This is a genomic window from Giesbergeria sinuosa, from assembly GCF_042652905.1.
Taxonomy (GTDB): Bacteria; Pseudomonadota; Gammaproteobacteria; order Burkholderiales; family Burkholderiaceae_C; genus Simplicispira; species Simplicispira sinuosa.
This window is the reverse complement of the sequence record NZ_JBHSHJ010000005.1, coordinates 137,774-194,176: the sequence shown is the minus strand read 5'-3', so window position 1 is coordinate 194,176 and position 56,403 is coordinate 137,774. Positions and strand designations below refer to the sequence as shown.

Genomic DNA, 56,403 nt, shown 5'->3' with positions numbered 1-56,403 from the left:
GTTCGGTGATGTACAGCCCCCCATCGGTGAGCACGCCATCGACATCAAAGAATGCTACCCGCACCCCTTGGGCACGCAGCAACAATTCGGGAGCAAAAACAAGAGTAGGTGCGGACATGGCGGCCGCCTTTCAGATGACTTTGGCGCGCATCAAGTCGCCGATATGCACCATGCCTGTGAGGCAGTCTTGTGCGTTGAGTACCAGCACGCTGGTGATGCCGTGCTCCTCCATCAGCACGGCCGCATCTACGGCCAAGGCATTTTCTGTGATGGTGTGGGGGTGGGGGTGCATCAATTGGGCCGCAGTGGCACTGCGCAGGTCGGCCCCCATCTCCAAGCGGCGGCGCAGATCGCCATCGGTGAAGATGCCCAATACCTGACCATCGGTATTGACGATGGCCGAAGCGCCCAACCGTTTGGCACTCATCTCGCGCATCAGGGTGCTGAAGCTGGCTTCAGGGGCGACGCGTGGCACTTCGTCGCCGCTGCGCATGATGTCGCTGACATGGGTTAGCAGTTTGCGTCCAAGAGCGCCGCCGGGGTGTGAACGGGCAAAATCTTCGGCCCGAAAGCCTCTGGCGTCGAGCAGGGCTACGGCCAAGGCATCGCCCAGCGCCAACTGCACTGTGGTGCTGGCAGTGGGGGCCAAATTGAGCGGGCAGGCTTCGCGCTCCACTTGGGTGTCGAGTACCAGATCGGCATGTCGGGCCAGGGTGGACTGGGCTTGCCCAGTCATGGCCACGACAGTGACCCCTAGGCGCTTGAGTACGGGTAGCACGGCGTTGAGTTCGGCACTTTCACCACTGTTAGAAATTGCCAACAGCAGATCTTGTTGGGTGATCATGCCCAAATCGCCGTGGCTGGCTTCGCCAGGGTGAACAAACAGGGCGGGGGTGCCCGTAGAGGCGAGGGTCGCCGCTATCTTGCGCCCTACATGGCCGCTCTTGCCCATGCCCATCACCACGATGCGCCCGCGCGTGTGCAGCATCTGTTGCACCGCTTGGGCAAAGTGCTTATCCAGGCGCTGACCCGCCGCCCGTAGGGCAGCAGTTTCGATGTCAAAAGTTTCTCGGCCCAAGCGGAGAGCTTGGTCGGCGTCAAAGGGGCGCGGGGCGCCAGAGGCAGCTTGCATGTGCCGATTTTATCGGTCACACCCAGGGGCTGGGCTAGGATTCGCGCATGTCCTCACTTGCCTTGACTTTGCTTTATTTATTGGCCGCCGTGTTGGGGGTGGTTGTTTGCCGTAGCCTCAAACTGCCCCCCATGCTGGGTTACCTGACCGCCGGTATCTTGATTGGCCCCCATGCACTGGCCTTGGCGCAGAACTCGGAGAGTGTGCGCCATCTGGGCGAATTTGGCGTGGTGTTTTTGATGTTTTCGATTGGGCTGGAATTCAGCTTGCCTAAGCTGCGGGCGATGCAGCGCGATGTGTTTGGCTTGGGCCTGCTGCAAGTGCTGCTGACGATGGTGGCGGGCTTTGGTGGTACTTTGTTGTTGGCCCAAGGGCTTGCAGGGGTTTGGGATGTAGGCTGGCAGACGGCACTGGCGTTGGGGGGCACGCTAGCCATGAGCAGTACGGCCATTGTGGTCAAGCTGATGGCTGAACGCGCTGAGATTGAAAGTGAGCATGGTCGGCGCATCATGGGCATTTTGTTGTTCCAAGATTTGGCGGTGGTGCCACTGCTGGTGTTGATTCCGGCATTAGCGGCCTCGCCAGACAATTTGCTGCCTGCATTGGGTTGGGCTTCACTCAAGGCGGTGGTGCTGGTGACGGTACTGCTCACGGGGGGGCAGGGGCTGATGCGTTGGTGGTTAACGCTGGTGGCACGGCGCAAGAGTGATGAGCTGTTCATGCTCAATCTGTTGCTCATTACCTTGGGCCTGGCATGGCTGACTGAGCTGGCGGGGCTGAGTCTGGCGTTGGGGGCTTTTATTGCCGGGGTGTTGGTCTCAGAGACTGAATACCGACACCAAGTGGGCACTGATATTCGGCCTTTTCATGATGTGCTGCTGGGGCTGTTTTTCATCACCATTGGCATGATGCTGGACTGGCACATTCTGGTGGAGCAGTGGGCGCTGGTGTTGGGCTTGTTGGTGGTGCCGCTGTTGATCAAATTGGGCGTTATTTTGCTGCTGGCGCGGGGGATGGGGGCCACCACGGGGGTGGGGTTGCGTGCTGGGCTGTACTTGGCGCAGGCGGGGGAGTTTGGTTTTGTGCTGTTAGCCCTGATGCACGAGCATGGCCTGTTGCGCCCAGCATTGATGAATCCGATCTTGGCAGCGATGGTGTTGTCGATGTTGGCAACGCCGTTCTTGATCATGTACAGCAACCAGATTGTGATGAAGCTGGTAGCCAGTGACTGGATGCAGCAATCTATCCAAATGACACAAATTGCCCGCAAGGCCATTGATACCAGCAAGCATGTGATTATTTGTGGCTATGGCCGTTGCGGTCAGAACTTGGCGCGGATGCTGGAGCAAGAAGGGATTCCCTACATGGCGTTGGACTTAGACCCCGACCGGGTGCGCCAAGCTGCTGCAGCGGGTCATTCGGTTGTCTATGGCGATGCCACGCGCTTGCAGGCGCTGGTGGCGGCTGGGCTGGTGCGTGCCAGTGCTGTGGCTGTCACCTATTTGGATGTGCCTGCAGCATTGAAGGTGTTGGCCCATACCCGCAGTCATGCGCCCCAAGTGCCTGTGGTGGTGCGTACGCAGGATGATTTGCATCTGGATCGCTTGCTGGCAGCAGGTGCTACCGAGATCGTGCCAGAGGCCATTGAAGGCTCACTGATGTTGGCTAGCCATGCTTTGGCCTTGGTGGGGGTGCCGATGCGCCGGGTGATCCGGCGGGTGCAAGATCAGCGCGAGGCCCGCTATAACCTGCTGCGTGGGTATTTTCATGGGGCCGATGATGATACGGTGCAGGAGCGTGATCAAGAGCGCCTGTCTACCGTGACCCTGCCCCCAGGCGCTAAGACGCTGGGCCAACCGTTGGGGGAACTGGCTTTGCACGCCATGGGAGTACGGGTGGTGAGTTTGCGCCACGGCAATGGACGCATTGCCCTGCTGGCCGACACCTTGGTGTTGGCAGCGGGCGATACCTTGGTGCTGTCGGGCCACCCGTCGGCCTTGTTGGGTGCGCAGGACAAGCTGTTGCGCGGCTGAAAAGGCCGAGGCGGGAGCGGCTTAGCGCAGTTCGCCGTATTGGGTGCTGCTCAGGTCGGGGCCACGGGCATCGACAGGCATTTCGGTATCGGCAAAGCCGGTGTCGCTGACAGGCTGACGCAGTGGCCCAGAATGCACCGAGACCCCCAACGGTACATTGCTGGCGGGGCGGGCGGCCGCCGCACTGGCCAAGGCCCGTTTGAAGGCCGCCACCTCTTCGGCCTCGATGGGGTCGAATCGGGTGCCGTGGGCGGGCGTATGGACTGGTGTCACCACCGGGGGCGGAACGGCCACTGGTGGTGGGGTGACATGCACTGGCAGCTCTGGGGCGACAGGGACGGGGGCCGCAGCGGCCACCGGAACGGGGCGGGGGCGGTGTGCAGGCCGTTCGGGGGCTGTGGGAGCGGTTGGACGGCTGGGGGCTGGGGCTACAGCAGCTGCCCCAGCCTTTTGGGGCAGGCCCACTGCTACATGGTCGTTGATGCGCCAATACACCGCTGTGACGGCAATGTCGTAGCGGGCCTTGGCTGTTTGGGCAATTAAAGCCTCAATTTCACTCAGACGGGCGGTTTCGCCGCCGTATTCGCGGGCCAAGTCCATCATGATCAGGAATTGACGGCCCTTTTGGTCGAGCGACAGCACCTTGAATTTGTAGCTGGCCGAGAGCACCCCGGCACGCACCATTGCATCGCGTACGACGATATAAAGCAGCTCGCGCCGCTCCATGCGCTCATTGACGCGGTTGGCTGCATGTTCGGTGGGAGCCGGTTTGAGCAGTGGCTGACCATCGGAGCCTGGCACCAGGGGTACGGTGGCGTCAGCATTGAGCAAGCCAGCCGCATCGCTTGTGCGCGGCTTGGCCGGGGTGGATTTGCGCGTGAACCAGCTCAACAAGGACATGGCATTCTTTCTTCGGATAGCACCTGTAAAAATCCGGAAAGAGTGTACTGTGACTGCTTGGCGGTAGGAGTTCTCATTACCGTGGATTCTGCGTTATCTCAAGGCTTGCCCAAGCTTCTAGGTGGCAGCCACGCGGCGGCGGCGGTTGCCCAGCCGTTTGGACAGCACGGCGCCTGCTGCCATGCACAGGGCCAGCGCAATGGCGGGTTGGCGGTTGGACAATTCGGTAAAGCGCAGCGCAGGCAAAGCCCATAAACGGCTGGGGGCTGCGGCCTGCACGGTGGCGCTGCGTGGTCGGTGTGAGAAGAATCCCCCTTCTCCCACGATAGAGCCTGCGCCGACCATAGCCATACGCAGGCGCTGTTTGTCGTCTTCGTAATGCACACTGAGGTTGCCGCTCTCTACCAGATACAGGGTGCGGTCGAGCACACCTTTGGCAAACAGAATCTGGGAAGCCTCTAACGCATGGGGTTGCAGGTAGGCCGACAAAGTCTCCCACTGCGCGGGCGTGAGTGGGTTGCTCAGGCTGTCTTCAGCGTTGGCTTCTGCAATGGCCTTGACCAGTCCTTGCAGAGTGGGGGGATTTTGCGGAAGGTAGGTTGCGTTCATGGTGCAAAACCAAGGGGGCGAACCTTGGGCCACAAAAGTGGGTAGATGATGGATGAGATCATGCTACGTGTCGGCGGATAGGGCAATGGGCCACACCGGTGGCAGCAGTGCAAGAGAGGGCGCCATCGTGAACCATAGGGATCGGTTGGTGGGATGGCGCACAGTATCCACCCGGGGCAGGAAGGGTTATTTCTCGACGAAGGCGCGTTCGATCACAAAGTCGCCCGGCGTGGTGGTGTTGCCTTCCTTGAAGCCACGCTGTTCCATCATTTCTTTCAGGTCTGCCAGCATGGCGGGGCTACCACACAGCATGACGCGGTCGGTCTCGGGGTTGAGCGCAGGCAGGCCTATGTTTTGTGGGAAGGTGCCGTTGTTGATCAGATCAGTGATGCGGCCCTGATTGCGGAAAGGCTCGCGCGTGACAGTGGGGTAGTAAACCAGCTTGTCCTTGACGATATCGCCCAAAAACTCGTGCTCGGGCAGTTCTTTCTCAAACAGATCGTGGTAGGCCAGCTCTTCCACCTGACGTACACCGTGCACCACGATCACTTTGTCAAATCGTTCGTAGGTTTCGGGGTCGCGGGCTACCGCCAGCCAGGGGGCCAGGCCGGTGCCGGTGCCGATCAGGTACAGGTTCTTGCCAGGCAACAGGTAGTCGATCAGCAGTGTGCCGGTGGGTTTTTTGCCAACGATGATGGTATCGCCCACCTGGATGTGTTGCAGGCGTGATGTCAATGGGCCATCTTCGACCTTGATAGACAGAAACTCCAGATGTTCTTCGTAATTGGGGCTGGCGATGGAGTAGGCGCGCAGCAGGGGCTTGCCGTCTACCCGCAGGCCGATCATGGTGAAGTGGCCGTTGGAGAACCGCAAGGCAGTATCGCGGGTGGTGGTAAAGCTGAAAAGTCGGTCAGTCCAGTGGTGGACAGACAGCACGCGTTCTTCAAGAAAGGCGCTCATGGTGGATAGGCGAAAAAAGTAAGGAAACGGGCTTGTTGGTGCGGGAAAGTGTGCGAGCACAGCCGTTGGCAGGACTGTTGAACACTTTCTTCAGGGAAAACCCGTCCATTGTGACATTTCTGCTCACAACCACAGGTTAGGTGCTTATGCCTGCGGTTGGGGGTTGAGGCGTGGCTGCGCACGCAGCATGAAGAAACACAGGTTCTCGACCCTTTGGCGTGCCCAAGGCGTTCTGCGTAGAAATTTCAGGCAGGATGCCACGTTGGGGGGCTTTGAAAGCAGCGTACCGGGATGCGCTAACCCAGCTCTTGCCTACTGTAATAGCTCGAGAGTGGCCTTACCATCGCTTTGAGAGCAATGGTAACGGATTGCGGGGCTGCTATTGGGAGGTGTAGAGTTGGGAAATCTTAGAAGTGTGTGCCATCCCACGATCTAGGCAAGAGCTTTGAGCAGCAATTGGGCATGATGCTCATCGCTAACGGCTTCCCACGCAGCAAGGAGCTGTATGTGAGCTTCCTTACTGATTTCTACAGCTACTGCAAGTCCTTCTTCTTCCTCAGGTGCTTGCACAATCTTGCCAACACACTCGATGGCTTTGAGGATCGCTGTGCTCACAGTAGTGGAGTCGAGGGAACCAAGTTTGCTTCTAAGTGCCTGTGCCGTCGCTGTCGAGATCCACAAACGGATGGTTGTTGAATTGACAGGTTCACTTTGAACGCGGAAATAGTAGAGATTTTTGTCTGATGGAGGCGGTACGTCAAAGTAAGGTTGGATTTTGATGCCTGCACTGGTGGTCACGGAGTAGCGTTTCTTTTTCGTGTCTTTGTCGAATATCCAAAGGCTTTTGCTGGCCTTGCGCGAGCCTCTCACAGGTGTGATGTTCCATTCGGCAGTAAATTGTTCCGGATTGGGCGGCAGCATCCGCTCTTCGAAGTAGAGGAACTCTGTAAGGTTATCTTCCCAAATCAGCCAGCCGGTACGCATATCTGGTGTTCGGTGAGGGGCGGCCTCTTTGACACGGTTGGTGCGCTCTTGAATCAACTCTGCATATTGTTGGAACACCTCATGCATGACATCGTCAGCATGGCGCGATGTGTCTTCAATGCGAATGGAGCGCGTTGCTGCTGGATGCATCAGCGAAGTGCCACAAACAGACTGGATAGGCTTATTACGAAGCCCTGGAATACGCAGGAGCTTCATCTCTAGTCCGAGGCCTTGATGGTTAATATCGATGTGTAGGTTACTCCATCCTCCATCAGGGATATTTTTAGCCAAGCAGTAGACACGGCTCCAGTCTCCTTCTTCCAGCTTCCTCCCCATCATCGATGCTACTTGTGTGGCAAGCCATCGTTTCGCTAGTTCTTGTTCTGTGTCTGTAAATGCTTGTAAATAGGACATATTACGTCACAACCTTCTTGGTTTTGAGGATGTCAGATGCTTGGAGTCTGAACGTAGCAAAATCTAGCGTTCTGCTGTGTTGCAGGAGACTGTCAGCTAGGTATTCGCTGTAGAGCGTGCGGTAATCGAAATCAGCGTTTCGTGTGACATGTAGGTATTGCAGCATGGGAACAATGCCACTACGGCGCTCCAAAAAATCCTTCACGGAGATTACGTTCGTAACCTCGATCATTGTGGTTTTTGGGCTTGTGGCTTGGGGCTTGTGGCAATGGAGCATGAGATCAGCGCCTGCGGCGTTGTCGCTGACGAATTGCTTGAATGTACCGTGTTGTTTGTCGAAGATATCGACTCTCTCGATAATGAAACCAGCATCAATAATGGCATGCCTAATACGATTCCAGATGTTTTCGGCAGAATTCATGAAAACGAGTACGAGCCAATGACCAGGCCGTAGAACACGATAGCATTCTTGAAGGCTCTGCGTCATCAATTCTTGATATTTGCTTGCATCTTTCTTTTGAACCCGGTTAACAATTGCCTCGTTTGTGGCATCTGTATAGAATTTAAGCCACGACTCCCAAAGTATGTTCATCTCGCTGTAGTTGATATTAGCTCCAAAGGGAGGATCGGTGAAAATAAGGTCAACACAGTTATCTGGAAGAAAGGAGAGATTGGTTGCTGAACCTGTGTGGACAAGGCTACGACCCTTGTAGGACTGGGCGGTTGTCTCTAGGTGGTCAACGATGGAACGTGCTTTACGTTCGAAGGTCAGAAAAATGTTGGCTTCATTGAAAATGTAGGGGACATTAAAATTTGCGGTGTTTCCGCTACCACCCCAAAATCTGTATTCGGAGAGTTTCGTCACGCGCTGATAAAGGGATGTGAATACAAAGCCGAGGAATGCTGCGATGTTGGTGTCTTCCACTCTGTGGATCATCTGCCAAAGCTGACTCATAGCTGCAAGATTTCTAGTGGTGTAAAAATCTTTGACGTTGGTCAGGCCATGTCGCTTAGGCTGTGCGAGGTTCACGCCATCGGGCAAATCGAAGTCTGGCAGGAAGTCCGCTGCCACAAATTGATTGGCGTGTATCGATGAGATGAGTTTGAGATCGGCATCGCTGGGAGGAACCTCTGATTGAATCTTGCTACAGCACTTGTAACCCACAAGGACAGGAACTGGGGTTGTGCGGGCAAGACGTGATTTCTTGATCTGTTGCTTGCAGTGAGGGCACGGAAATTCACGCAGAAACTTGTGTTCGCGAACGGTCTCGCCATAGCTGCGGCATTCGTCCCAAAGTACGAATTCCCTACTACACTGGGTACAAATCACCTTATATGACCAGACGGTGAACAGTAGCTCAGTGTCTTTGGCACATGTGCGACACTGCGTTGTATAGAGTCTTTTTCGCAGTTCAGCCAGACTGTTGGTAACCGTCTTGGCTGCTGCTGCGAGGGCTGCTGGGTTGCATTGGGACGTGAAACGATCGGCAATGAAGCTAGCTGCTGGCGAAAGTTCATTAAGAATAACATCGTGTCCTGTCGTCAGTGCTGCAACGCCTGTCATTCCACTTCCTGCGAAGGGATCGAGTACCAACCCGCCAGCGGGCAGGTAATTTCGCAAGACTTGGGCTATGCCCTGTGGCGGTACTTTAGTGTGGTAAGTGTGGGCATCGTAGGTGTAGGTGTTTTTACCAGCGGAAACTCCATTGGCCACTGGTTGGTCAACAGTTTGTGCGGCCTCAACGTGTTCTAACAGGATTGTTCCAAGCTCCTGCTGTGCTCTGCCCCAAAATGGTCCCTGTTTAAGCCGAGAAAGCAGATACGGGCCTGGATCGTCTTGTATTGCGATTACGCCTTCGAAGGTGTTTGCTTCAGAAACTGATCGGATGCCACGTGAGGCGAATGTGCGATTTACATTGAGGCTGGTGAGGTCGATTGTGCGACCTGCTTTGATATCTGCTATCAGATGTTGTAACTGTGTGATGATATCTGCGCTAGGTTCAATGTCTCCACGTTCCCACCGAACGACCGAGAAGTAGGATGTACCGAGGTACTGTGCTAAGCGATTTTGATCGAAGCCGCTTATCTGGAAAACCGCCTCCAATATTTTTTGAATGGTAGTTTTGTTGCTCAAGAATTGATGCTCACTCTGTATTCTATGGTGATGATCCGTTGTTGCCATAGTTGAGGGTGGTATCAGCCAACGGAAAAAGCCGATTTTTAGGTGTTAATTAATTGCCTCTTTTAAGAATTGCTGTTGGCACAAGAGATGTAGAAGTAGGTGTGGTTTGATTGGATGAATATTGTATTTTATAAAATACAATTGGATAGATTGTTTTGAAGTGATATTGCTCAGTAGTGATTAATGAGGTTGATTCCCTCTTTAGTAATTTGAGGGTCAGCTGTTGGATGTTGATTGATGATGATCAGTTTGTTATATTTTCAAATAAGTAATTATTTGAATTTGTGTTTTTGGTTTTGTCTGAACATCGATTCAGATATTTCTTTGTTATTATTGTCTGGTGGTTCGTTGTTTTGACACTGTCTACACAGTGCCCAAGACCATGCTGCGTTGCAGGTGTGGCAGCAGGTATGTCATCGAAATGCAATTCCAACATACTTGATACGGTACCAGTCATTGTTCCTGTACGAAGTACCAGAACTGACCCCGATTCTCGCCATCATGTAAGAGTTTGCTTAAGGCAGGGTGTGTATGAAGGCGTTGTTGGAACAATGGCACACCCGTCTTGCTCTCATGGCCCCGAGCGGGATTGGTTGGGTAGATCAGTTATGTGACATCACAGAGCACCTATGCTGTGGCTAAAAGATGCCAATACAGGCGGTGGTCAGACCACAAGAAACTGCATCATTTATGCCACGCTGAGGCCCGCAGCCAGCGCCACATATTCGGTCACGGGGACTTCTTCGGCGCGGCGTTGCACATCGAATTGGCCTGCAAAGCCTTGTTCGTCTAGCCAGCGTCCTAGGGTGTGGCGCAGCAGTTTACGCCGTTGGCTAAAGGCTACCTGCACCAGAGTCTCCAGCAATTTGGGGCTCAGGGCCACTGGCTCGGCATAGGGCACCATGCGCACTACTGCGCTATCGACGCGCGGGGGCGGATCAAAGCTCTCGGGCGGAACAAACAGCACGTTTTCCATCGCGTAACGCCATTGCAGCATCACCGACAGGCGCCCATAGTCGCTGGTAGCAGGGGCGGCCACCATGCGGTCGATCACTTCTTTTTGTAGCATGAAGTGCTGGTCTGTGATCGCGTCCACAAAGGGCAGCAGATGAAACAGGATGGGCGTGGAGATGTTGTAAGGCAAATTGCCCACCACCCGAATTTTAGGCACGGCCAGTTGTTGGGCTACTTGGGCAAAGTCCACCTTGAGCACATCGGACTCAATCACGTGCAGCTGACCATGCAGCCGTAGGCGCAGCGCCAAGTCACGGTCAAGTTCAATCACGGTGAGGCGACCCAGGCGCTCTACCAAAGGCTGGGTGAGGGCTGCCAAACCGGGGCCGATCTCTACGACTGGCTGGCCGGGCTGTGGGTCGATGGCTTGGACGATGGCATCAATGATGCCGTGGTCAGACAGGAAGTGCTGTCCGAAGCGTTTGCGGGGTATGTGTTTCATCCAAAGCTCATCGATCAGGGCGCATCGCGGTATTCAACGTAGGCCCGTGCGCGCAGCTCCTGCGCCCACAGGTTGTAGGCCTCTTCAATTTTCTTTTCGCGCAGTGCGTAGCGGGCCATCTCGCGTTGCTCGCGTGGACTGGGCTGCACTTGGCGGCGTTCCATCAGTTGGATCAGGTGCACACCAAAGCGCGATACCAGTGGTTGGCTGATCTCGCTGGGCTGCAAGGCTTCTAGCACCGATTCAAACTCGGGCACATAGCGTCCGGGCGTCGACCAGCCCAAATCACCCCCTTGCTTGGCGCTGCCGTCTTGTGAGTGTTCACGGGCCAAGTCAGCAAAGTCTGCCTGACCGGCCAGAACGCGGCGACGGTAGTCGGCCAAGCGTTCAACGGCGGCAGCTTCGCTCAATTGTGGTGTGGCCCGCAGCAGAATGTGGCGGGCCCGGTTTTGTGTGATGGGGGGCAGCTTGCTGGTGCTGACCTTGTCGACCAGTTTGAGCACATGAAAGCCTGCTGCCGATCGCAGTGGCCCCACCACGCCACCCACTGGCAAGGTCTGCACAGCGGTGGTGAACAGTTCAGGATAGCGGTCGGCTGGGCGCAGGCCCATCAGGCCGCCTTGGGCGCGTTCTGGGCTTTCGGAGTAGCTGCGTGCCAGTGCAGCAAAGTCACCCCCGGCACGGGCCTGATCGACCACTTGCTGGGCGCGGGCTTGGAGTTGTGCCACTGCTTCGGGCGAGGCATCCTCGGGCACCGTGATCAGCACATGGCCGAGGTTGATCTCTGAGGAGGCGGCGCTTTGGCCTCCAGTTTGTTCGCGCAGGTAGGCATCGGCCTCCAGATCGGAGATGCGCACGCGCGCGTCTACTTCGCGTTCGCGCAGGCGCTGTTGCAGCAGTTGGCGGCGCAGGTCTTGGCGAAAGCGTTCGGGCGTTACGCCATCGGCGGCCAGGCGGCGGTACATCTCTTCGCGGCTGACGCTGTTTTGGCTGGCGACCATTTGTTCGGCTTGGGCCACGGCCACGTCATCGACACGAATGCCGTTTTGCTGTGCCTGTTGCAATTGGATTTTTTCTAGGATCAGGCGCTCCAGCACTTCGCGTTCTACCACCGCCAACGGAGGTGGGTTGGGTTGTCCGGCGAGTTGCTGTGCCACTCTGGCCACACGGGCCTGAACCTCGTTGTGGGTGACAGGCTCGGAGTTGACCACGGCCACAATGTAGTCGGCTTGCCGTGTGGTGGGGCTGCTCCCCGGTGCGGGTAGCAAGACGGGGGCAGACAGGGCGCGCGACAGGCTCGGGGTGTGGCTGCCGGTTGCCGCAGGACGCAAGCCCTGCGCACTGGCGCCCGAGGTGGCAAAGGTGGCCAGACAGGCAAGGCCCAGGGCAAAGACACGGTGGTTCATGGCGGAAAAAGTCTCAGTCGTAGTTGCTGAAGCGGCTGGGCGTGCTGACTTGCTCGCGCAGGTATTGGTAGCGCGGAATATTCTGCTTGAGGCTGGCCAAGGGGTTGGAGCCTAAGGTTAAGCGTGAGAAGCCCACAAATTCGAGCTGGAACAGCAGCCGGGTGTTGGTACTGGTAACGGTGCTTTGCAGGCGCTCGAGCACCACGCGGCCAATCCAGCAACAGCCGTCGTATTCCAGCCCCACAACGGTATCGACCAGCTTGCGGTCTTGCAGGCTGTAGTTCAGCCGTCCCACGCTGTACCAGCGCCCGCCGCCTTGGCCCCGGCCTGCACCCAAGTCCAGCCCTTTGTCGCCCCACAAGTCATTGAGCGGCCATTGCCAGCCTACGTCAATTTGCTCGCTGGTGCCGCGTTGGAGCCGGTAGGCAGCGTGGAGGGTGCGGTAGTGTCCGGGACTGTAGCGGGTGCCTACTGTGGTGCGGATAGATTGGCTGGTTTTGGGGTTGAACTGCACGGTGGAGTCCAACCCCCATTGTGGCGTCCATTGCACCCCGGCACCCAGCAGCAGGTCGGACAGGCGCTCGTCTAGTGGCGCCGCCCCTGGCAAAGTGACGTTTTGGTCAGAAAAGCGCAGGCGTTGGGCGATGCCAAAGCGCGCAGCCTCGGCGCCTGTGGCCGGGTCGAGCAGACGGGTGGTCACGCCCAAGGTGAGCAGGTTGTTGTCGGCCAGACGGTCGTGGCCGCCAAAGGCGTTTTCGGTGTAAATGGTGGCAAAGTTGAAGTCGTTGGCAGCGGTGTCGTACACCGGCAAGAGGCTCTGGTTGCGGTAGGGGGTGTAAGTGTAAAAAGCCCGTGGCTCCAGGGTTTGCAGGAAGTTGCGTCCTAGGTAACTGGTGTCGCGCTCAAACACTAGCCCACTGTCGAGGCTGAAGGTGGGCAGCACGCGGCTGACTGAGCGGCGGCCATCGGCCAGTGGGCTGTCAAACTGGTATTGCGTGGCGTGCAGTTGCAGCCGGGGCACTAAAAAGCCCGCTGCTGCCAGATAGGGGCGGCTGATTTGCGCCAGCGCATAGCTGCGGGTGGCATTGGGCTGGCCGGTCAGGCTGCGCTGGGCCTGAAAACGTGTGGCATCGGCCTCTACATTGACATCGAACACGCCCCACTGCGGGGGCGCATAGCGCCAGTGCAGTTGTGGCAGGCGATCGTAAGGGGGCACGATGGGGGCCGAGACGTCTTGCAAGGTCTGCCACTTGAGGGTGCGCAGTTGCAGGCCCATGTCACCACCGGCCCAAGACAAGGTGGCATCGCCTGGTAGCAGGCGCTGGGTGATTTGGGTTCCGGCACGGGCAAAGTCACGCCAGTAGTGGTCGTCACTGACACGCTCTAAATTCAGGTTCAGGCCCAGACCCCCCAGTGGAGTGGCAATACTGCCCTGGTGCTTGATGCCATAGCTCCAGCGGTGGCGATGGCGCAGCCGGTCTGAGGGCAGGAAATCCCCACGCAGCTCACCGTGGTAGTCGGGCTCCAGATAGCGGAACTCGGCCCCGGCTTGCACGCCCCGTTTGGCCATGATTGCTCCCCGCAAGGTGGCATCGCGGTTGGGGGCGATGTTCCAGTAGTAGGGCTGTTCATACTCCATGCCATTGGTGCTGTTGAGGCCAATGGTGGGGGGCAACAGGCCAGACTTGCGCTTGTCCGATAGCGGAAAACTGATGTGCGGCAGTGGCAGGATGGGCACGCCCTGAAATTCCAGCACTGCACCTTCGGCCCGTCCTACTTCTTCAGCCATGTCCAAATGAATGGTGTTGGCCCGCAGCATCCAGCCGGGCTGCCAGGTGGCCTCATCGCTGCGCTCGCAGGTGGTGTAGGTGGCCTGGCGCACAATGGCCCGGTCGCGGTCTAAAAAATCGACCCGTGCCGCTTGCCCGTGGGCGGCATTGCGCAAAAATTGGTAGCGGGCATCGTTAAAAAACCCCTCAAAGGCATTGACGTGTAGCTCCAGCAGCGTGCCTTCGTAAACATTGCCCGCCCGATTGATGCGTACTTGGCCTTGCGCTTGCAAGAAGTCCTCGGGCACGGTGTATTCCATGCGTTGGGCTCGAATCACCGTATCGGCGCGGCGCAGCTCGGCATTGCCCTCCAACACGGCTCGCACATCGGGCTGACCCTCTATGTGGTCACCCGAGACAAACGTGGGCATTTGCGCCCGCACAGCGTCTGGGATGGTTTCTTGCAACAGCGGGCTGGCGCGCAACACCAGGGGGGCAGCGGCAGATGCTGCCTCCATGTCTTGTGCCGATGCCAACAGGGGCAACGCGCACAAGGCCGCCATCAACTGCTGCACCAGTGCCGTGCGCGTACAGGGTGGGGCGTTGCGGGCAAGAGAGCGCACAGGCATTGAGGGAGTGCGAAGCAGGTCGGGCAAGGGTGTCAGTCCAGGAAAACAGCAGTGGGCATGCCCCTACGGGGGCCGCCCACCACCCGCGCCGGGCGGGCCGGGTTTGTAGGCACAGATTATCCACATGCGCAGCACCCCAACACGTCCAAAAGTGGGCGTGGCTGTTGTAGAGTCTGCGCCGAAACGGTAGAGCCACTGCCGTTGCACCTTTTCTTTCCGTTCCATCCACAAAGGAATCCCAGAATGTCAGAACGCAAGACCATTGAAAGCTGCCTCAAGAGCTACGACGGCTATATCGATTTCTGGAGCGATGATGCCGGAGATACTGAGCAGCTCTACAAGCTGCGTGATCACATCCATGATCGCTTGGGCGAACTCAACCCCACCCAACAGGCCGAGTTGCGCAAGATCGATGACAAATTGCTCAAGCTGGTCAATGACAACCGTGACAGCCAAAGCTGGGACGCCGTGATGCTGCGCAAAACCGGCGTGCTGGTCAAAGACGAGCGTTACTGACCTCCTTGGCGGGAGCCAGGGGTGGCCGGGTTTGTAGAATCCGGCCCGCCATGAGCCACCCCTCTTCCCCCCCCGCTTGCACACCTGCTGTTGCTTTGTCCTCCAGCGTGACTTGGGCCGAACCGGCCCGCCATGCTGCCTTTGTTGCTTGGTTAACGCCGCTGGTAGATTTGCACCAGTTGTTGCCCGACACCTTGCGCCCCGCCTCTGCCGATGCCAGTTTTAGGCGCTATTTGCGGCTCGACACTGCCACGGGCAGCAGTTGCATCGTGATGGATGCCCCCCCCGATAAAGAAAACTGCCAGCCCTTTGTGCAAGTGCAGGCACTGATGCAGCAGGCGGGCTTGAGCGTGCCCAACATTCTGGCTTGGGAGCAAAGCCACGGCTTTATGCTGTTGAGTGATTTGGGCCAACACACCGTTATTGAAAAGCTCCACCCCGAACACCCCCAAGACGCCTATGCTTGGTACCAGCAGGCCACCGATACGCTGCTGCAATGGCAACTGGCCTCTCGCCCCGGGGTGCTGCCCGCTTATGACGAGGCGGTGCTGCGCCGGGAGCTGGCGCTGTTTCCCGACTGGTACGTTGCTCAGCATCGGGCCTTGACGTTGGACGATAAGCAGCAAGCTCTTCTCACACAGACTTTTGATTGCATCGTGGCTGAGAATTTGTCGGTGCCCAGCGTGTTTGTCCACCGCGACTTCATGATGCGCAACCTGATGGCACCAACCACGGCAGGCGGGCCGCTGGGGGTGTTGGATTTTCAGGATGCGCTGTATGGCCCCATCACCTACGATATTGCCAGCCTGTTGCGCGATGCCTTTATCAGTTGGGAGGAGGATTTCATCCTCGACATCACGGTGCGTTATTGGGAGAAGGCGCGCAAGGCCGGGCTGTTGGGCGCCCAGAGCGCCAGCGGCTGGGGGGCTGATTTTGGCGAGTTCTACCGCAGCGTAGAGTGGATGGGTTTGCAGCGCCACCTCAAGGTGGCGGGTATTTTTGCCCGCCTGACCTTGCGCGATGGCAAGCCTAAATACTTGGCCGATGCGCCGCGCTTTATCCACTACATCCGCTCCACCACCCAGCGTTACCGCGAACTGCTGCCGTTCAGCCGCTTGATTGACCAGATTGAAGGCACCCAAGCGCCGGTAGGCTACGCCTTTGGCCGCGTCTAAGTCAAAGGAATACCTATGCCACGCTTTTACTGTCCGGTTGAGTTGCTGCCCGGTGCCGAGGTGGACTTGCCCGCTGGGGCGGCACGCCATGTGCAGGTGCTGCGCATGCAACCGGGTGATGCCATCACCTTGTTTCAGGGCGGGCTGGATGGGTCAGGTGCCGGTGGCGAGTTTGAGGCCACGGTGCTGCGCATGGGCCGCAGCGAGGTGCGGGTGCAGGTGGGCAAGCACCACCCCATCGAGCGCGAAGCCGAGCGGGCTATTCACCTGTTGGCGGGCATCACGGCCAATGAGCGCATGGACTGGTTGGTGGAGAAAGCCACGGAATTGGGCGTAGCCAGCATCACCCCGCTGCTGGCCGAACGCAGTGTGCTCAAGCTCAAGGCTGAGCGGGCCGAGAAAAAGCAGGCCCACTGGCAGGCCGTGGCGGTGGCCGCTTGCGAGCAATGCGGGCGCAATCGGGTGCCACGCATCCATGCGGCCCAATCGCTGGCCGACTGGTTAAGCCAAGGCTCCAGCACGGCCCCCGCAGAACAACGGCTGGTGCTCTCGTTGCGCACGGGCACCCAGCCACTACAGCGGGCGGTGGTAGGTGCTGGCCCCGTATGGTTTCTCTCTGGCCCTGAAGGGGGGCTCAGTCCTGCCGAAGAGACATTGGCACTGGCCCACGGTTTTGTGCCCACCACACTGGGGCCACGGGTGCTGCGTGCCGAGACGGCTCCACTGGCTGCACTGGCCGCATGGACGTTGGCTTGAGGGGCAGGCCGCGCCGCCGCGTAAATATTTGTGAATTCAACTGCACACAGCCAGCGTAGGCACTCCTAGAATGAAGCTGTAGTGGTTCCAGCAGCCGCTCGTTTCTGAAGCTAAGGAGGTTCGCATGTACAAGAACGCGATAGCAGCCATCGTTATGGCTTGGTGTGCGTCTGTTGCTGGTGCTGCGGGGGTGGAGCAAGCCCCACAGCAGGAACAAGATGAGGGCGTTACCGTAGCGCAACGCTACGATCATCCTCACCGCGATCGGTATGACCGTTACGACCGCTACGATCGATACGACCGGCGGGATTGGAGAGATCGGCCCCCACCCCACTGGGCGCGTGACCGGCCTCCACCACCACACCATGATGCCATGTGGGTGCCTGGTCATTGGGAGCGCCATCGTGGTGTAGATGAATGGGTGCCTGGTCATTGGGAACATCGTGGTCGTCGCTATCCGCACTATCCTCGTGACGGTTACCGCCCGATCCGGTAAGCCCTGGCGGCCCTGAGCCTTGGCGCCCCTGCACGCAATGCCCGCAGGGGTGTGCTCCTTCATCTTTTTGCATAAAAACTTCCCATGAAGCTCCGGCCCTTACCACACGCCCGTTTGTGGGCGGTTTTGTCGATAGCGACGGCCCTGACCGGCTGTGCCAGCCTGAAAAGCCACGATGAGCTGGCAACCGAAATGCAAACGGCGGGCCGCACAGGTGGCGTTGCAGCATCGCTGGCCCGGCTCGAATCCACAGCCACCACCGAAGACGACAAAAAAGCCCTGCTCTACAACTTGGAGCGCGGTGAGTTGCTGCGCATGCAGGGCCGCTACGAAGACAGCAACAACGCCTTTTTGTTGGCCGACACCAAGGTCAAAGACTGGGAAGAGGCTGCCAAGACCAACCCACAAAAGCTGATGGGCACCTTGGGTGCCAGCCTGATCAGTGAACGCTTTAAGGTGTATGAGGGCCAAGACTATGAAAAGGTCTGGCTCACTACCCGGTTGGCCCTCAACCGTATGGCGCTGGGCGATTTTGAGAATGCCCGTGTGGATATCAAGCGCACCCATGAGCGCGAAGCCGTGATTGCCGAGTTCCGTGCCAAAGAGATGGTAGCCGCCGAAGAGGAGGCCAAGTCCAAGGGGGCCAGCAGTGCCAGCAAGGAAATCAGCGGCTATCCCGTCGAGACCCTCAATGACCCCGAAGTATTGGCTCTGAAAAATGGCTACCAAAATGCGCTATCGCACTATTTGGCCGGGTTTTTGTACGAAGCCATCAATGAGCCGGGAATGGCGGCACCTGGCTATCGCAAGGCCATCGAGCTCAAGCCCGAAACCCGCGTGCTGGAAGAAGGTTTGCGCGGTCTGGACAGCCGCACCAGCTTTACATGGAAGCGCCGCCAAGGCATGACCGATGTGTTGTTTGTGGTGGAGGCGGGTGAGGCACCGGCGCGCAAGCCCAAAGCGTTCACCCTGCCCATCCCTATCAACCACCGCATCAACACGGTCAGTATTTCCTATCCGGTGATAGAGCCATCGCGCGATCCGTTGCTGAGCCAGTTGTCGGCTGCTGGGTACGACTTTCGGCTGGAACGGGTGGTGGATCTGAACGTCATGGCCCGGCGTGCTCTCAAGGACGAGATGCCCGGCATGGTGCTGCGCGGCTTTACCCGCGCGTTGGCCAAGGGGGTGATGCAAGACCAACTGCAAGAAAAAGGCGGAGCTTTGGCAGGCTTGCTGGGTGCCATTGCAGCTATTGCCACCGAAAAAGCCGACGACCGCATGTGGCGCATGTTGCCAGGCCGTGTTTATGTAGCACGGGGTTATTTGCCTCCCGGTAAGCACCGCGTGCGTATCAATGGCCGCGAAGTAGAAACCGAGATTGACGTGGGCGGGCAATATGCGTTGGTGCCGCTGCGTTTGCACGAGCAGCAAATTCTGGTGGGTCAGGTGGCCACCATTGGTGCCTTGGCCGCAGGCGCTGCACCAGGGCCAGTGCCCGCTCCCACCAGCACGGCTGCACCCGCCAGCCCTGTGCAGCCACCAACCAAAAAAACCTCTCTAACAACAGCACCCAACCGCCGTACGGTGGTGGCGCCTGCCGAGGCCGCGGAGCCACCGCCCGCACACAACGTGGAGCCAATGGCAGCCCCATCGCGCTCATCTGGCCGCCCACCACAGCGCACCCGCCCTTATCCGTCTTGGCCCGTTGGTACGCCTAACATGCCCGCACCGTTGCCCAGTGGGCAGCAGTGATGGCTTTTTTCTGGAGGATGTGTGTGATGAATTTCCGTTTGACACTGGCCAGTGCGGCCACGGCTTGGTTTGCCCTGATGGGCAGCGCACAGGCCCAATACCACGATCCAGCCACCCCCCCTGCGGTGGCCGATAAGGTGTTTTTGAGCAGTGATGCCAAAGGCGTGGCCGTGACAGAAATGCGCATCCAGCCCAAAAATGGCGTGCTGGTGGTGCAGGCCGATTTGCTGAATATGCGCCACAGTGAGCGCACGGTGTACTACCGGTTCCGTTGGGTCGATGGTGCGGGCAACCAGGTGGGCGATGGCGAAGCCTGGAAACAATTGCCACTGATGGGTATGGGCCGCCAAACCGTCAAGAGCGTAGCCCCCAGCAGCGAAGCCAGCGATTTCCAACTGGAAATGAACGTGGATCGCCCCCGTTGAGTGGCTGGACGGCCTGTTTTTTCACATTCTTTTCGCTATGACCTTCTCACGCTATCCCCTTTTGCTGGCCGCACTGGTTGGCACCCTGACCCTGACCGCCTGCCAGAACCCGCAGGTACCCACCATCCGTTTTGACCGTCAGGTCAACTACGGCGATGCCAAAGGCGTCGAGTTGGTAACCAACGAGTTTGGTTCTACCGACCTGCAAATGATTGCCGAGAAAATGACCGGCAGCTTGCTCGAGACGGGCATCTTTCAGGGCCGCCCCACCGTCACCATTTCTACCGTCAAAAACAAAACCAGCGAGTACATCGACACCACCAATGTGATGCACTCGATCCAGACGGCGCTGGTCAAGTCGGGCAAAGTGCGTTTTGTGCGTTCCATCAACGAGATGCAGGCCGGTGTGGATGAGCTGCAACGCCAAAACCAGAGCGGCCTGTACAAGCAAAACAGCACGGCCAAAATTGGCAACATGACCGCTGCCCGCTACAGCATGGAGGGCGAGCTGACCAGTATCGTCAAGCAAACGGCAGGCACCAAAGACGTTTACTACAAGTTCACGCTCAAGCTGTTTGATGTGGAAGAGGGCACCATTGAATGGCAGGACGAAAAAGAAATCCGCAAAACTACCCGCCGCTGAAAGGAGCATCCATGCAACGCAGAAGTACATTGGCCGCCGCAGCAGCCTGGATAGTCGGTGCTGCTTGGGTGGCTGGCCCTGCCAGCGTGCAAGCGCAGCCAGCGCCGCGCATTGCCGTCACCGATCTGGCTTACACCCCACGGGTGTCGGAATACTTTGAGGCGGGCACCGAGCAAGGCAGCTCCCATACGCGCGACACCCGCTGGAGCAGCACCACCAGCGAGCAATACAGCTCTACCTATGTGGCGGGGCGCTACAGCTATATCGAGCAGCGCCAGCTGTACTCTTTTACCAACGACATCAAGGGCGCACTGCTGCGCGGCACGGTGTTCCGGCTGGTACAAGGCAAAGCCTTTGATGCTGGCGCACCACAGCCCACCAAGGCTGAACAGGCATTGCACCAGTTGCAAACGGGACGCATGGCACGGCCCAGCCGCCAGCCCGAAGTGCGCGACATCATCGCCCGTATCAAGAAGGGCGAGTTCAACGGGGCCGACTATGTGCTGTTTGGCGCTGTCTCGAGCGTGCAGTTTCGCGATGCACTGTCGCCACTGCAAGGCACGAGCAGTGCCACGCACCAATATGGGCTAGATCTGTTGGTGGATTTTTCGCTCATCCACACCCGTACTTACGAAATCAAGGCGGCCTTCTCGGCCCAAGGTGCTGGCAACGACACCAAGATTTTGTCGAACCGGGGCGATATTGCCCCACCCAACCGGGCCAAGGTGATGCGCGAAACCTCGCAAAGTTTGGCAATGAGCGTGTATGAGCAGCTGGTAGATCAGTTGGGCTACAGCGATCCGCGTCTGTCGCGTGGTGTACGTCCACCACCCTTGTCGGATGGCGAGCCAGAACCGTATCCAGACCAGCCCCCCCCGCCTCCACCCGTGACTATTCTGCGTTGATGCCACAACAATGTCGGCTTGAGGCCCGCTGTATGCGGGCCTTGTTGTTTTTGCTGGGGCTATCTTGGTGGTGGCCCCATGCAATGGCTTGGCCTGCCTCGCACCCCACAGAACTGTCTAGACCTTTGTTGGCCCCCAGCCGTTGGCAAGAGAGTCGCTGGCCCACCACACCAGGGGAAGCAGATTTGCCCGTGCTGCACCGAGGGGCGTTGTTGCCACCGTTGCGCTATCGGGTTGTGGTATTGCCCGGCTCTGGTTGCGCAGGCATGGGTGCCATTGCACCGCGCTATTTTGCGGGGTTGCTCCATGCCGAAGTGTGGGTGTTGCACAAACCCGGCATTGAGGTGGGACATATGACACCACCGACCCAGTGCGCCCCCGCTTTTGTCCAGACCGATGCGCTGGCATGGTGGCATCGGCAGGCTCAGGCGGCGCTAGAGGGCTGGTGGCAGCGCACAGCCCACAGCCCAACAGCCACGCTGCCCACGGTGTTGGTTGGAATTTCTGAGGGGGCGGAGCTTGTACCTGCTTTGGCACCTGTGGTGCCCGGAATGGCCGCGATGGTGTTGTTGTCGGCACCGGGCTTGGACCCGCGCGAGACGGCCGTCTTGCAAGCACAACGCCTAGGCCGCTGGCCTGAATGGCAGGCCTTGGAGCGTGCGCAGGCCAGCCCGTTGCCCGATCACACCCTTTACCAAGGGCGCAGTCTGCGTTACTGGCGCGACCTTTGGCACTGGCCGTTGGAGCAGCCATTGCGCAACAGCCCGTGGCCCTTGTTGCAAGTGTGGGGTGATGCTGATGCGTTGGTGCCTGCACAGGCATTTGCCTTATGGGCGCAGCGGATGCGACAGCGCCCCGCTCCGTGGTGTGTGCGCCAGTTGCCCGGTGCCGATCATGGCTTACAACACGGTGCCCAAGATGGGGTGCAACAGCTATGGCACTGGCTTGAGCAGTGGGCACGCCAGCCCTTGGCCGGGCTGTGTGCGCCTACCACGACCCCTGCTGGGTAGGCACAGGGTTGCCAGCAGAATCACTTCTGCCGGTCGGCCTCCTTTTGGTCGGCGTCAATCTTGCGTTGCAGCACATACACAAACGCAACCCCAGCCACCACCATCATGGCAATGCCGATGATGCTCATCAGGCCATAGTCGGTAGTGAAAAGGTCGTTCAGCAGCTTCATGGGAGCCCTCCGGTTGGAATAAAAAACCATTGTATGGGCCGGAATTCTGGTGATGGCCTTGGATGACGGTGTTGATACAGGTCAACCGGGCACACCGAACCCCTGTGCTGCAAGAAAATCGCACTGCTTCTAAGATGGCTGCATGAGTACCACGTCTGCCCCCGCCCATCCCGAGGCTGCAGCCCTGCGCCAAGATATACGCACCATCAGCCTGATTGGTTTGGCCCACGGCAGTTCGCATTTTTTCCACATGCTGTTGCCGCCGCTGTTTCCGTGGCTGATCGCTGAATTTGGCTTCAGCTATGCCGAGTTGGGCTGGCTGGTCACGGTGTTTTTTGTCATCTCGGGGGTGGGGCAGGCGCTGTCGGGTTTTTTGGTCGATCGGGTGGGGGCTCGGCCTGTGCTGTTTTTTGCTTTGGGCAGCTTTATGTTGGCCGGTGTGACTGCAGCGACCGCGCAGGGCTACGCTGGGCTGGTGCTGGCAGCCGCTTTGGCGGGGTTGGGCAATGCACCGTTCCATCCGGTCGATTTCACTATTTTGAACAAGCGGGTGTCGGCGGCACGGCTGGGGCATGGCTTCTCGGTGCATGGTATTTCGGGCAACTTGGGCTGGGCCGTGGCCCCGTTGTTTATGGCCGGGCTGACCACGGCCACTGGCTCGTGGCGGCTGGCCTGCTTGTGTGGTGCGGCGCTGGCGTTGTTGGTGCTGGCGGTGATGGTTTGGCAGCGAGATGCCTTGGATGACCGCCAAGGCGCTTGGGGGCATCCCAGCGGTAGCCACGCCAGTGCTGCGGCGCCAGAGCACCCGATGGCCTTTTTGCGCCTGCCATCGGTGTGGCTGTGTTTTTCATTCTTTTTCTGGAGCACCTGTGCTCTCAGTGCCATTCAGAGTTTTGCCAGTCCTGCCTTGCAGCAAATGTATGGGCTGCCCCTGAACCTGACGGCACTGGTGGTCACGGGCTACATGCTCTGTGGTGCCGCTGGCATGGTGGCGGGTGGTTTTCTGGTGGGGCGGGTAGTGCGGCTGGAAAAGACGATCTCGGTCTGTTTGGTGGCATCGGCCGTGCTGCTGGTGCTGGCAGGCACAGGCTGGCTGCCGGGCACTGCTGCCTTGGCCTTGGCGGCACTGGCAGGGCTGGGCACGGGCATTGCTGGCCCTTCACGCGACATGCTTATCAAGCGTGCAGCCCCACCGGGGGCCACAGGCCGGGTGTATGGCACGGTGTATTCGGGGCTGGATCTGGGCTTTTCGGTGGCGGCTCCCGTGTTTGGTGTTTTGCTTGATCGTGGTTTGACGGGCGGTATTTTTTATGGCTCGGCCCTGGCTTTGCTGTTGAGCGTGGCCTCTGCCACGCTGGTGGGCATGGGAATTTGGGCGCGCACTCGGCACCCGGTGGCCCCAGTGAGCCCCTGAATCGGCTATTTTTGAGTGAGGTGGCTTGCACGGTTAGTTTTTCGGAATATAATAGCGGTCTTACTTCAGTAAGCGCATGGTTTTCAAAAAACCATCATCTGCGGGATTAGCTCAGTTGGTAGAGCGATACCTTGCCAAGGTATAGGTCGAGAGTTCGAACCTCTTATCCCGCTCCAGTTTTTTCCTTTGCGTACAAGCTGCCCATGTGGCTCAGTGGTAGAGCACTCCCTTGGTAAGGGAGAGGTCGCGGGTCCGATTCCCGCCATGGGCACCAATCATGGTTTACGCAGCCAGTGCACCAGCATGGGTGCCGCGCTCAAAAATGCCAAACCAAACACCAAATAATTGCCTGATGCTGGGTTAAATTCTTGCGCAATCCGAGGCCACGGTCTGTGCATCAGCCATCGGCCCAGTGCCACATCAAACAGGGCCATGAAGGTCGCCAACCCCAGGCCTAGCGCGGCATGGTGCCAAGCGGTGTGCAAGCCCAGGCCGGGCACCATGAACCAGCAAATGGCCCCCGCCAGCAGCGATCCTGTCAGGGCGCTGCGCTGGAGTGCCCGCTCTTTACCCCAGCGGGGCACCGCCCACACGGTGCGTGCGATGCCGTGCAGGGTTTCAGCACCGGCCAATAGCACACACAGGGCCAAAATCCGCAGGGCGGTATCCCACGCCAAGCCATGGCTCATTTGAGCACATAGCTGGCCAGCACGGCCTGCACCTCGTAGATATTGAGTGTCTTGTTGAACTGCTTTTGCAGGGGAACGGGGGTGCCAGAAATCCAAATTTTGAGTTCGGCATCCAGATCAAAAGTGCCTGCGGTTTCGATGCTGAAGTGGGTAATGCTTTTGTAGGGGATGGAGTGGTGTTCAACCTTGCTCCCGGTCAATCCCTGTTTGTCTACCAGCACCAGGCGCTTATCGGTAAAAACGAAGTAATCACGGATCAATTGGTAAGCATGTTCTACCTGCTCACCGGGTGCCAGAATGCGCTCGAATTCTGCGGCAATCTTGCGGGTGTCTATTTTGGAGGCATTGCCCAATACGCCGTCAAAAAGGCCCATAGTGGTTTTCTCGCTGGTGAAGGGTGGTAGGAGGTGGCTGTGCGTTACCAACTAAAAATTTTGCCGGGGTTCAAGATATTGTGTGGGTCTAGCGCCTGTTCGATGGCCCGCATCACGGCCAACGCGGGCGTCCCTGCCTCATCGACCAAAAAGCCCATTTTGTGCAGGCCCACGCCATGCTCGCCGCTGCAAGTGCCTTGCATTTGGATGGCCCGTTGCACCAGCGACTGGTTGAGCTGTTCTGCCTGCGCACGCTCTTGGGTGCTGTCGGGATCGATCAGGTAGCCAAAGTGAAAATTGCCATCCCCCACATGACCAACTAAAAAGTACGGGATGCCGCTGGCATCGGCTTCGGCCACCGAGTCCAGCAAGCAATCGGCCAAGCGGCTGATGGGCACGCAGGTGTCGGTGGACATGGCTTTGCAGCCGGGGCGGCTGGCAATGGCGGCAAACAAGGCATTGTGCCGGGCCGTCCATAGCCGGGTGCGCTCTTCGGGGGTGGTGGCCCATTCAAAATCATTGCCACCCAAATCGCGGGCAATCTCTTGCACCGTTTGCGCCTGCTCTTGCACGCCAGCGGGGGAGCCGTGAAACTCCATCAGCAATAAGGGCTCCTCGCGCAGACTCAGTTTGGAGTAGCGATTGACCATGCGTACGCTGTGGGCGTCGATCAGTTCTACCCGGGCAATGGGCACCCCCAGCTGTATGGTCTGGATGACGGTGCGCACCGCAGCCTCAATGCTGGGAAAAGAGCAGATGGCTGCCGATACCGCCTCGGGCAGTGGATAGAGCTTGACCGTGACTTCGGTGATGATGCCCAAGGTGCCTTCGCTGCCCACCATCAGGCGCGTCAGGTCGTAGCCTGCGCTGCTTTTTTTGGCGCGTGAGCCGGTGTGGATCACGCTGCCATCGGCCATCACCACTTGCAGTGCCAGCACGTTTTCGCGCATGGTGCCGTAGCGCACGGCATTGGTGCCGCTGGCACGGGTGGCACACATGCCGCCCAAGGTGGCGTCGGCGCCGGGGTCGATGGGGAAAAACAGGCCCGTGGATTTGATGGCGTCGTTGAGCTGTTTGCGTGTCACGCCTGCTTGCACTGTCACGGTGAGGTCGTCGGCGTTGACCGACAACACTTGGTTCATGCGCGATACGTCCAGACTGATACCTCCCTGCACTGCCAGCAGGTGGCCTTCCAGCGAGCTGCCCGCACCAAACGCAATGATAGGCACGGCGTACTGCTGGGCCAGTTGCACAGCGTCGCGCACGTCCTGAGTGCTTTCGGCAAAGACTACGGCATCGGGTGGCGGCATAGCCGCATAAGCCGATTCGTCACGCCCATGCTGTTCGCGCACAGCTTGGGCTGTGGAGCATTGGGGGCCAAAGCGGGCTTTGAGTGCCTCTAGGCATGCTGTGGGCGCAGTGCGGGGAGCAAATGCAGGTGAATGGACGTGGGACGGTGCGGCAGGGCTGTGCATGGGCGAACTCTCCGGGGGAGGCGAAGAATACCACCGGGTCGATAGAGAGACTCAAAGGCCCGAGTATGGGTTTATGGGGCACTCTGGCCGACAATCCCCTATGGGCTGCCTGCGCGGTGCGGCGGCCACCGACCAGGGGAAAGAATTTATGGGCAACCGCCTGACAGAAATCGCCACACGCACCGGCGACAATGGCACGACAGGTTTGGGCAACAACCAGCGTGTCTCTAAAGACAGCCTGCGTATTCATGCATTGGGCGATGTGGACGAGCTCAACTCGCACATGGGGCTGCTGTTGTGTGAGGCACTGGCATCAGATGTGCGTGAATTGCTGATCGATGTGCAGCACCAACTGTTCAACCTGGGGGGGGAGCTGTCTATTCCTGGCTACCAGTTGCTGCAACCGCAGGCGGTGGTGCAACTGGATCAGGCACTGGCCCACTACAACGCGCAATTGCCACGTCTGTTGGAGTTCATTTTGCCCGCAGGCAACCGTGCTGCCAGCCAAGCGCATGTGTGTCGCACGGTGGCCCGCCGCGCCGAGCGGGCAGTGGTGGCCCTGGGCAATGAGGAGACCCTGTACGACACGCCCCGCCAATACCTCAATCGCCTGTCGGATCTGATGTTTGTGCTAGCACGGGTGTTGAACCGTGCAGAGGGAGGGGACGACGTCTATTGGCGCAGCAGCCGGTTAAGCCAAGATCAGGAGAACACACAATGACATGGAGCCTTGCACGGTGGCGCATTGGTTTGCGCCTGAAACTGGGTTTTGGCATATTGATGGTGATGATGTTGCTGATGGCCGCCATTGCCATCTTGCAAATGAGCCGGGTAGCCCAAGCCAATAGCCAATTGGTGGATGAAGACTGGGTCAAGGCAGAGGCCACCAGCACCATCGACACCCTGACACGGGCCAATGCCCGCCATACGATGGAGTTGGTGCTGTTTGCTGATGCTGCCCATCTGGCCCAGAGTAAGGCAAAAATTGCTGCCAACCGCCAAGCCATTGACCAGGCTCTGGCGACGCTGGAGCGTTTGGTGCAGGGCACAGAGGGCAAGGCGCTATTGGCCCGTGTGCAAGAGGCGCGGGGCCGCTATGTGCAGTCGTTCAGCCGCGTCAGTGGTTTGGTAGAGGCCGCAGAGCATTCCAAGGCACTGCAATTGCTGCAAGGCGAGACCTTACCCACTCTGGACGCACTGCAAACCGAGGTCAGCGCGCTCAACAATCTGCAAAAGCAGCGGGTGGACAATACTGGGCACTATGTGCTCAAAGAGATTGGCACCGCCCGTTGGCTGCTGTTGGCCCAAGCCTTGGCCGGGCTGGTGCTGGGCACGGTGCTGTCACTGTGGATCACGCGCTCTATTGTGGCCCCACTCAAACGGGCAGTGCAAATTGCCCAACAGGTGGCCGCTGGTAATTTGGGCAGCCCCATTGAGGTGCAGGGCCAAGACGAAACCGCCGAGTTGCTGCACGCTTTGCGCGAGATGGACGAGGGTTTGAGCAAGATTGTGGCCCAAGTGCGCAGTGGGGCGGAGAACATGGCCAGTGCCACACGGCAGATTGCTGCAGGCAATATCGACCTGTCTTCGCGCACTGAGGAAGAAGCCAGCGCACTGGAGCAAACGGTGGCCTCTATGCACGAGCTGACCAGCACAGTGCGCCAAAATTTTGAGCACAGCAAAACGGCCAACCAGATTGCCGATGCGGCGTCCAAGGTGGCTGTCAAGGGGGGGGAAGTGGTGGCACAGGTGGTCAACACGATGGATGCCATCAATGTGTCATCGCGCAAAATTGCCGACATCATCAGCGTGATCGATGGCATTGCCTTCCAAACCAATATTCTGGCGCTCAATGCAGCAGTGGAGGCGGCACGGGCGGGTGAGCAAGGGCGGGGCTTTGCGGTGGTGGCCTCTGAGGTGCGCAGTTTGGCCGGACGTGCCGCCAGTGCTGCCAAAGAGATCAAGGCGCTGATTGATGCCTCGGTGGGCAATGTCAGTGCGGGTTGTGCCCATGTGGAGCGTGCAGGGGCGACGATGGATGAAATCGTTGTCAATGTGCGCCGCGTGACCGACATCATGGGCGACATCGCCCATGCCAGTGAAGACCAAAGTGCGGGCATTGACCAAATCAACCAAGCCATGTCGCAGATGGATCAGGTCACGCAATCCAATGCGGCGCTGGTGGAGCAGGCTGCCGCTGCTGCACAGTCATTGGAGCAACAGGCGCAGAGTCTGGTGCGTGCCGTCAGCGTGTTCCAGTTGCGCGAAGACCGTTAAGGCTACCTTGACCGGGTGGTAGGTGGCTACCCGGTTCAAACTCTCTGCCCAAATGGCCCGCCAAAGGCTATATTGGTTGCTTCCCATGCTGGAGGCCCGCCATGTTTGAATCCGCAGAGATTGCGCACAAGGTCAAGAAATCGGTCTATAAAAAAGCTGTTCCGGCACTGCGGGCGGCGCTGCTGGAGGCGCAGGTCGATCTGTACGAGGGCAAAAAAATGCCGGTGGTGCTGTTGATCAGTGGCCAAGATGGCGCTGGTAAGAGCGAGACCATTAACCTGCTCTACGAGTGGATGGACCCACGCTTTCTGTCTACCTTGGCATTTTCTTTGCCCAGTGAGGAGGAGCGTGAACGCCCGCCCATGTGGCGCTATTGGCACGCGCTGCCGCCCAAAGGGCGCATTGGCATTTTTGCCGGTTCTTGGTATTCAGACACCATCCGGGAGCGAATTTTGGGCAATATCTCGTTGCAAGAGGTGGACGCCCATGCCGACCAGATCAACCGCTTTGAGGCCATGCTGGTCAACGAGGGGGCGCTGGTGCTCAAGTTCTGGTTCCACCTGACGCGTGATGCGCAAAAAAAGCGCCTCAAGGATTTGGAGAGTGACCCGCACACGGCTTGGCGTGTGACCAAGTGGAACTGGGAGCGCCTCAAGACCCACGACAAGCTCCAAGAAGTGGCGGGGCATTTTTTGCGCATGACCAACACCCCTTGGGCACCTTGGGTGGTGGTGGATGGCAGTGACGACTGCTACCGATCCCTGACCGTAGGCCAAACTTTGCTTCGGGCGATGCGTGCCCGACTCGATCGCCCCCACGCACCCAGTGCTGCGGTGACGCCATTGGTGCGGGCCGATATTGATGGGCGCAACGTGTTGTCGGTGCTAAACCAGCAATTGTCTTTGACACAAGACCACTACGAAAACGAGTTGGCTCTTTGGCAAGGGCGTTTGGCGGAGTTGTCGCGCTCGCCAGCCTTTAAGCACCGTGCGGTAGTCTGTGCCTTTGAAGGTTCGGATGCGGCGGGCAAGGGCGGTGCGATCCGGCGCGTTTGCGCTGCACTGGATGCACGGCTGTACCAAGTTGTGCCCATTGCTGCACCCACAGACGAAGAGCGTGCCCAACCACACTTGTGGCGCTTTTGGCGGCACCTGCCGCGCCACGGCCACATTACGCTGTTTGACCGCACTTGGTATGGCCGGGTGTTGGTGGAGCGGGTAGAGGGATTTTGCCAAGAGCACGATTGGTTGCGCGCTTACACCGAGATCAATGATTTTGAACACGAGTTGGCCGAGGCGGGCACCATCGTGGTCAAGTTCTGGTTGCAAATCAGCCAAGATGAGCAGTTGCGCCGCTTCAAGGAGCGCGAAGAGATCGCATTTAAGCGTTTCAAGATCACACAAGAGGACTGGCGCAACCGCGAGAAGTGGGACGCCTACCAACAGGCCGTATGCGATATGGTGGATCGCACCAGCACCGGCACTGCGCCTTGGACGCTGGTGGAGGCCAACGATAAGAAGTACGCCCGTATCAAGATTTTGCGCACCCTGTGCGAGCGGCTAGAAGCCGAACTGCAAACCCCACCCAGCAAACAGGCGGTGGTGCGGGCCAAAAAAATAGCCAAGTCTGAAAAATCGGGCAAGACGGACAAACCCCGCAAGGCGGGCAAGGACAAAAACAAGAACAAACCGGCAGCTGTGGAGTTGGAGCCGGACGAAAAAACCTGAGTGCGCCACCCCCTTTGCGGGAGCTTGCCCACAGGGCCAGCCCACAGCGCATAGCATGGTGCTTTGGATTGGATGTTTCAACCCCGGAGATTTTTTCTGATGAAGCTGTATTACTCCCCCGGTGCTTGCTCGCTCTCGCCCCATATCGTGTTGCACGAGTCGGGTTTGCCTTTTGAGGGTGTGGTGGCCAGCACCAAGACCCATCTGTTGCCCGATGGCACAGATTTTTACACCATCAACCCACTGGGTTATGTGCCGGTGTTGGAGCTGGACAATGGCGAGCGCCTGCGTGAAGGCCCAGCCATCGTGCAATACTTGGCCGATCAGGTGCCTGCCAAGCAATTGGCCCCCGCCAATGGCACGCTGGAGCGTTACCGCTTGCAAGAGTGGCTCCACTTCATTGGCACCGAAATCCACAAGGGCCACAGCCCGTTGTTTGCCCCCGGCACGCCAGAAGATTACAAGCCATTGCTGCGCGAGCGCCTGCTGTCGCGCTTTGCTTGGATCAATGAGCAACTGGCCAACAAAGACTATTTGCTCGGTGCGTTCAGCGTAGCCGATGCCTACCTGTACACCACCACCCGCTGGGGGCAGTTTGTGGGGGTGGATATCAGCGGCCTGCCCCATCTGGTGGCCTTCAAGCAGCGCATGGAGGCCCGCCCCGGTGTGCAGGCCGCCCTGCGTGCCGAGGGTTTGCTCAAATAAGCACCATTGGTGCCTGACCAAGAAAGTTTTGCCTTATGCCCACCACCTTGTTCTCTCCCACCCATGTGGGTGACATGACCCTTAGCAACCGCGTGGTTATGGCTCCCATTACCCGCAACCGGGCGCCGGGCGCTGTGCCCACGGCCATGATGGCCCAATACTACGGGCAGCGGGCCAGTGCCGGTCTGATCATCACCGAGGCCACGGCCATCAGCCCGCAGGGGCAGGGCTATGCCGATGTGCCAGGGCTATACAGCACTGAGCAACTCGATGGCTGGAAAAAAGTGACAGATGCCATCCATGATGGTGGTGGCAAGGTGGTGGTGCAGTTGTGGCATGTGGGCCGTGTATCGCATACATCGCTGCAACCGGGCAATCAGCCGCCAGTGGCCCCTTCGGCCATTGCGGCCCAGAGCAAAACTTTTGTGCTGGACCCAACCACAGGCCAAGGCCGTTTTGTGCCTACATCGACCCCGAGGGCGCTGGACCTGTCGGAGCTGCCCGGCATTGTGCATGATTACCAGAGCGCAGCGCGCAACGCGGTAGAGAGTGCAGGCTTTGATGGGGTGGAAATCCATGCTGCCAATGGCTATTTGCTGGAGCAATTCCTGAAAACGGGTGCCAACCAACGCAAGGATGACTACGGCGGCAGTATCAAGAACCGCGCCCGCCTACTGCTGGAAGTAACCCGTGCCATTGTGGAAGCGATTGGGGGTGGCAAGGTGGGCATTCGCCTGTCGCCGGTCACGCCTGCCAACGACATTGCCGATGCCGATCCGCAGCCATTGTTTGAATATGTGGTGCAGCATCTGGCCCCTTTGGGCTTGGCCTATATCCATGTGGTGGAGGGGGCCACAGGTGGCCCGCGTGAATTGCCTGACCGACCTTTCGATTACGCCGCCCTTCAGGCCGCCTATCGCCATGCGGGCGGCAAGGGGGTTTGGATGGTGAACAATGGCTACACCGGCGAGTTGGCCCAAGAGGTGGTGCGTTGCGGCCGCGCCGATCTGGTGGCGTTTGGCAAGCCATTCATCTCTAACCCTGATCTGGTGCAGCGGTTGCAGCAGCAGGCACCCTTGAATGCTTGGGACAGCAGCACGTTCTATGGTGGTGGTGCCCAAGGTTATCTGGACTATCCCACGCTGGGCAAGGCTTGACGTGGGGCGCTGCCCACCCCCTCAAGGCTCTTTGGGGAGGTAGCGTTTTTTGCCTGTGGGCAAAAGGATGTAGCGGCCCCCACGCGGGCCAACGTGTACCACCGCATGCTCAGTGATGCCTTTGGTTTTGGCCTGGGGTTGACTGGTGGGCGGGGTGGTGGCGTGGGCCGCAGGCTGCACGGCGGCTGCGGTAGCCGTGCCTGGCGGCGGGGGGGGCTTGTAGTGGGGGATGTCGGCCTTTTCTGCCTTGCCACTGGTGCAGGCATCGTCTTGGTAGCTGATCTTGCCATCTGGGGCCGTGCATTTGTTCATGGCCTGTGCCGGTGCCCCAACGGCTAACATGACCAGCACCACTGCCCGCACCAAGGCGGGCCAGAGGTGTGTGAACGACATGGTGCGGTGCCCCATTTGACATCCTTGCCGCCCTAGAGGGCGGTAATTTCTACTGCTAAAGGGCGGCGTTTCGCAGCACGAGCCCGTTTGGGTTAAACACGCTGCGTTCCCTTCCATCAAGATGACACCCGCGTGCCGCTGGCTTGGTGGGCCTCATGCGCCATTGGACGCAGCACAGGCTTGTCTTGTAGGCACAGTTGGAGGGTTGGGGTGCAGGCATTCACGCTCAGCATCATAGGCTATGCGAGACAAAAAACCACAGGCTGCGTACCAGCCTGATCGCTACCCCATCGGGTCAGGCCCGTCCTAGGCGTGGCAGATGGCCTACCGTGGCAGTAGGCAGGGCTTTGCTGGTACTGGGCCGACTGCTGGGCGGTTGCTGGCGGGGCGGTATGGTGCCCACACCGTCGGCCAGTTGAAACTGCTGCACCACTTGGGACAGGCGCTGGGCCTGCTCGCGCAGCGACTGGGCTGCGGCGGCTGACTCCTCTACCAGTGCGGCATTTTGTTGGGTCATGCGGTCGATTTCGGCCACAGAGTCATTGACTTGGCCGATGCCCGTGGATTGTTCGTGGGTGGCGGCACTGATCTCGCCAATGATGTCGCCCACCCGCTGCACGCTTTGCACCATATCGGTCATGGCCCGGCCTGCATCTTCGACATGGTGTACCCCACCATCGACGGCCTGCACGCTGGCATCAATCAGGGTTTTGATTTCTTTGGCAGCGGCAGCACTGCGCCCGGCCAGACTGCGCACCTCGGAGGCTACCACCGCAAAGCCACGCCCTTGCTCTCCGGCGCGGGCGGCCTCTACTGCTGCATTGAGGGCCAGAATATTGGTCTGGAAGGCAATGCCATCAATCACGCTGATGATGTCGGCAATCTTGCGGCTGGCGCTGGAGATGCCGTGCATGCTGTCGACGGCATGGGCCACCACGGTGCCGCCATTTCTGGCGGTGGTGGAGGCCGCTGTAGCCAGTTGGTTGGCCAATTGTGCTGACGAGGCTGTTTGCTGCACGGTGCCAGTGAGTTGCGACAGAGAGCCTACGGCCTCTTGGGCATGGTTGGCGGTTTGTTCGGTGCGGGAGGACAGGTCTTGGTTGCCCATGGCAATTTGTGCGCTGGCGGTGGCAATGTTGCCGCTGGCATCACGCACTTGGGCCACCAAGGTGCTCAGCCCTTGCTGCATGTCCAGCAAAGCACGCTCCAAGTCGGCCACTTCATCGCGGCCAGTCACGCTCAGGCGCTGGGACAAATCGCCCCCGGCAATCGCCAGTGCCAGCCGCTGGGCGCGGGCCAAGGGGCGGCAAATGGAGTGCATGTTCAGCAGTGTGGTTGGCCCCACGATCAGGATGGTCAGTATGACCACCACGGCAAACATGATCTGCGTTTGGCGGGTCAGATGGGCTTGGGCTGCCACGGCCTCGTTGGCCTCTTTTTGCAGGGCAGCTTCTAGGGAGATGCGCAGCTTGTCGGCTTCATCAAACTGTGCCAAGGCTTGGCGGCTCATGCGGTTGGCAATGGTGGCCGAGTCGTAGCCCCCGTTTTCGAGTTGGCGCACGATGGGCTCGAAGCGGTCACGGTAGGCGGCCACCGATTGCCACAGTTTGCTGGCAATGGCGTTGTCTTCGTCAGGCTCGCCCTCCTGCATCTTTTGTGTCAGTTGTTCAGTCTTTTGCAGGCTGGCTTTCCATTGGGCATGTGCCTCGCGCACCGCCTCGGGCTTTTCGTAGTTGATGATCATGTCTTTTTCGTACATGCGCACGGCACCCAGTTCTGCCCGCAATTGGCTCAGCAATTGCAGCTCGGTGTAAGACATGGCCAGAAAGCTCTCGGTCAGCACGGTGATGCGGTACATACCCAACAGGCCCGCCCCACCCAGCAAGCCCAGCAAGCCCATCACTACCACAATGGCCCCCATCATGCGAAAACGGATAGTGAAATGGCGCATGAGCGAATTGATCGTCATGGTGTGGCGTTCCTTAGGAAAATGTATCAACCCGCAATTTTTGGGGCAACTGTCAACAACTTGACAGTTTGCCATGCTAACGGAACAAATTTCCTACCTTTGTCATCGTTTTTTTATATAACCTATTGATTTCTAATGCCATTTATTGTGGTGATTTGCCTGCTCGTATGGCGTGGGGTGCCAACGCTTGAGCAGCAGTGCATTGCTGATGACGCAGACGGAACTCAGTGCCATAGCAGCCCCGGCAATGACCGGACTGAGGTAGCCCAATGCGGCCAGTGGAATGCCTGCCACGTTGTAGGCAAAGGCCCAAAACAGGTTTTGCCGTATCTTGACCACAGTGCGCCGAGAGATGTCCAACGCTGCCGCCACCAGCATGGGGTCGCCACGCATCAGGGTGATGCCCGCAGCGTGCATTGCCACATCGGTGCCATTGCCCATCGCCATACCCACATCAGCAGCGGCCAGTGCCGGGGCGTCATTGACGCCATCGCCCACCATCGCCACCACATGGCCGCCGCCTTGTAAGGCCTGCACTTGGGCGGCCTTGTCTCCGGGCAGTACGTTGGCACACACTTCGCCTGCTTCGGGGTGCAGGCCCAAGCGGCGGGCCATTGCTTCGGCGGCGGGTTGGTTGTCGCCCGAGATCATGACGGTGCGCAGCCCGCGTTGGCGCAATTGTGCCAATGCAGGCTGGGCCTCGGGTTTGGGTTGGTCACCAAAGGCCATCACGGCCTGTAGTTGCCAGCCTTGGGCGGTTTGCTGGGCCAAGGCCGATACGGTGGCACCTTCGGTTTGCAACTGCTCGGCACGGGCTGCCAAGCTGCCCAAGGCCACGCCCTGCTCTTGCATCCAACGCAGGCTGCCCAGTAGGTAGCTGTGGCCCTGCACTTGGCCTTGGCTGCCCCGGCCCGGCACACTGTGCACGGCATCGGGGGCGGGCACATCCAGCCCTTGCTGTTGGGCAGTTTGCACTACGGCACGGGCCAGTGGATGGCTGCTGCCCGTTTGCAAGCTGGCGGCAGCGCACAGCACGGCGGTGCGATCCAGATGGGGGGGCACTTCCAGCGCCGTCAGGGTGGGCTGGCCCACGGTCAGGGTGCCCGTTTTGTCAAAGGCCACGGTATCGACGCGGTGCGCCAGCTCCAGCGCCTGCGCATCTTGGATCAAGATGCCATGCTGCGCTGCCACTCCTGTGCCCGCCATGATGGCCGCTGGAGTGGCCAGCCCCAAAGCGCAGGGGCAGGCAATCACCAACACCGCCACGGCGCGAATCAGTGCGGTCTCTAGCCCTACACCAGCCCACCACCAACCCAGCAGCGTACACAGCGCAATGCCCAACACCACCGGCACAAACACGTTGGCCACTTGATCGACCAGCCGCTGGATAGGTGCTTTGGCGGCTTGGGCGTCTTCAACCAGCCGGATGATGCGCGAGAGCACGGTTTCTGAGCCCACCGCGCGCACTTGCAACACGATGCGCGCCTCGCCATTGATGGAGCCACCGGTCAGGGTATCACCCACTGCTTTAGGCACGGGCAGTGGCTCGCCGGTGAGCATGGACTCATCGACCTGGGTCATGCCGTCCAACAAGGTACCATCTACCGGGATACGCTCGCCGGGGCGCACCACCAACCTGTCGCCCACCATCACTTCGGCCAGCGGCACATCCACTTCACCGCCTTTGCCCAGCCAATGTGCCACTTCGGGGCGCAAGCCATGCAAGGCACGGATGGCAGCAGTGGTTTGGCGCTTGGCACGGGCCTCTAGCCATTTGCCCAGCAGCACCAGCGTGATGACGACCGCAGAGGCTTCAAAATACAAATGGGGGGTGTGGCCGGGGTGGGCTGTCCACCACAACCAAACCGATAGTCCCCAGCCAGCTGTGGTGCCAATGGAGACCAATAAATCCATATTGCCGCTGCGCGCCAGCATGGCATGCCAGCCTGCACGGTAAAAACGCGCTCCCAATATGAACTGCACTGGCGTGGCCAGCAAAAATTGCACCCAAGCCGGTAGCATCCAGTGCGTGCCCCATAGATCGCCCAGCATGGGCAGCACCAGCGGCAACGACAGTAGCAGGCCCACGGCCACGGGCGCAAAACCTGCCCACGGCGAGTCTTGCTGCTCGCGGGCCGTGGTGGCCGCCGGGGTAAGCGGCTCATAGCCCGCATTGCGCACAGCGCGGCGCACCAGTGCCTCCATGCTGGCGCTGTCTTGCGTGGCCGAAGGTAAAAAACGCACCCGTGCCGATTCGGTTGCTAGGTTAACGGTGGCCTCTTGCACACCGGGCACTTTGCGCAAGGCACGTTCCACACGGCCCGAACAACTGGCACAGGTCATGCCGCCAATGGCTAGATCTAGTTCTTGGGAGGGGGGGGAAGATGCAGCAGGGAGGGTCATGGGGCCACCAGATTTTTCTTATGATGATGCGCGTTTCTAATACCTTCCACTTCGAAAGACCCTGATGCAATACCAGTTTGAAGTCCACGGCATGACCTGCGGCCACTGTGAACGGGCCGTGACCGAAGCCCTGCAAACCGTTGACCCCCAAGCCAGCGTGCGTATTGACCGCGCACAAAACCTTGTGGAGGTAGAGAGCGAGCAACCGCGTGAGGCCTTGGCCGCTGCCATTACCGAGGAAGGCTACCGGATTGCGGCATAGGCAGGAGGTTTGGGGCCGCCGGTCTTATTTGTAAAACGCTTCTACTTGGCCTTTGAGCGTGAGCAACAAGGGGCGGCCTTTGCGGTCTACGGTTTTGCCTGCGGGCACCTTGACCCAGCCTTCACTGATGCAGTATTCCTCCACATCAAAGCGTTCTTTGCCATTGAGTCGGATGCCAATATCGTGGGCAAACACAGCCGCCAGATGGTGGGGGCTGCGTGGGTCAATGTTGAGGCGGTCGGGCAGGGCAGGGCGGGTGGTGGTGTCGGTCATGAGAGAGATTTTTCCATTGCTTGAACAAAGCCGGGGATTTTCCCGGATTTACCCTGATTAGAACGGTGCCTCTGCGGGGGCTGTGTCGGGGGGGGCGGTGGCTGGGCCGGTGATCACAGCTTGGTCAGGGCGTGTGGTGGTTTTGGTCGATGGGGTGGCGTTGCTGCGTTCGCTTTCACCATCCAACGCCTCAATCAGGGCAGGCAAGAAGGGGGCCAGTTCGCCGGTGGTCAAGGCCCAGTCGGTGTCAAAGCCACGGTCTTCGGCGTTTTGCTCGGCCAGCGCCGCATCGAGCAGGGCCAGCTTTTTCAGCTGCAGCCCTTCGGTCAGCACAAAAGAGAGGCGATCTGCCCAACTGAGTGCCAGTTTGGTGGGCATTTTGCCCGCTTGGATGTGGGCGCGGATCTCATCGATGTCGAGTGGGTGGCGGGCGTAGCGCACCACGGCTTTGTCTTCGTTGCTGCTTTTGAGTTCGCATTCGCGGTCAAGGCTGAAGCCCGAGGGGGGCTCTTGGGTGCTGAGCCATTGCGCCATAGCAGTGGCAGGCGCTGTTTGTGTGTCGAGCAGCCACAGCGATAGCCCTGGCAAGGCTTCTACCAATGCAGTGACTACTTCGTCGGCACGGCTTTGGCTGCTGCTGTCGATCAGCAGAAAATGGGCCTGTGGATCAATCCATACGGTGATGCTGCTTTGTCGGGTGAAGGCTTGGGGCAAGAGGTCGAGTTTGGCTTCCTCCTGGAGGTCGCGGCTTTGGCGTTTGCCGGGCTTGCGGCCGGTGGTGTGCTCTATCTGGGCGGCCTTTTCTTGCACTTTGCGCGCCAGCACGCTGCTGGGCAGCAGCTTGGCCTCGGTCATGAAGCGCAGCAACCATTGGCCCCCCACCGATTCGGCCAGCGGGCCGTGGGCTTCACCACGCGGTGGCACCCAGCCCCAAGATCGCTCTTGGGTGGCACTGCATGGCAGAAAAGGCGCTTGGGCCAGCGCCGCTTCGATCTTGTCTAGCCCGGTCTGCCACGGGTGTGCAATGCGGTAGATGATCATGTTTTTGAACATGGACATACTTTCTGTAGATGCAGGGTTGGCGGGTGCCTCCCCGTGGTGGGATTGTCTGTCAGGCGCTGCGCAGGCCATCTTTACATAGGCGCAGCACTACAACACCAGCGACTGACATGCGGGACTGATGATGGAGGCTGTGCTGCCAGCACGGAGGTCATGGATCACTGCGTGACACCTTCAGCTGGTAGGAACATACTGTGGTGTCATCGCTGGCATGGGTGTGCTGGTGGTGTTTTCCTCTGAAAGGATTTTTCATGGCCTTCTTCCTTCCTCGCAAACTGTTGGCAACTGCTGTGTTGGCTGCCTTGTCGCTCCCAGGGTGGGCTCAGTCGGAGGCAGCGGCGCCTGCGCCTGCAGCTACCCCGCCAGCAGTGTCTACTCCTGCTGCACAGGCCGCCACACCGGCCGCGCGTCCCGGCCTCCGTGCCCAACGTGGTGGGCCACGCTACCACCAGCAGCAACGCTACCGCCACCACCGCATGCGCGCTGAGCAGCGGGCTGCTTACTGGCAGGAACACCGTGCGCAGCATTTGGCCCAACTTAAAGGGCAGCTGCAGTTGAGCCCAGCACAGGAGGCGTCTTGGACAGAGTTCACCACAGCGATGGAACACCAGCCACGCCATGCCCGTTTGGGCTGGGATGATGCGGCCCAATTGACGACCCCTGAGCGCATTGACCGGATGCGTGCTTTGCGTGCCCAGCGTGCTGCCGAGGCCGACCGTCGTGGCGATGCCGTGAAGGCGTTTTATGCCCAGTTGAATCCAGCCCAGCAAAAAACCTTTGATGCCCACCACGGGGCGTACCGTGCGCAGCACTACCGCATGATGGGTAGCCCCGGTGGCCGTGCTTTGGCACCCGCGCCCGGTGGGGAGGGGGCTGCCCAGCCGGGTTGGCAACATCCAGACTGTCCTATGGATGGCTCTGGCCCCCGTGATGGTCGTGGCCCGCGTGGGCCACGGGGGACTGCGCCCGCACAATAAGTTGGTGCTGCCAGCACCTGTCTGGTTTAGGGCTGGTGCTGGCGTAGCCAGTCTTCCAATTGCGACTCGGGCAATGGTGGGCTGAACAGATAGCCTTGGAAGGTCTGACAGCCTGCGTGCAAGAGCACATCGCGCTGTGCAGCGGTTTCTACGCCTTCGGCGATCACGTTCAGGCCCAGGCTGCGGCTCAAACCAATGATGGTATTGACGATGGCCGCATCGTTGGGGTCGGTGAGCAGGTCGCGCACAAAGCTTTGGTCGATTTTGAGCTGGTCTAGTGGCATGCGCTTGAGGTAGCTCAGGCTGGAGTAGCCGGTGCCAAAGTCGTCCAGCGAGAAGCCTACCCCCAGTTCGCCCAGCGCCGTCATGGTGGCGATGGTGGTGTCCATGTCTTCTACCAGCAGGCTTTCGGTCAGTTCGAGTTTGAGCCGTTGGGCGGGAGCCTTGGTGTTGTGCAGCACTTGGGCCACTTCTTCCACAAAACCTGCGTGGCGGAATTGGCGTGAACTGACATTGACGGCCATGCTGATGTGGCGCAATCGGGGTTGGTGCTGCCAGCGGGCCAGCAGTTGGCAGGCACTCTCTAGCACCCAGCGGCCCAGTGCCAAGATGATGCCGGTTTCTTCGGCCAGCGGCACAAAGTCTGCGGGCGAGACCATGCCGCGTTGGGGATGGCACCAACGGATCAAGGCTTCTACGCCGACATATTGTTCTTGGTGGTTGACCTGCGGTTGGTAGTGCAGCAAGAACTGGCCTTGGGTGATGGCGTTGCGCAGGTCGGCCTCGAGTGCAGCGCGGGCCGTAACGACGGCCTGCATGTGTGGATCAAAAAAGCGCAGTGTGTTGCGCCCAGCAGTTTTGGCCTGGTACATGGCCAAATCGGCTTGTTTGAGCAGTTCTCCCACGCTGGTGCTGTCGCCTTGGAACGGTGCAATGCCGATGCTGGGGGTACTGCGGTATTGGTAGCCTGCCAACTCGTAGGGGGCTGCCAGGGTGGAGAGAATTTTTTCACCCACGCCACGGGCGCTCAGGGCCAAGGCGCCGGGGTCTGGGCCCAAGGCTTCGAGCATGACGACGAACTCATCTCCGCCAAGGCGGGCCACGGTATCGATGCTGCGCACACAGGTGTTCAGGCGCTGCGCAACCTGTTGCAGGAGTTGATCGCCCTTGTCGTGCCCTAGGGTGTCGTTGAGGGTTTTGAAGTTGTCCAGATCAATGAACAACAAGGCGCCGCCTTGCTGTTTGCGCCGTGCCACAGCCAAGGCTTGGTGCATGCGGTCCATTAGCAGCATACGGTTGGGCAGGCCGGTGAGCGAGTCGTAGAAGGCCAGGCGCTGGATTTCGCGTTCGGTGGCTTTGCGCTGGCGGATGTCGGTGTGGATGGCGAGGATGGATTCGGGTTGGCCGTCTTCGCTACGCACCAGCGTCCAGCGGCCTTCGATGTCGATGGCGTGGCCATCGCGGTGGTGCTGCACGATCTCGCCAGCCCATTCACCTTGGCCCAAGACGGTTTCGGTGGCGCGGTAAAACAGGGTGGGGTCTTGGTAGAGCAGCGAGACGATGGAGTGCCCCAGCACCTGCCATTGCGGCCAGCCATAAACGCGTTCGGCACTCTTGTTCCAGTAGGTGATGCGGTGCTCAAGGTCATGGACGATGATGGCATCTTGGGCCTTGTCCAGCAGCGAGGCTTGCTGGCGGATGCGGTTGTCAGAGACTTGGCGCTCGATTTCGGCAGAGGCGCGGGCGGCAAAGATTTGCAGGGTAGAGATGACGAAGTCGGGGTCGGCCAGCGGCTTGGTGAACAGCACGAAGATCATGCCGATGGTGTCGCCGGAGCTATCGCAGAGTTGCTGGCCCACATAGGCCTGTGCCTGTAGCCGTCCGGCGGTGATGGGGGTATTGGGGTAGAGGTCTGCGGCACCTTGGGGCACCACGTATTGGCGCTGCGTGAGCAGCTTCATGCTGGGGGTGGCTTCGAGGTCGTATTCCATTGTGGGCAGCAGTTCGCCCTCTACCACCATTGCCAAGGCAGATACGCGCGGAGGCTTGTCATATTGCCGAGGCAGCAGGCGCATCACGCAGCCTGCCTGTGCATCCAGCACTTCGGCCATCTGACTCGATAGTTGCACAAAGAATTCAGTGCCCGTGGCGGTAGAGACGGCGGCAGCCACCTTGAGCACGGAGGCGTGCAGTCGCTGCTGCTCTCGGCGTGCGCGCAGGCTGGTGATGCCAAAGGCCAGATCGTTGGCTAAATCTTGCAGCAGTCGTGCTTCTTGGGCGCTGATGTGCAGCACTTCGGGGGCATAGAGGTAGAGCAGGCCAAAGGTGCGCTCGCCGTGGCGCAAGGGCAGGCTGATGACGCCGTGAAAGCCGTGCGCCAGTAGGCGCTCTGATAGTTCGGCATAGATGGGTTCGCTGCGCACATCTTGCACAATGACGGGCTGGCCTGTGCGTACGGTGATGCCCGATGGCCCTTGGCCGCGCGGGTTGGTGTCTGACCAAGACAGATCGATGGTGTCAAGGTAGCCGTTGCTCAGCCCAGCATGGGCCACCAGTTCAATGGTTTTTTCTTCGTCGTCGCGGGCAAAACCCACCCAGCCCAAACGGTAGCCGCCAATCTCTACTGCAATGCGGCAGACGGCTTCGAGCAGATCTGGCTCGGAGGTGGCCCGCACCATAGCCTCGTTGCAGGCACCCAAGAGCTGTTGGGCACGGCCCAGACGCGCCAATTCACGTTCGGCACGCAGCCGGTCTGTGATGTCGGTGGCCATGATCTGGCGGGCTGGGCAGCCATTGAAGGCGATGGTGCGTGAGGAGACTTCAACATCGATCAGCTCGCCGTCTTTGCGCACATGCTGGTGCTGCAAGCTGCGCCGTCCGGTGCCTTCGCCCAGGGCCAGCACTTCGGCCTGGAATTGGACGCGTTGCTCGGGCAGCCACAGGTCGGCCATCGTCATACCCAGCAGTTCGTGCTCGGTGTAGCCGTACAGCGCCAGCATGGCCTGGTTGACGGCCAAGATGTGCAGGCTTGGGTCGAGGGCATATACCCAGATGGGCTGGGGATGGGAGTCGAAGAGCAGCCGGTATTGTTGTTCGGAGGCCCGCAGTTGTGCGGCCACTTGGCGCAGGTGTAACAGTGCCCCCAGCGATTCGGCCAGCATTTGCAGGTGGGCTGCGTCGCGGGCTATAAAGCCGTTGCCATGCCGGGCACTGGCTTGTAGCAAGCCCACCATTTGGCCTTCTACGCGCAGGGGGGTGACCAGAGTGGAGCGGACTTGTGTATGACCATGCAGCAATCCCACGTCGTCGCACAGGCCACTGGCTGGATTGCATTGCACGGTCTGGCCTTCTTGCAGGCGTTGCCATGCGGCACACTGGCGTAAGGGCATGACCCGGCCCAACAGGGGCGCATCTCGCCCCGCACTGGCTTGGGTGATGAGCTGTTCGCCCTCGAGCAGTTCTACGGTGGCGCTGCGCGCGCCGGTGATGTCTAAGGTGGCTTGGGCCACCAGATCGAGCAGGGCTGGCTGGCTCAAATCCAGTGCGGCCATCCGCTGCTGCACATGCACCAGGGCAGACTGGGTTTGGGCTTCGCGTAGCGCATCCAGGTGGGCTTGCTTGTCGGCACTGATGTCTCGGATGCCACCGACCATCCGCAGGGCTTGGCCGTTCTCGTCCCGGATGACGAAGCCCCGGTCTTGCACCCAGATATGGCTGGCGTCGGCACGCACAATGCGGTATTCCGCAGACCATGCGGTGTCGCGGCCTTGGATGGCGGCATACAGGGCTTTGAGGATGCGTGGACGCTCCTCGGGGTGGATGCACTGTGCCCAACCATCGGCATCGGGCATGGCCTCATCGGAGCGCCTGCCAAACAAGGTGCGGAAGGAGTCACTCCACCAAATGTGGCCCGTGCGCACATCCCAGTCCCACACGGTGTCGGCGGTGGCATTGGCGACGAGATGAAAGCGTTCTTCGCTCAAACGCAGTGCCTGGTGCTGGCGGCGCAGTTGCAGTTGCGCCATCACTTGGTTGGCTAGCATTTGCAACGCTGCACGTTGGCTAGGGTTTAACGCTCCAGGGCGGGTGTCCATCACCAGCAAAGTGCCAATGGTCACGCCCTCAGAGGTGAGCAGTGGTGCGCAGGCATAAAACCGAATATGGGGCGCCCCAGTGACCAGCGGGTTGTCTTTGAACAAGGGATGCTGGCGGGCATCGGCAATCTCCACCACATCACCACAGCCATCGAGCCAGTGTTTGCAAAAGGCCACCGTCAGATCGGTTTGCTGCAACGCAAGGCCGATGCGGGCTTTGAACCATTGGCGTTGATCGTCAATGAAGTTGACCACCGCCATTGGCGTACCACAGATGTGGGCTGCCAGTCGGGCCAATTGGTCAAACGCTTCTTCTTCGGGGGTATCTAGGATGGCATAGGCCTGCAATGCCTGCTGGCGCCGGACACTGGCGCTCAGGGGGAGCACAATGCCCCGATGGGGCGTCATTGCCCTGCCCCTCCCAGGGTCAGGAACATGGGCGCGGTACAGCGCAAGAGGTAAGACGGAGACCTTGGCATGGATCCAATGGCTGGTGGACAGTTGAACACAAGGGCATACAGATACGGCCACGCTTGCCCCAGAGCGCAACGTGTCCAGATACTACATGCACCATGCCATATCGCAAACAGCAGAATGGTGGGATCACAGACGGCTTTTTTGCTATACATAAAATAGCAAATAAAGCCTTTCTATAAACGATTGGGGCGCTATTCTATGCAAATAATTCCTAGTCCGTTGTATGTAACGAGAAGTTAATACTTCGGGAAACTCTGGGGGAATGGCTGTGTGCCTGCGGCCACAGCGGCTTTATGGCCGCAAGAAGGCCACTTGCTGGGCCGACCAGTAGCGCGATTGCAAATGGTCTAGCCGCACCTGTCCTCCGGTGGAGGGGGCATGGACAAAGCGGCCCTCACCGACATAAATGCCCGCATGGGTGGGGGTGCGGCCCCGTCCAAACAGCACCAAATCGCCCGTGCGGCGTTGCTCCAGAGGCACTGTCTGGCCCCACTGTGCCAATTGGGCCACGGTGCGCGGTGGGGCTGCCGCTGTGCGGGCGCGGTAGACATAGCCAATCAGGCCACTGCAATCAAAACCGCCATCGGGCGTATTGCCACCATAGCGGTAAGGTGTGCCCACCAGCCCCAGTGCATGAATAGCGATGTCGTGTGCCATCTCTGACGATAGACGCCCTGAATCCACCGGCAGTGGGGCTGGACGGTGGATAGCCGCAGGTGCAGACGCCGTAGGGGGTGCAGAGCTACAGCCTGTCAGCACCAGCAACAGCACGGGGGTACCCCATCGGCCCCATTTTTGCCATGTCATTGAATGTCGTATCCACTGCACCGCCTGCATCCTTGAGTGTAGAAGGGGCTGGCATAGCCACCACCCCGTTACCCATCAACGCACAATCAGCACAGGCACTGTGGTTTGTGCCAGTACCTTGGTAGTGATCGATCCCATCACCAACGTGGCCAGAGCGCCATGACCATGCGAGCCCATCACCAATAGGTCGAAATGTTTGTCTTGCGAGGCCACCTCTGCAATGGTTTCGGCGATGTGGCCGACCTTGCTGATGGTCTGTAGCGCCACACCCTTGGTGGCCATGAACTTGACCACCGGATCGAGCACCTTCTGGCTCTCGTCCTCATAGTATTCTTCTACCAGCTCCTTGCTCAAGGAGGCACGGGCATGCGCGGGCAATGGCGGCTGCACCGTCAAGGCGGTGTAGTGGTGATTGGTGCCCAGCAACTCTTCATGGGTGGCCAGATAGGCCAGCATTTTTTTGGTGAAGGGGCTGCCATCTACGGCCAACAGAATGTTCATCAGTGTGCTCCTTGTCAGTAAAAGCGAAGGTAACAGCCATCATACGGTGACGCAATACTGGGGCTGGAAGGTATCCTGCTCACCTTTACGGGCATAACCCAGCGGATTGGCGACCACCCGGCATTGCCAAGGCTGCCCATCGGGCCGTGCCCCTTGGGCCACATAGTCACAAGGGGCATGAAGATGCCCGTGCAGCCAGGCTTGGGCCTGTGGCAACCAATCGTCTAGGGCATTGCAAAAGCCTGCCGTGCCCGGTACCAAGCCATAGCGTGGGTCGGCACTGCGCAAACTGGGGGCAAAGTGCGTTACCACCACTGTGGGGCCCGCAAAGGGCTGCGCCAGCGCCGCTTGCAGCCACTGCTGGCATTGCAAAGCCTGCTCACGCACCTGCGCTGCCAAAAAAGGTTGTCCACGCCAGGTGGTGCCTGTTTTGCGCAGATAAAAGTTGGCTGCACTGAACGCTTTTTGGCGTTGGCGCAATTGCTGCGTCAAAGGGGCGGAGGGCTCGCGCAATGCCAGTGCGTCAAAATCACTCCACAGCGTGGTGCCCACAAAGCGCACCCCATTCAGCACGGCTGTTTGGCGCTCCAGCCAGATCAGCCCTAGTCGCTCGCAGGTGCGGCGCAGGCGTTCTTGGGCTGCATCAAAATCCTGACCATCGTATTCGTGGTTGCCCGGCACCAACACCACTGGAGTGGGCCAGCCCGCAAACTGTGGCAGTGGTGAAAAGCGTGCCAACCCAAAATCTTCATCGGCCAGCAGCGAGCCGTGTTGGTATGAGCCTACATCGCCCGCCAGCACCAGCACCTCTGCCCCCGGCGCAGGCTCGGGCACCCAGTGCGGATGCACCTCCAGGTGCAGATCGGACAACAGTTGAATTTTCATTGCAGCACTTCATGGTGGGGTGCAGAAGCAGCCTGTAGGTAGTCACAAAAAGCGAGAAACTGAATACCTACAGATCCATGGGTTAGCGCGGACAGTGACTCATGAAGTGAGAGAAATGAACCCATAAGGTAAGAAATGCTTTCTCAGGGGCCTGAGCAGCTATCGAAACAGACAAAATTCAGCGGCTCTCCATAGTGCCACCTGCAACCGAAAACAATCTACGCCTACATGGTAAGTGATTCACGGGTTCATCATCTCCAAGGCCCGACCATCAAAATCTACCGAACCTGGGGCGATTCATGCAACTCCTAAAGCTAAATTGGTTAAAACAACCTCACGTAACTTGTGTCGATAGTTTCGTAGCAGGTCGGAGACACCCAAGCGCGCGCGTGGCAGTCTGCGGCATTGCTGTACGCCCATCCGGCCACTTTACTAAGGGTGTCACGATCTCCCATGATGCCCGTCAAGCTCCCAATTTCGGCCAGTTGGTCTTGCTTGAGGTCGATTCGTTCCAGCCAGCGTTCCAGATGGGGCTTGGCAGCCAAGGTGTCCGATTTGCTTCTGTTGCAGCTTGGATGCGCTAAGACAAAGTTAGCCGCCATGTCGCGCGGGTAAAGAGAAAAGGGTACAAAGTGGTCTACATCGGCTTCTTTGAGACCCTCGCCGCAATAGAAGCAGCGTAAACCGTCAAGCTTGCGCAGTTCATTGCCCAGAGCAGTCAGAGACTGTCGTGCCGTAGAAAACAGAAAGTCTTCTAAGTCATCAGCACGGCCCAGAATGGGGTGATTGCGACGGTTAGATTTGATGTGCCCCACCCAGTGGCTGCGGCACAGCTGCTGAATGAATGGGTAAAAGCGACGCAAACAATAAGTCACGCCCGGCTTCAGCCGTATCAGGCCTCGCCCAGCCCGTTCGTACAAAAATGGGTCGGTACCACCACCGAAGTTTTGCAGATAGTTCAGCGGTTGGGCGGCAACTACCGTTGCCACTTGGCTGATGAGACCTGAAAAACTATCCAGTACCTTAGCTTTGGTGAGGTGAGTTACTCGGTGAAGCCTGCGAAACTCTACGATGGCTGAGATGACCGCAGCCTGCGCCCCCATGTTCTGCACCAAGGTGTCTGGCTGGGTATCAGGTCTGTCTGTGCCATAGGGTGTGGCATGGCGCCAATAGAGTTCAACAAATCTGTCCGCAATGTCTCTGATGCTCAGTACCAGTTCACGTCCGTCATCATGGCCGCGTTGTAGAGCCAGGTCAGCTAAGGATGTCAGAAGGGCAAACTTGTAGGTCGCAGTGAAATCACCCTCGGCAAACAAGCGTTGCAACTTTGCGAGAAAGCCCAATTGCACATCGGCCGAAGGCGGCGGTATGAGGGTGCTCAAACCTTGGTGCTCCAGTAATTCGCCTTGTCCGCAATAACCCAGCGAACACCCCCTCGGGGGTCAGCAAGGTCACCAAGGTAGCGTGGAATCAGGTGAATGTGCAGATGTGGAACTGTTTGGCCAGCCGCAGGGCCATCATTGATGCCGATGTTGAATCCGTCTGGGTGGAGCTCAGCCTCCACCGATTGTTTTGCCTGTTCTAGGAGCTCAAACAGCGCAGTCCTTTCATCCGGGCTTACTTCGAAAAACGAGCCTACATGTCGCTTGGGGATGACGAGGCTGTGTCCTGGCGACACCGGAAAACCATCCATTAACCAAACAGCGTGCTCGTTTTGTTGAACAATGCGCGTTGCTGGCAAGGTGCAAAAGGGGCAGATTTTCTCGCTCATGGGTTTCAGCCAATCAATTGGCGAAAGGAAGCATGGTAATCCAACGGCTCCGAATGAAGGTACTTGGACACATCCCCGTTGAGCATGTACGAATCTGGCGATTCACGAAACTGGAATAAACGCCACACTATCAAAGAACAGACACCCATAGTTTTCTCAACTTATGGGAGCCTTTTTCTCAGCTTATGGGTTCATCTACATACACACTCAAACGTCAATGTTGCCCGCCCGCAGCGCATTGGTTTCGATAAAGTCACGGCGCGGCTCCACCTCATCGCCCATCAGCATGGTAAACACACGATCGGCCTCAATGGCGTCTTCGATTTGCACCCGCAACAGGCGGCGTACCTGTGGGTCCATTGTGGTTTCCCACAGCTGCGCGGGGTTCATCTCACCCAAGCCTTTGTAGCGTTGGCGTGCTGTGGTGCGTTCTGCCTCCGAGATCAACCAGCGCATGGCTTGGCGGAAATCGGCCACCTTTTCTTCTTTTTGGCGCTCACCCTCGCCACGCAAAACCTTGGCGCCTTCGCCCAGCAGCCCCCGGAAGGTAGCTGCCGCCTCGGCCAGCGCCGCATAGTCGGCTCCCAGCACAAAATCTTGCGTAATAACGCTGCTTTTCACGTTGCCGTGGTGCTGGCGGCTGATGCGCAGCAGGGGTTTGTCCGTGCGGGCATCAAACTCCCCTGCCACCGTGGCCGGGGTGCCCGACGTATTGAGTTCGCGCAGCTTGGCCTCTAGTGCAGCGGCGCTGACTTCGGCCTCGGCCAAGTTGTCCAAGTTCAGCGCCACGCCATCGGCCACGGCGCGCAGGGCTTCAGCATCCATAAAGCCCGACAGGCGGGCAATCACCGCTTCGGCCACTTGGTGCTGGCGGGCCAGCTCGGCCAAGGTGTCGCCACTCAAGGTTTGGGGCGTGGCTCCGCCGGTGGTCACGCTGGCATCTTTGAGTGCGATGCGCAGCAAAAAGCCGTCCAGCGCCGCAGCGTCCTTCAGATACAACTCTTCTTTGCCCGCCTTGACTTTGTACAGTGGCGGCTGGGCAATGTAGATATGGCCGCGCTCGACCAGCTCTGGCATTTGGCGGTAGAAAAAGGTCAGCAGCAGGGTACGGATGTGCGCACCGTCCACGTCCGCGTCGGTCATGATGATGATGCGGTGGTAACGCAGCTTATCGATATTGAAGTCGTCAGCCCCTGCCTTGCTGCCCTCCATGCCTTCGGTGGTGGCCTTGCCAATGCCGGTGCCCAGCGCGGTAATTAGCGTGAGGATTTCTTGGCTCGACAGCAGTTTTTCATAGCGGGCCTTTTCGACGTTCAAGATTTTGCCGCGCAACGGCAAAATGGCTTGGAACTTGCGGTCGCGGCCTTGCTTGGCCGAGCCGCCCGCCGAGTCGCCCTCCACGATGTAGATTTCGCACAGGCTGGGGTCTTTTTCTTGGCAGTCGGCCAGTTTGCCGGGCAGGCCCATGCCGTCCAGCACCCCCTTGCGGCGCGTCATCTCGCGGGCTTTGCGAGCGGCTTCACGGGCGCGGGCGGCCTCAACGATCTTGCCGCAGATGATCTTGGCATCGGCGGGGCGCTCTTGCAAATAGTCGGTTAGCAGGCGGCCCACAATGTCTTCTACTGGCGCACGCACTTCGCTCGAGACCAACTTGTCTTTGGTTTGGCTGCTGAACTTGGGTTCAGGCACCTTGACCGACAACACGCAGCACAGCCCTTCGCGCATGTCGTCGCCCGTCACTTCGACCTTGGCCTTTTTAGCCAGATCATTCTCTTCAATGTATTTGTTGATGACCCGCGTCATGGCCGCGCGCAGGCCGGTCAGGTGGGTGCCGCCATCGCGTTGCGGAATGTTGTTGGTAAAGCACAGCACCTGCTCGCTGTAGCTGCTGTTCCACTGCATGGCCACTTCCACGCCAATGTGCGTGCCAGGAATGCCGCCATAACTTTCGGCAGGGCGCTCACCGGCCGCGTAGAACGATGTGGGGTGCAATACCGTTTTGCCCTTGTTGATGAATTCGACAAAGCCGCGCACGCCGCCTGCTCCCGAAAAATCATCCTCTTTGCCGCTGCGCTCATCCTTGAGGCGGATACGCACGCCATTGTTCAAAAACGAGAGCTCGCGCAAACGTTTGGCCAAAATCTCGTAGTGGAACTCGTTGTTCTCTTTGAAGATGTCGGTATCGGGCAAAAAATGCACTTCGGTGCCGCGATGGTCGGTGTCACCCACCACTTTCATTGGCGAAACCTCCACCCCGTCTACGCTGTGGGTCAGGCGGTGTTGCACCACCCCTTTGCTGAACTCCAGCACATGCACCTTGCCCTCGCGGCGCACGGTCAGGCGCAGTTTTTTGCTCAGGGCATTGACGCAACTGACCCCCACACCGTGCAGGCCTCCCGAGACCTTGTAGCTGTTTTGGTTGAACTTGCCACCAGCGTGCAGTTCGGTCAGGGCGATTTCGGCAGCACTGCGCTTGGGTTCGTGCTTGTCATCCATCTTGACGCCGGTGGGAATGCCCCGGCCATTGTCTGTCACGCTGATCGAGTTGTCGGTATGGATGGTAACGACGATGTCATCGCAGTGCCCAGCCAGTGCCTCGTCAATCGAGTTGTCTACGACCTCAAACACCAGATGGTGCAGGCCCGTGCCATCGGAGGTGTCACCAATGTACATGCCGGGGCGCTTGCGCACCGCCTCCAGCCCTTCCAAAATCGTAATCGCCCCTTCACCGTAGCCCTCGCTGGCCCCTGCCTGGTGGGCGTCGATCTTGGAGACGGCGGGGGTGGTGTTGCCGTTGTCTTCGGGCAGGGAGTGTTCAGCGGTCATGGGGTCAGCCTTGGCAATGCGGGAGAAAACGGGGGGGCGAAATGGTAAAAATCAAAATGCCGCCAGCGCAATGCAAACGCGTGCTGGCGGCCAAGAACAAGAAAAAATCGATCCAAAGACCGTAGCAGCCTTAGATGCGCATAGGCATCACCACATACTTGAAGCTGTCGTTGTCGGGAATCGTCAGCAGCGCCGAGCTGTTGCCGTCTTGCAACTGCACCTTCACCATGTCTTGGCCCATGCTGGTCAGGGCGTCGATCAGGTAGGTCACATTGAAGCCGATCTCAATGCTGTCGCCAGCGTAGTCGATGTCGAGTTCGTCCACCGCTTCTTCTTGCTCGGCATTGTTGCTGGCTACCCGCAGCATTCCCGGCTCCAGGTTCAGGCGAACGCCTTTGAACTTCTCGCTCGTCATGATGGCGGTGCGTTGCAGACAAGCCAGCAGCGGTGCGCGGCCCAGCGTGACTTCATTTTTGTGATTGCGCGGAATCACGCGGTTGTAATCCGGGAACTTGCCCTCCACCAGTTTGGTGACAAACTCCATCGCGCCAAAACCAAATTTGGCTTGGTTGTGGGCAAAGCACATCTGCAAGGCGGTGTCGGTGTCGCTGAGCAGGCGCTGTAGTTCAATCACTGTCTTGCGCGGCAGAATCACCTCTTGTTTGGGCACTTCCACATCCAGCGTGGCGCTGGCAAAGGCCAAGCGGTGCCCATCGGTAGCCACCAGACTGAGCTGGCGCCCTTCGGCCACAAACAAAATGCCGTTCAGGTAGTAGCGAATGTCTTGCACAGCCATTGCAAACGCCACTTGCCCCAGCAGGCTTTTGAGTGTCTTTTGGGGCACGCTGAAGGTGGGGCCAAAGCTGGTGGCCTCCTGCACGACCGGAAAATCTTCGGCAGGCAAAGTTTGCAAGGTAAAGCGGCTTTTGCCACCCTTGAGCACCAGCTTGTTTTGGCTGTTTTCTATCGCTACGGTCTGGTCGCCAGGCATGGTACGCAGAATGTCAATCAGCTTGCGTGCATTGACAGTGGTGGCAAAGTCCCCCGTGTCGCCACCGAGTTCGGCGGTGGTGCGGATTTGGATTTCCAGATCGCTGGTGGTTAACTGCAAAGCGTTGCCCGTCTTGCGCAGCAGCACATTGGCCAGAATGGGCAGGGTGTGGCGCCGCTCAACAATGCCAGCCACCGACTGCAACACTGCCAGCAGTTTGTCCTGGGGAGCCTTCAAAACGATCATGTCAACCTCTTGTGGATATTCTTGTGGATATGTCTGCAAAACCCATCCAGTTGGGATGGATGCCAGATACCAAAACCTGCCATTTTGCCCGCTTGTATCGGGCGCAGCAGTAACAAACCTGCCACTGGCGCTGTTCAACCCTTGAGGGTCTGCTCTAGCACATGCAGCTGCTGGTTCAGCTCTGTGACTTGTTGGCGCTCGGCACCAATTTTGCGCACGGCGTGCAGCACCGTGGTGTGGTCGCGGCCTCCAAAGAGTTCACCAATTTCGGGCAGGCTTTTTTGTGTTAGTTCCTTGGCCAGGTACATGGCAATCTGGCGGGGCCGTGCAATGCTGGCGGGGCGCTTTTTGCTGTACATGTCGGCCATTTTGATTTTGTAAAAATCAGCCACCGTTTTTTGGATGTTGTCCACACTGATCTGGCGGTTTTGGATCGAGAGCAAATCGCGCAAGGCTTCGCGGGCCAACTGGATAGAAATTTCTTTGCGGTTGAAGCGTGCATAGGCCATGACTTTGCGCAATGCCCCTTCCAACTCACGCACATTGGAGCGCACATTTTTAGCCACAAAGAAGGCTACCTCCTCGGCCATCTCGGTGCCTTCGGCGCGTGCCTTGTTGATCAGGATCGCCACGCGCATTTCTAGCTCAGGGGGCTCCATGGCTACGGTGAGTCCCGAATCAAAGCGCGACACCAGCCGGGCGTGGATGTCGGCCAACCCTTTGGGGTAGGTGTCGCTGGTCATGACGATGTGGCTCTTTTTAGCCAGCAGTGCTTCAAAGGCGTTGAAGAACTCTTCTTGCGTGCGGTCTTTGTTGGCAAAGAATTGCACATCGTCAATCAACAGCAGATCGAGCGAGTGGTAGCGGTCTTTGAAGTCTTCAAAGGTTTTGCGTTGATACGCCTTGACCACGTCTGAAACAAATTGCTCCGCATGGATATAGAGCACCCGGGCCTCGGGCCGGTCGGCCAGCAGCCGGTTGCCCACGGCGTTCATCAGATGGGTTTTGCCCAAGCCCACGCCACCATAGATAAACAGCGGGTTGTAATGCTGGCCTGGCATGCTGGCCACATGCAGTGCAGCGGCACGGGCCATGCGGTTGGCGGTGCCTTCAATCAAGGTGTCAAACGTCAGGGCGGCATTGAGCCGGTTGCGCAGCACCGCACGGGCGCTGTCTTCTGATGCCACGGGCGGGGGCAAGGCCGCTTCGGCCACGGCTGCTCCCGCATGGGCGGGGTTGGTGGGGGCTGCTGCTGCGGGTGGCGCTGGGGCGGCCCGGCGCACGGCTGGGGCGCGTTGTGCCAGTGCCAGCTCTAGTGTGATGGGCTGGTCGCCCTGCAAATTTTGCAGCAAGGCAGCAATACGACCGGCATATTGGGCACGCACCCAATCCAGCGTAAAGCGGTTGGCAACGTACAAGGTAATGCGGGAAAAGTCGGCCGAGACTTGGGCGACGATAGGGCGAATCCAGGTGTTGAACTGCTGCACTGGCAAATCTTGGGCCAGCTGCTCTAGGCAGGATTGCCACAGTGCCTGACCGGCATCAGCATCTGCCCGCCGAGTGGCGTTGCGATGGGGTTCCTCTGTCATTTTGGAGCCATTTTTTGTGGATAGGAGGAACAAACTGGGCGTCAAATTCTAGCTTATCCCAAGGTTATCCACAATTTTGATGACCACCGATTGCTATGTCAAAGGCGGGGGGCTCATTGCTTATGGCGCATAAGCCTGCGATAATTTACGGTTTCCCTGAATGTGTTTCAGGGCAATCACCCCCACCGCCCCGGCCCACAGACTGCGCAAAATGCTCTTGGGTGGCGGACTGAACCCTCAAGGAGCCCCTCATGAAACGTACTTATCAGCCCTCCAAGACCCGCCGCGCCCGCACCCACGGTTTTCTGGTGCGCATGAAGACCCGCGGTGGCCGCGCCGTCATCAACGCCCGCCGCGCCAAGGGCCGCAAGCGCCTGGCTGTCTGATCCGCCAGATCTTGGATCGCTCCCCAGTGAGCGTCGGCAGGCGCCTAGGCGGGGTGTTTCCGTGCAGCGGCTAAAAACGCGCGCCCAGTTCCAAGCGGCCTTGGCCGGTGGCACCATAGCGCGCACCCCCCATTTCGCATTGCATTGCTTGGTGCTGCCTGCAAATGCGGGGTCTGTCGTGTCCAGCGCACCCTCTGGGCCTGTGAACAATGCACAGGCCCTTTTTCCCGTGGCCGAACCTTGGTTGGGTGCCATGGTGCCCAAACGGTGGGCGCGCAGGGCCGTGACCCGCAACGCCATCAAGCGGCAAATCTACAACGTGGCTATCCACGCTGGGGTGGCCGGTTTGCCATCGGCGGCCTATGTGGTGCGGCTACGGGCGGCATTTGATCGCCAGCAATTCATCAGTGCCCAATCTGAGCTGCTCAAGCAGGCGGTGCGGGCCGAGCTGGTGCAATTGTTTGCACGCGCTGTGCGCCACAGTGGTCACGGTGGCGTGGCCCCCACGGCACGGACACAACCATGATGCAGCGCCTGCTGATTGGACTGGTCAAGGGCTATCGGCTGTTGCTGAGTCCGTGGCTGGGTTCTGCCTGCCGTTTTGAACCAACCTGCTCGGCCTATTCACTGCAAGCACTACAGCAGCATGGGGCGGCGGCGGGCACCTGGCTCACCGTCAGGCGTTTGGTGCGCTGCCATCCTTGGTGTGATGGCGGCCACGACCCCGTTCCGGCGGAGCCCCCGCGCGCCACCCGGTTGTTTTCACGGCTGATCGCACCGGCCACTTCTTCCTCCTCTCCAAAAAAGTCTCCATGAACGACATCCGCCGTACCATTTTGTGGGTGATATTTGGCTTTTCCATAGTCCTGTTGTGGGACAAGTGGCAGGTGCACAACGGTAAACAGGCCACCTTCTTCCCCACGCCGCCCACCAGCAGCCAGGTAGTCGCTAGCAACACCCCACCAGCCAGTGCCAGCCCGTCCAGCGTTCCCACTGCCACTGGCACCAGTGCGGCGGCAGGCATGGCGGCAGTGCCAGGGCAGGCTGCACCGGCACCCAAGCCCCGCGAACGACTAGAAGTCAGCACAGACGTGTTCCGACTCGCTTTCGACAGCGAAGGTGGCACCCTGATCCATGCCGAACTGCTGCAACACGCCGATATGGCAGACCGGACACGCAACTTTGTGTTGTTTGACGAGAGCCCCCAGCGCGTCTATGTGGCCCAAACCGGGCTGATTGGTGGCGACTTTGCCACCCACAAGACCCCCATGGTGGCCGTGCCTGGCCCCCGTACCTTGCAAGAGGGCGAGAACGAGTTGCGTATCCGCTTTGAGTCGCCTAATCTGGGCGGCCTGCAATTGGTCAAGACCTGGACGCTCAAGCGTGGCGCCTACGATATCGCTGTCACGCACGAAGTGCGCAACAGTGGCACCACGCCACTGTCTCCCCAGCTTTATCTGCAATTGGTGCGTGATGGCAACAAGCCGCCCGGAGAGTCCTCGTTCTACTCAACCTTTACTGGCCCGGCCATCTTTACCCAAGACAAGAAGTACCAAAAGGTTGAATTCGAGGACATCGCCAAGAACCAAGCCGAACACGCCAAAGAAAGCAGCGATGGCTATGTCGCCATGGTGCAGCATTACTTTGCCAGTGCCTGGCTGCTCCCCGAGGGCGCGCGCCGCGAGATGTTCATGCGCAAGGTCGATACCAACCTGTATTCGGTGGGCATGATCACGGCCTTGGGCAGCATTGCTCCCGGTGCCAGCAAAACCCTGGAAGCACAGTTGTTTGCAGGCCCACAAATCGAGAAAACCTTGGAAGCCCTTACCCCAGGGCTGGAGTTGGTCAAAGACTATGGGTGGCTGACCATCTTGGCCAAACCGCTGTATTGGTTGTTAGACCAATTGCACCGCTTGCTGGGCAATTGGGGCTGGGCCATTGTGGGCTTGGTGCTGCTGCTCAAGATTGCGTTTTATTGGCTCAATGCCAAGGCCTATGCCAGCATGGCCAAAATGAAGGCCATCAACCCACGCATCATGGAGATGCGTGAGCGCCTCAAAGACAGCCCGCAGCAAATGCAGCAAGAGATGATGCGCATTTACCGTGAAGAAAAGGTCAACCCGATGGGCGGCTGCTTCCCCATCATGATCCAGATCCCGGTGTTTATTGCGCTGTACTGGGTGCTGTTGTCGAGCGTAGAAATGCGCAACGCACCGTGGATTGGCTGGATTCACGACTTATCCACACCCGACCCACTGTTCATCCTGCCGCTGTTGATGACTTTGAGCTCGTTGTTGCAGACGGCGCTCAACCCCGCACCGCCAGACCCTATCCAAGCCAAGATGATGTGGATC

At 59.1% G+C, this 56,403-nt stretch carries 51 protein-coding genes and 2 tRNA genes (2 of these 53 only partly in view); 24 read left to right on the top strand and 29 right to left on the bottom strand.

Annotated features, from left to right (window positions below; genetic code table 11):
* Positions 1–118 carry the start of a KdsC family phosphatase gene (locus ACFO6X_RS08810; protein WP_382432123.1) on the bottom strand. 431 nt of this gene lie to the left of the window's left edge, so 118 of the gene's 549 nt are visible here — the first part of the coding sequence; the start codon lies at positions 116–118; the stop codon falls past the left edge of the window.
* A gap of 12 nt (positions 119–130) precedes the next feature.
* Positions 131–1,132: a KpsF/GutQ family sugar-phosphate isomerase gene (locus tag ACFO6X_RS08805; RefSeq protein WP_382432121.1), complete on the bottom strand. Its 1,002-nt coding sequence runs from the start codon at positions 1,130–1,132 to the stop codon at positions 131–133.
* 47 nt (positions 1,133–1,179) lie between these two features.
* On the opposite strand from ACFO6X_RS08805, the gene ACFO6X_RS08800 reads away from it, so the two are divergent.
* A complete protein-coding gene (locus tag ACFO6X_RS08800) occupies positions 1,180–3,165 on the top strand; it encodes a monovalent cation:proton antiporter family protein (protein WP_382432119.1) in 1,986 nt (661 codons plus the stop codon).
* 21 nt (positions 3,166–3,186) lie between these two features.
* Here the strand turns inward: ACFO6X_RS08800 and ACFO6X_RS08795 are convergent, their stop codons facing one another.
* From ACFO6X_RS08795 to ACFO6X_RS08755, 9 genes are all read right to left on the bottom strand, one after another.
* Entirely contained in the window at positions 3,187–4,065 is an 879-nt protein-coding gene (locus ACFO6X_RS08795; protein WP_382432117.1) for a hypothetical protein, read from the bottom strand.
* Between the two features lie 117 nt (positions 4,066–4,182).
* Positions 4,183–4,674: a Crp/Fnr family transcriptional regulator gene (locus ACFO6X_RS08790; RefSeq protein ID WP_382432115.1), complete on the bottom strand. Its 492-nt coding sequence runs from the start codon at positions 4,672–4,674 to the stop codon at positions 4,183–4,185.
* A 186-nt stretch (positions 4,675–4,860) separates the two neighbouring features.
* Positions 4,861–5,634, bottom strand: coding sequence for a ferredoxin--NADP reductase (locus tag ACFO6X_RS08785; RefSeq protein WP_382432113.1), 774 nt, complete (start codon positions 5,632–5,634; stop codon positions 4,861–4,863).
* A gap of 144 nt (positions 5,635–5,778) precedes the next feature.
* Positions 5,779–5,895 (bottom strand): VF530 family DNA-binding protein, encoded by a 117-nt coding sequence (locus tag ACFO6X_RS08780; protein WP_382432111.1) that lies wholly within the window; start codon positions 5,893–5,895, stop codon positions 5,779–5,781.
* A 171-nt stretch (positions 5,896–6,066) separates the two neighbouring features.
* Entirely contained in the window at positions 6,067–7,032 is a 966-nt protein-coding gene (locus ACFO6X_RS08775; RefSeq protein WP_382432109.1) for a hypothetical protein, read from the bottom strand.
* 1 nt (position 7,033) lies between these two features.
* Positions 7,034–9,166 carry a DNA methyltransferase gene (locus tag ACFO6X_RS08770; RefSeq protein ID WP_382432107.1) on the bottom strand — a complete coding sequence of 711 codons (2,133 nt, stop codon included), beginning with the start codon at positions 9,164–9,166 and terminating at the stop codon, positions 7,034–7,036.
* A gap of 736 nt (positions 9,167–9,902) precedes the next feature.
* Positions 9,903–10,670, bottom strand: a complete 768-nt coding sequence (rsmA, locus tag ACFO6X_RS08765; protein ID WP_382432105.1) for a 16S rRNA (adenine(1518)-N(6)/adenine(1519)-N(6))-dimethyltransferase RsmA — start codon at positions 10,668–10,670, stop codon at positions 9,903–9,905.
* Between the two features lie 14 nt (positions 10,671–10,684).
* Positions 10,685–12,076, bottom strand: a complete 1,392-nt coding sequence (locus ACFO6X_RS08760) for a peptidylprolyl isomerase (protein WP_382432103.1) — start codon at positions 12,074–12,076, stop codon at positions 10,685–10,687.
* A gap of 13 nt (positions 12,077–12,089) precedes the next feature.
* Positions 12,090–14,474: an LPS-assembly protein LptD gene (locus tag ACFO6X_RS08755; RefSeq protein ID WP_382432162.1), complete on the bottom strand. Its 2,385-nt coding sequence runs from the start codon at positions 14,472–14,474 to the stop codon at positions 12,090–12,092.
* Between the two features lie 243 nt (positions 14,475–14,717).
* Between ACFO6X_RS08755 and ACFO6X_RS08750 the strand changes: the two genes are divergently transcribed.
* The 9 genes from ACFO6X_RS08750 to ACFO6X_RS08710 all read left to right on the top strand — a co-directional run bounded on the left by ACFO6X_RS08750 (position 14,718) and on the right by ACFO6X_RS08710 (position 22,152).
* The gene (locus ACFO6X_RS08750) at positions 14,718–14,990 is read left to right on the top strand and encodes a hypothetical protein (RefSeq protein WP_382432101.1); all 273 of its coding nucleotides are present in this window, start codon (positions 14,718–14,720) and stop codon (positions 14,988–14,990) included.
* A 50-nt stretch (positions 14,991–15,040) separates the two neighbouring features.
* Positions 15,041–16,165, top strand: coding sequence for an aminoglycoside phosphotransferase family protein (locus ACFO6X_RS08745; RefSeq protein WP_382432099.1), 1,125 nt, complete (start codon positions 15,041–15,043; stop codon positions 16,163–16,165).
* 15 nt (positions 16,166–16,180) lie between these two features.
* The gene (locus tag ACFO6X_RS08740; RefSeq protein WP_382432097.1) at positions 16,181–16,921 is read left to right on the top strand and encodes a 16S rRNA (uracil(1498)-N(3))-methyltransferase; all 741 of its coding nucleotides are present in this window, start codon (positions 16,181–16,183) and stop codon (positions 16,919–16,921) included.
* Between the two features lie 124 nt (positions 16,922–17,045).
* Positions 17,046–17,417 carry a hypothetical protein gene (locus tag ACFO6X_RS08735; protein ID WP_382432095.1) on the top strand — a complete coding sequence of 124 codons (372 nt, stop codon included), beginning with the start codon at positions 17,046–17,048 and terminating at the stop codon, positions 17,415–17,417.
* 84 nt (positions 17,418–17,501) lie between these two features.
* Positions 17,502–19,169: a COG3014 family protein gene (locus tag ACFO6X_RS08730; protein WP_382432093.1), complete on the top strand. Its 1,668-nt coding sequence runs from the start codon at positions 17,502–17,504 to the stop codon at positions 19,167–19,169.
* 26 nt (positions 19,170–19,195) lie between these two features.
* Positions 19,196–19,594: a YcfL family putative periplasmic lipoprotein gene (locus tag ACFO6X_RS08725; RefSeq protein WP_382432091.1), complete on the top strand. Its 399-nt coding sequence runs from the start codon at positions 19,196–19,198 to the stop codon at positions 19,592–19,594.
* Positions 19,595–19,631: 37 nt separating this feature from the next.
* Positions 19,632–20,237: a penicillin-binding protein activator LpoB gene (lpoB, locus tag ACFO6X_RS08720; RefSeq protein WP_382432089.1), complete on the top strand. Its 606-nt coding sequence runs from the start codon at positions 19,632–19,634 to the stop codon at positions 20,235–20,237.
* Between the two features lie 11 nt (positions 20,238–20,248).
* The gene (locus tag ACFO6X_RS08715) at positions 20,249–21,142 is read left to right on the top strand and encodes a hypothetical protein (protein ID WP_382432088.1); all 894 of its coding nucleotides are present in this window, start codon (positions 20,249–20,251) and stop codon (positions 21,140–21,142) included.
* Positions 21,142–22,152, top strand: a complete 1,011-nt coding sequence (locus ACFO6X_RS08710; protein ID WP_382432086.1) for an alpha/beta hydrolase — start codon at positions 21,142–21,144, stop codon at positions 22,150–22,152. The genes ACFO6X_RS08715 and ACFO6X_RS08710 overlap by 1 nt, the downstream gene beginning before the upstream one ends.
* A gap of 20 nt (positions 22,153–22,172) precedes the next feature.
* On the opposite strand, the gene ACFO6X_RS08705 is transcribed toward ACFO6X_RS08710, so the two are convergent.
* Positions 22,173–22,322, bottom strand: a complete 150-nt coding sequence (locus ACFO6X_RS08705; RefSeq protein WP_382432084.1) for a DUF3149 domain-containing protein — start codon at positions 22,320–22,322, stop codon at positions 22,173–22,175.
* 142 nt (positions 22,323–22,464) lie between these two features.
* Between ACFO6X_RS08705 and ACFO6X_RS08700 the strand changes: the two genes are divergently transcribed.
* The 3 genes from ACFO6X_RS08700 (at position 22,465) to ACFO6X_RS08690 (ending at position 24,010) form a co-directional block, all read left to right on the top strand.
* Positions 22,465–23,736: an MFS transporter gene (locus tag ACFO6X_RS08700; protein WP_382432082.1), complete on the top strand. Its 1,272-nt coding sequence runs from the start codon at positions 22,465–22,467 to the stop codon at positions 23,734–23,736.
* A gap of 100 nt (positions 23,737–23,836) precedes the next feature.
* Positions 23,837–23,912, top strand: a tRNA-Gly gene (locus ACFO6X_RS08695).
* 23 nt (positions 23,913–23,935) lie between these two features.
* Positions 23,936–24,010, top strand: a tRNA-Thr gene (locus ACFO6X_RS08690).
* Between the two features lies 1 nt (position 24,011).
* Here ACFO6X_RS08690 and ACFO6X_RS08685 read toward each other — a convergent pair.
* The 3 genes from ACFO6X_RS08685 to ACFO6X_RS08675 are packed head-to-tail and all read right to left on the bottom strand — an operon-like array spanning position 24,012 to position 26,274.
* Positions 24,012–24,425 carry a hypothetical protein gene (locus ACFO6X_RS08685; RefSeq protein WP_382432080.1) on the bottom strand — a complete coding sequence of 138 codons (414 nt, stop codon included), beginning with the start codon at positions 24,423–24,425 and terminating at the stop codon, positions 24,012–24,014.
* Complete coding sequence (locus ACFO6X_RS08680) at positions 24,422–24,799, bottom strand: PH domain-containing protein (RefSeq protein WP_382432078.1); 378 nt, start codon at positions 24,797–24,799, stop codon at positions 24,422–24,424. Before ACFO6X_RS08680 ends, ACFO6X_RS08685 begins: the two co-directional genes overlap by 4 nt.
* Before the next feature lie 44 nt (positions 24,800–24,843).
* Positions 24,844–26,274 (bottom strand): FAD-binding oxidoreductase, encoded by a 1,431-nt coding sequence (locus tag ACFO6X_RS08675; protein WP_382432076.1) that lies wholly within the window; start codon positions 26,272–26,274, stop codon positions 24,844–24,846.
* Between the two features lie 148 nt (positions 26,275–26,422).
* Between ACFO6X_RS08675 and ACFO6X_RS08670 the strand changes: the two genes are divergently transcribed.
* The 5 genes from ACFO6X_RS08670 to ACFO6X_RS08650 all read left to right on the top strand — a co-directional run bounded on the left by ACFO6X_RS08670 (position 26,423) and on the right by ACFO6X_RS08650 (position 32,140).
* Positions 26,423–26,995 (top strand): cob(I)yrinic acid a,c-diamide adenosyltransferase, encoded by a 573-nt coding sequence (locus ACFO6X_RS08670; protein WP_382432160.1) that lies wholly within the window; start codon positions 26,423–26,425, stop codon positions 26,993–26,995.
* Positions 26,992–28,551: a methyl-accepting chemotaxis protein gene (locus tag ACFO6X_RS08665; protein WP_382432074.1), complete on the top strand. Its 1,560-nt coding sequence runs from the start codon at positions 26,992–26,994 to the stop codon at positions 28,549–28,551. Before ACFO6X_RS08670 ends, ACFO6X_RS08665 begins: the two co-directional genes overlap by 4 nt.
* Positions 28,552–28,652: 101 nt before the next feature.
* Positions 28,653–30,278 (top strand): polyphosphate:AMP phosphotransferase, encoded by a 1,626-nt coding sequence (gene pap / locus ACFO6X_RS08660; protein ID WP_382432072.1) that lies wholly within the window; start codon positions 28,653–28,655, stop codon positions 30,276–30,278.
* 99 nt (positions 30,279–30,377) lie between these two features.
* On the top strand, positions 30,378–30,983 hold the full coding sequence (gene gstA / locus ACFO6X_RS08655) for a glutathione transferase GstA (protein ID WP_382432070.1): 606 nt from the start codon (positions 30,378–30,380) through the stop codon (positions 30,981–30,983).
* 35 nt (positions 30,984–31,018) lie between these two features.
* The gene (locus ACFO6X_RS08650) at positions 31,019–32,140 is read left to right on the top strand and encodes an alkene reductase (protein WP_382432068.1); all 1,122 of its coding nucleotides are present in this window, start codon (positions 31,019–31,021) and stop codon (positions 32,138–32,140) included.
* 21 nt (positions 32,141–32,161) lie between these two features.
* On the opposite strand, the gene ACFO6X_RS08645 is transcribed toward ACFO6X_RS08650, so the two are convergent.
* The 3 genes from ACFO6X_RS08645 to ACFO6X_RS08635 all read right to left on the bottom strand — a co-directional run bounded on the left by ACFO6X_RS08645 (position 32,162) and on the right by ACFO6X_RS08635 (position 36,905).
* Entirely contained in the window at positions 32,162–32,533 is a 372-nt protein-coding gene (locus tag ACFO6X_RS08645) for a hypothetical protein (protein ID WP_382432066.1), read from the bottom strand.
* A 295-nt stretch (positions 32,534–32,828) separates the two neighbouring features.
* Complete coding sequence (locus ACFO6X_RS08640; RefSeq protein WP_382432064.1) at positions 32,829–34,502, bottom strand: methyl-accepting chemotaxis protein; 1,674 nt, start codon at positions 34,500–34,502, stop codon at positions 32,829–32,831.
* 132 nt (positions 34,503–34,634) lie between these two features.
* Entirely contained in the window at positions 34,635–36,905 is a 2,271-nt protein-coding gene (locus ACFO6X_RS08635; protein ID WP_382432062.1) for a heavy metal translocating P-type ATPase, read from the bottom strand.
* 64 nt (positions 36,906–36,969) lie between these two features.
* Here ACFO6X_RS08635 and ACFO6X_RS08630 point away from each other — a divergent pair, with 64 nt between their 5' ends.
* The gene (locus ACFO6X_RS08630) at positions 36,970–37,167 is read left to right on the top strand and encodes a heavy-metal-associated domain-containing protein (RefSeq protein WP_382432060.1); all 198 of its coding nucleotides are present in this window, start codon (positions 36,970–36,972) and stop codon (positions 37,165–37,167) included.
* A gap of 24 nt (positions 37,168–37,191) precedes the next feature.
* Here ACFO6X_RS08630 and ACFO6X_RS08625 read toward each other — a convergent pair whose 3' ends face one another.
* Positions 37,192–37,440 carry a DUF3297 family protein gene (locus ACFO6X_RS08625; RefSeq protein WP_382432058.1) on the bottom strand — a complete coding sequence of 83 codons (249 nt, stop codon included), beginning with the start codon at positions 37,438–37,440 and terminating at the stop codon, positions 37,192–37,194.
* A gap of 57 nt (positions 37,441–37,497) precedes the next feature.
* Positions 37,498–38,493 carry a recombination-associated protein RdgC gene (locus ACFO6X_RS08620; RefSeq protein ID WP_382432056.1) on the bottom strand — a complete coding sequence of 332 codons (996 nt, stop codon included), beginning with the start codon at positions 38,491–38,493 and terminating at the stop codon, positions 37,498–37,500.
* 257 nt (positions 38,494–38,750) lie between these two features.
* On the opposite strand from ACFO6X_RS08620, the gene ACFO6X_RS08615 reads away from it, so the two are divergent.
* The gene (locus ACFO6X_RS08615) at positions 38,751–39,476 is read left to right on the top strand and encodes a Spy/CpxP family protein refolding chaperone (RefSeq protein ID WP_382432054.1); all 726 of its coding nucleotides are present in this window, start codon (positions 38,751–38,753) and stop codon (positions 39,474–39,476) included.
* 26 nt (positions 39,477–39,502) lie between these two features.
* On the opposite strand, the gene ACFO6X_RS08610 is transcribed toward ACFO6X_RS08615, so the two are convergent.
* The 9 genes from ACFO6X_RS08610 to dnaA all read right to left on the bottom strand — a co-directional run bounded on the left by ACFO6X_RS08610 (position 39,503) and on the right by dnaA (position 53,663).
* The gene (locus ACFO6X_RS08610; RefSeq protein ID WP_382432052.1) at positions 39,503–43,978 is read right to left on the bottom strand and encodes an EAL domain-containing protein; all 4,476 of its coding nucleotides are present in this window, start codon (positions 43,976–43,978) and stop codon (positions 39,503–39,505) included.
* A gap of 360 nt (positions 43,979–44,338) precedes the next feature.
* Positions 44,339–44,854 carry a C40 family peptidase gene (locus tag ACFO6X_RS08605; protein ID WP_382432050.1) on the bottom strand — a complete coding sequence of 172 codons (516 nt, stop codon included), beginning with the start codon at positions 44,852–44,854 and terminating at the stop codon, positions 44,339–44,341.
* Between the two features lie 75 nt (positions 44,855–44,929).
* Positions 44,930–45,355 carry a universal stress protein gene (locus ACFO6X_RS08600; RefSeq protein WP_382432048.1) on the bottom strand — a complete coding sequence of 142 codons (426 nt, stop codon included), beginning with the start codon at positions 45,353–45,355 and terminating at the stop codon, positions 44,930–44,932.
* A 39-nt stretch (positions 45,356–45,394) separates the two neighbouring features.
* A complete protein-coding gene (locus ACFO6X_RS08595) occupies positions 45,395–46,240 on the bottom strand; it encodes a metallophosphoesterase (protein ID WP_382432046.1) in 846 nt (281 codons plus the stop codon).
* 323 nt (positions 46,241–46,563) lie between these two features.
* Positions 46,564–47,556 (bottom strand): HNH endonuclease, encoded by a 993-nt coding sequence (locus ACFO6X_RS08590; protein WP_382432044.1) that lies wholly within the window; start codon positions 47,554–47,556, stop codon positions 46,564–46,566.
* Positions 47,557–47,618: 62 nt separating this feature from the next.
* On the bottom strand, positions 47,619–48,011 hold the full coding sequence (locus ACFO6X_RS08585) for an HIT family protein (RefSeq protein ID WP_382432042.1): 393 nt from the start codon (positions 48,009–48,011) through the stop codon (positions 47,619–47,621).
* Between the two features lie 207 nt (positions 48,012–48,218).
* Positions 48,219–50,837: a DNA topoisomerase (ATP-hydrolyzing) subunit B gene (gyrB, locus tag ACFO6X_RS08580; protein WP_382432040.1), complete on the bottom strand. Its 2,619-nt coding sequence runs from the start codon at positions 50,835–50,837 to the stop codon at positions 48,219–48,221.
* Between the two features lie 130 nt (positions 50,838–50,967).
* Complete coding sequence (gene dnaN, locus ACFO6X_RS08575; RefSeq protein ID WP_382432038.1) at positions 50,968–52,074, bottom strand: DNA polymerase III subunit beta; 1,107 nt, start codon at positions 52,072–52,074, stop codon at positions 50,968–50,970.
* A 134-nt stretch (positions 52,075–52,208) separates the two neighbouring features.
* On the bottom strand, positions 52,209–53,663 hold the full coding sequence (dnaA, locus tag ACFO6X_RS08570) for a chromosomal replication initiator protein DnaA (RefSeq protein ID WP_382432036.1): 1,455 nt from the start codon (positions 53,661–53,663) through the stop codon (positions 52,209–52,211).
* Between the two features lie 251 nt (positions 53,664–53,914).
* On the opposite strand from dnaA, the gene rpmH reads away from it, so the two are divergent.
* The 4 genes from rpmH to yidC all read left to right on the top strand — a co-directional run.
* Positions 53,915–54,049 carry a 50S ribosomal protein L34 gene (gene rpmH, locus ACFO6X_RS08565; RefSeq protein ID WP_005798102.1) on the top strand — a complete coding sequence of 45 codons (135 nt, stop codon included), beginning with the start codon at positions 53,915–53,917 and terminating at the stop codon, positions 54,047–54,049.
* A 61-nt stretch (positions 54,050–54,110) separates the two neighbouring features.
* On the top strand, positions 54,111–54,575 hold the full coding sequence (locus ACFO6X_RS08560; RefSeq protein ID WP_382432029.1) for a ribonuclease P protein component: 465 nt from the start codon (positions 54,111–54,113) through the stop codon (positions 54,573–54,575).
* Positions 54,572–54,865 carry a membrane protein insertion efficiency factor YidD gene (gene yidD, locus ACFO6X_RS08555; protein ID WP_382432027.1) on the top strand — a complete coding sequence of 98 codons (294 nt, stop codon included), beginning with the start codon at positions 54,572–54,574 and terminating at the stop codon, positions 54,863–54,865. The genes ACFO6X_RS08560 and yidD overlap by 4 nt, the downstream gene beginning before the upstream one ends.
* A protein-coding gene (gene yidC / locus ACFO6X_RS08550) for a membrane protein insertase YidC (RefSeq protein WP_382432025.1) crosses the window boundary here: on the top strand, positions 54,862–56,403 show its 5' portion. Its footprint extends 153 nt past the window's final position; 1,542 of the gene's 1,695 nt are visible here — the first part of the coding sequence; it begins with the start codon at positions 54,862–54,864; its stop codon lies off the right edge, out of view. Before yidD ends, yidC begins: the two co-directional genes overlap by 4 nt.

Coding starts and splice junctions, on each gene's coding strand:
- ACFO6X_RS08805 (WP_382432121.1), bottom strand. CDS start 1,132: ATGCAAGCTGCCTCTGGCGCCCCGCGCCCCTTTGACGCCGACCAAGCT.
- ACFO6X_RS08800 (WP_382432119.1), top strand. CDS start 1,180: ATGTCCTCACTTGCCTTGACTTTGCTTTATTTATTGGCCGCCGTGTTG.
- ACFO6X_RS08795 (WP_382432117.1), bottom strand. CDS start 4,065: ATGTCCTTGTTGAGCTGGTTCACGCGCAAATCCACCCCGGCCAAGCCG.
- ACFO6X_RS08790 (WP_382432115.1), bottom strand. CDS start 4,674: ATGAACGCAACCTACCTTCCGCAAAATCCCCCCACTCTGCAAGGACTG.
- ACFO6X_RS08785 (WP_382432113.1), bottom strand. CDS start 5,634: ATGAGCGCCTTTCTTGAAGAACGCGTGCTGTCTGTCCACCACTGGACT.
- ACFO6X_RS08775 (WP_382432109.1), bottom strand. CDS start 7,032: ATGTCCTATTTACAAGCATTTACAGACACAGAACAAGAACTAGCGAAA.
- rsmA (WP_382432105.1), bottom strand. CDS start 10,670: ATGAAACACATACCCCGCAAACGCTTCGGACAGCACTTCCTGTCTGAC.
- ACFO6X_RS08760 (WP_382432103.1), bottom strand. CDS start 12,076: ATGAACCACCGTGTCTTTGCCCTGGGCCTTGCCTGTCTGGCCACCTTT.
- ACFO6X_RS08755 (WP_382432162.1), bottom strand. CDS start 14,474: ATGCCTGTGCGCTCTCTTGCCCGCAACGCCCCACCCTGTACGCGCACG.
- ACFO6X_RS08750 (WP_382432101.1), top strand. CDS start 14,718: ATGTCAGAACGCAAGACCATTGAAAGCTGCCTCAAGAGCTACGACGGC.
- ACFO6X_RS08745 (WP_382432099.1), top strand. CDS start 15,041: ATGAGCCACCCCTCTTCCCCCCCCGCTTGCACACCTGCTGTTGCTTTG.
- ACFO6X_RS08740 (WP_382432097.1), top strand. CDS start 16,181: ATGCCACGCTTTTACTGTCCGGTTGAGTTGCTGCCCGGTGCCGAGGTG.
- ACFO6X_RS08735 (WP_382432095.1), top strand. CDS start 17,046: ATGTACAAGAACGCGATAGCAGCCATCGTTATGGCTTGGTGTGCGTCT.
- ACFO6X_RS08730 (WP_382432093.1), top strand. CDS start 17,502: ATGAAGCTCCGGCCCTTACCACACGCCCGTTTGTGGGCGGTTTTGTCG.
- ACFO6X_RS08725 (WP_382432091.1), top strand. CDS start 19,196: ATGAATTTCCGTTTGACACTGGCCAGTGCGGCCACGGCTTGGTTTGCC.
- lpoB (WP_382432089.1), top strand. CDS start 19,632: ATGACCTTCTCACGCTATCCCCTTTTGCTGGCCGCACTGGTTGGCACC.
- ACFO6X_RS08715 (WP_382432088.1), top strand. CDS start 20,249: ATGCAACGCAGAAGTACATTGGCCGCCGCAGCAGCCTGGATAGTCGGT.
- ACFO6X_RS08710 (WP_382432086.1), top strand. CDS start 21,142: ATGCCACAACAATGTCGGCTTGAGGCCCGCTGTATGCGGGCCTTGTTG.
- ACFO6X_RS08705 (WP_382432084.1), bottom strand. CDS start 22,322: ATGAAGCTGCTGAACGACCTTTTCACTACCGACTATGGCCTGATGAGC.
- ACFO6X_RS08700 (WP_382432082.1), top strand. CDS start 22,465: ATGAGTACCACGTCTGCCCCCGCCCATCCCGAGGCTGCAGCCCTGCGC.
- ACFO6X_RS08685 (WP_382432080.1), bottom strand. CDS start 24,425: ATGAGCCATGGCTTGGCGTGGGATACCGCCCTGCGGATTTTGGCCCTG.
- ACFO6X_RS08680 (WP_382432078.1), bottom strand. CDS start 24,799: ATGGGCCTTTTTGACGGCGTATTGGGCAATGCCTCCAAAATAGACACC.
- ACFO6X_RS08675 (WP_382432076.1), bottom strand. CDS start 26,274: ATGCACAGCCCTGCCGCACCGTCCCACGTCCATTCACCTGCATTTGCT.
- ACFO6X_RS08670 (WP_382432160.1), top strand. CDS start 26,423: ATGGGCAACCGCCTGACAGAAATCGCCACACGCACCGGCGACAATGGC.
- ACFO6X_RS08665 (WP_382432074.1), top strand. CDS start 26,992: ATGACATGGAGCCTTGCACGGTGGCGCATTGGTTTGCGCCTGAAACTG.
- pap (WP_382432072.1), top strand. CDS start 28,653: ATGTTTGAATCCGCAGAGATTGCGCACAAGGTCAAGAAATCGGTCTAT.
- gstA (WP_382432070.1), top strand. CDS start 30,378: ATGAAGCTGTATTACTCCCCCGGTGCTTGCTCGCTCTCGCCCCATATC.
- ACFO6X_RS08650 (WP_382432068.1), top strand. CDS start 31,019: ATGCCCACCACCTTGTTCTCTCCCACCCATGTGGGTGACATGACCCTT.
- ACFO6X_RS08645 (WP_382432066.1), bottom strand. CDS start 32,533: ATGTCGTTCACACACCTCTGGCCCGCCTTGGTGCGGGCAGTGGTGCTG.
- ACFO6X_RS08640 (WP_382432064.1), bottom strand. CDS start 34,502: ATGACGATCAATTCGCTCATGCGCCATTTCACTATCCGTTTTCGCATG.
- ACFO6X_RS08635 (WP_382432062.1), bottom strand. CDS start 36,905: ATGACCCTCCCTGCTGCATCTTCCCCCCCCTCCCAAGAACTAGATCTA.
- ACFO6X_RS08630 (WP_382432060.1), top strand. CDS start 36,970: ATGCAATACCAGTTTGAAGTCCACGGCATGACCTGCGGCCACTGTGAA.
- ACFO6X_RS08625 (WP_382432058.1), bottom strand. CDS start 37,440: ATGACCGACACCACCACCCGCCCTGCCCTGCCCGACCGCCTCAACATT.
- ACFO6X_RS08620 (WP_382432056.1), bottom strand. CDS start 38,493: ATGTTCAAAAACATGATCATCTACCGCATTGCACACCCGTGGCAGACC.
- ACFO6X_RS08615 (WP_382432054.1), top strand. CDS start 38,751: ATGGCCTTCTTCCTTCCTCGCAAACTGTTGGCAACTGCTGTGTTGGCT.
- ACFO6X_RS08610 (WP_382432052.1), bottom strand. CDS start 43,978: ATGACGCCCCATCGGGGCATTGTGCTCCCCCTGAGCGCCAGTGTCCGG.
- ACFO6X_RS08605 (WP_382432050.1), bottom strand. CDS start 44,854: ATGACATGGCAAAAATGGGGCCGATGGGGTACCCCCGTGCTGTTGCTG.
- ACFO6X_RS08600 (WP_382432048.1), bottom strand. CDS start 45,355: ATGAACATTCTGTTGGCCGTAGATGGCAGCCCCTTCACCAAAAAAATG.
- ACFO6X_RS08595 (WP_382432046.1), bottom strand. CDS start 46,240: ATGAAAATTCAACTGTTGTCCGATCTGCACCTGGAGGTGCATCCGCAC.
- ACFO6X_RS08585 (WP_382432042.1), bottom strand. CDS start 48,011: ATGAGCGAGAAAATCTGCCCCTTTTGCACCTTGCCAGCAACGCGCATT.
- gyrB (WP_382432040.1), bottom strand. CDS start 50,837: ATGACCGCTGAACACTCCCTGCCCGAAGACAACGGCAACACCACCCCC.
- dnaN (WP_382432038.1), bottom strand. CDS start 52,074: ATGATCGTTTTGAAGGCTCCCCAGGACAAACTGCTGGCAGTGTTGCAG.
- dnaA (WP_382432036.1), bottom strand. CDS start 53,663: ATGACAGAGGAACCCCATCGCAACGCCACTCGGCGGGCAGATGCTGAT.
- rpmH (WP_005798102.1), top strand. CDS start 53,915: ATGAAACGTACTTATCAGCCCTCCAAGACCCGCCGCGCCCGCACCCAC.
- yidD (WP_382432027.1), top strand. CDS start 54,572: ATGATGCAGCGCCTGCTGATTGGACTGGTCAAGGGCTATCGGCTGTTG.